A 57671-nucleotide genomic window follows, 5' to 3' on the forward strand; every position below is an offset into this window, starting at 1 on the left:
TGTGCCTGATCGCGTTCGTTCCGACACTGGTCCAGAATCGTTGGGAGCAGTGGAACCGAGGGGAGCCCTTCCCCCGCTGACTGAAGCCGTGCTCGAATCGCGATGAGAAGGGATTTCGAACTGTTCCGACTACTCCGATTCGCAACGCGGTCCTCGTACCAGATATCTTTCACCGAGGTCCAGTCGAGTTCGTCCGCGTAGAGAGAGGAGATCTCGTACGTTCTCTCGGTTTGGAGACCACACCGAGTTAAAGCCATCGTGATTTTCGATTCGGGGAGTGTCCCGACGAGAGATGGGACCCACGAATCCAAATCCCCGTTTCGACCTGTAGCCATACTATGACGAGACCGTGGTATACACTTAGAAGTTCTTGTGAGGATTTCAGGGGGGAAATCAGCGGACCTCAAGGGAACTTTGATGTGGACGCATTATGAGGTAGAAGACAAGAGCGGTACATCATGTCTGGACAATCTTCTCTTGAGACGAAAGCCCAACTGGACAAATCAGAGCGTGAGCATCTCGAAGACGTCGTCACAGACCTTCGAGAAACTGTTGAAGGAGATATCGAATATCAGCTTGAACATACCTACGAACTCAATGATAAGGACGGTGGAGGGGAGCTTTCTGGTGAAGAGGATGAAATTCGAGCCGAATTGGTAGCGGCTGTTCAGCGTGAGGACGATGAAAAGTCATGGGAGGAAAAGTTCGAACGGTATGTGATGGGTGTCGGATATACTGTCGTCAATCGGATCACTGCCCTCCGTTGTATGGAAGTCAGAGGGTTCATTGACCGCCCGATCACTCAGTTTGGAGACTCGGGAACAACCCCTGCAGCTGAGAAGCTTGAAAACGAGAAGTATCTCGGTCCCGACGAAGCTAAAATTGAAGCCTACGACGAGGCCTGCCGCAAGCTAACTGACGAAATCGAGATTCTCTTTGACCCTGAATCACCATACAGCATCGTTGACCCCGACATCGATGTCTTCGAAGAACTCTGCCGTAAGCTCGATGATGTCTCTGAGGAAGTTTGGCGTGCTGACGACGTCCTAGGTTGGGTCTACGAGTATTACAATGCCTCTAAGCTGGAAGAGCTACGCCACAAGAGAAACCAAGAAGGATTAGAACCCGAGGATGTACCTCCGGCAAATCAGTTCTACACACCTCATTGGGTCGTGCGGATGCTCACCGATAACAGCCTCACCAAGATGTATTTGGAGGCAAATGGCGAGCTTCCGACTACTATCGAAGAACAATCGACGCTCTCCGCAGATGAACGCAAGTTCCGCGATACATCTCCTGCGGAATCACCATCGCTAGCTGATTTCAGCACATATCTCGTTCCGACAGAAGAAGAAGGTGAATCCCCAACTTTTGAGGAACCAAAAGACGTCCGAGTAATCGATCCCGCTTGTGGGAGTGGCCACTTTCTATTGTATGCCTTTGACGTCCTTGAGCGAATCTGGCATCAAGAACGCCCAGACCTCGCCCGGTCTGAAATCCCAGAAAAGATTCTTCGACACAATCTCCACGGGGTAGACCTCGATATGCGGGCCTGCCAATTGGCTGCATTCAACCTGTATCTAAAGGCTCGAGGGCGCGCTGAGAAAGAGGGCGCAGAAGACTTCCAAATGCCGGAGGTGGGTATTGTTTGTGCCGACGCGAAAATAGCTAACATCGGAGCAGCTTCCGAGATTTTCGATGAGGTTGCGGAGGATCAGCACGACGTTCGGGCTGCTCTTGAGGATATTTTGGAGGCATTCGAAGATGTCCAAGGACTTGGTTCACTACTCGATGTAAGGGGGACGCTTGAAGAGCATTTCACAACAGCGGAGCAGCCGACACTTATTGAGTCTGTCGAGGGTCCTGGTAGTATCACTAAATTCCTTGAAAATCTCCATCAGGAAGTTGCTGAGCACCGGAACGGTGAATCCTTTATGGCACAGGACCTCAGAAGTTTTCTCCGTGTTCTGGTAATCCTATCACAGGACTATGATGTCACACTGATGAATCCGCCATACGGCTCGGGAAGTGGAATGCCTGATGTCGTTAAAGATTATGTTGAAGAACACTACGAATATACTCCGGAGTTCTATATCAACTTCTTCGAGGTCTGCGACCATCTAACCAAGGAAAATGGCCGTATTGGGATGCTCGTTCCGCGTTCATTCATGTTCAAGCGGAGCTTTGAGGATTTCCGTGAAGACTTCATCGGTGAAAAAGGGTCATTCGATTTCTTGGCTGAGTATGGCATCGGGGTGTTGGACAATGCGACTGTCCGAACCGTTGGGACAGTTGTCCGTAGTGGCGAGTCACAAACCCCAGATTCAGAGGGTAGTTTCCTTCGACTTCACGATCTTGAATCGGAAGAAAAAGAGGAGAAATTCCTCTCTTGTGCTTTTGGTAATCCCGTAGATGAAAACGGAATTCGACGTTTCTACGAGAGAGAAATGTCCGAATTCGATATGATATCTGGGAGCCCAGTTTCTTACTGGGTTCCGCGTAATCTCCGTTCTTTATACGACTCGGATATTGTCTATGATGCGGACAACGCTCGTGTAGACAAAGATAGTCTTGGTGTTGTGAAGCAAGGTCTAGCAACTGGTAAAGATCCCAGGTTCACCCGCCAATTTTGGGAAATCGATGATGATGGCTGGATACCCTTTGCTAAAGGTGGTGAAGATGCATGGATGCTTCCCCGGGTTGGTTTAATGGTTAATTGGAACAACAATGGAAAGCAAATAAAACGTTATGGCGGTTCCAGACCCCAAAACACGCAACATTATTTCCAAGAATCTCTAACCTATACTGTTGCAAAAGAAGGAGGGCGAAGATTCGGCTATTTACATCAGAATTCGATTTTTGGACATAAAGGATCAGTCTTCATTCCATCAGAGGATATCTGGAATGTCCTCTCTTATTCAAATAGCAATCTGTTTACCTATTTGATGCTCTGCCAAACCCCGGAGCGTATGTGGGAAATTGGAGAGATATCGAAAGTCCCATGGTATGAAGGACTTGGAAAAATTGACACTCTTAAAGAAAATTCTGAAGAGATCATCGGTTTGCTATTGCGGCTTCGTCAGCACGACTTCGAATCACCTTACTATACTGGCCCAGAGCTTTTAGAACCGATAACCGAATCTAAACCTCCTGAATGGTATGAACACCCCCACCGAACTCTCGTAGATTCAATTACTTCCCCAGCTATTGATGAACAGTACAGCGGTGAGACCTCCTTACGAGACTTAGCGATTTCTACTGCAAAACGCAAAGAATGGCTTCAGAGTGAAATGGAGGAGCGAGCAGCAGCGATTGACCAGATCATCTTTGACCATTTCGATATTCAGGAAGAACAGCAGCAAGTGGTTCTACAAGAGATCGCACTACGGACGAATGAAGATCCGCGTAAAACTCCCGAGTATGATCCCGAATCGATTACCGAACCTCCGGAGAATTTTGACGAACTCGTCAAAGATCTCCTCCTTCATTATACGCTGAAGATTGTCCACGAAGACGACGATGGCATTGTTCCGGTAGCCTTTGAAGCAGAAGACGAGAGACCGCTCCTTGAACGACTGGAAACCGAATTTACTCAGATATTTGGTGATGAGGCACAGAATCGACTTGCAGAAGCCGACCAATTGCTCGGGGACAGACAACCCGATTCAGGTGCTTACCCCAACATACAGTCGTGGATTGAGGACGACCTCTTCGATTACCAGCTCCGAAAATTCAATAACGTCCCTGTTATTTGGCGGCTTACTACAGAAAGACTCGTCTCAGACCCTAAGGGGGAGGGTTTTGCCTGTCTAGTAGATTATCATCAGCTTGATGCGAGTCTCTTTGATCGGATTGAGTCCCGCTACCTTGAGCCACTCAAGACTGAATATCGCGAACGCAGGGCTGCTGCAGACCAGCGTCGCTCTGATAGTTCACTTTCAACAACCGAACAAGCAGAAGCAGCGGAGGAGTACGAGTACTACGAGAGCGCACTTGCTCAAATTAACGAGTTCCAGACTGCGGCTCTTCAACTAAGCTCTTCTCATTCACCAGAAAGAGACGAAGACTCTCAATCAGTAGCCGCTGAACTTAAGCCGAAAGTTACAGAGTTCCGAGAGCGTACCGCTGAACGGCTTGAAACACTGGATCAACTTGTTGATGAAATGGATCCTGACGAGTTCGAGGATCGCTTCAGCCCAACATTCCTTGAACGAGTGAGTGAAAACCGAGACGAATGGCTGGATGCACTTGAGGATCTTGAAACCGCCTGTGAAGCGTACAGTCAGGAAGAATCATCGGTTGTTGAGGCCCATCTCTATGATCTCTTCTCCTATTTCGATGATCTTGTTGGTTCAACTCACTATGGTAGTAATGGTATCTTCTTTATGAACTACTACTTCAGCAAGGGGGAGAATTTCCTTGATGCTGGCGAACCTCGTGAAGGACTCGAAGGAGAAGCACTTCTCTTGGCTAAACTTGCTGCTGAAACTGACGAAGATGTGGAACTAGGTGAAGAAATCAAAGAGGGATGTGACCAATTATCGAAAGTTTTGCCCTCTGTTTGGAAAGAACGAGCTCTTCAGGAAGTTCTGGCTGCTGGATACGATCCCATAAAGAAGCATGGTGTTTCGATCAACATACAGCCCCTTGCCGAGCAAAATCTTGTCCCAGAAGTGGTCGACGATAAAGTTCTGTAATCCAACGGTAATGGCTTGACTTCGACCCCCTCGTTTCCCCTGGAACCCCGCCGGGTTCAATAGTCAAATATTGGACCCCTGATCTCTACCCATCGAACATCCTGATTTGAAAATCGTCCAGGGAACGATTTAAAAAGCCACTACGAAGATATACTGACTAGATGAGAGCAGCCATATTTACCGAGGGCTCATCAACGACGAGCCAATCTACTGAGTCTTATTCCGAATATTTTGAGGGTTCTTTCCTATCTGTAAACACTCTCGCGGACGAGCTTTCTCGCTGTTGCGATACTGAACTCCACATCCTATCGGAAACCTACGGATACGTACGGGGTGCAGACGAGGTCAAGCCTGACAACTCATTCAACGCAAAGGAGGCAACCGAACATTTTCGAGACTCCCTCCTATCTCGTCTCAATGATTTTGATGTTGTAGTACTACTCTTCACGACGGATTCCTTCGAAGAGATCGTCACTCCGCATTGGGAGCAGATTGTCGAGAACGCTAAGCCGAACTCAATTTGGTGCATCGGAACATCTCGAAAGGCACTGAACTCAGTCGATCTTGAATCGTTAGAGAGCCAGCATCCTGTTCTCATCTACCAACGACGTGGTGTCGCACGAGTTGGTAAGGAAGTACGGGAGGAACTGATAGAACACATCCGTACTCAATTAGATGAATAGGGAATTCGAATCCGGCGACCGCATCAGACTCAACGGCGACCCAGCAGAGGTCATCCGTACGTACGAAGTCGGGAATCTCCCGTACCTCCGGGTCTACATTGAGGGTGATGGTGCGAAGACGGTCTGTCTCGACCATGTCTCCGTCGAACCAAGCAGTGATGCACTCGATACCCTCGAGGATCAAGTAGCAGACCTCCACCCCCGACACGAAGCAGTCTCGTCGGAGTGGTTCGACCTCCGAACCGAGGCGCTCCAGCTCAAGATGGCCCACGAGCAGGGGCAGCTCCTGAGCATCTCGAACTCGCTCGTCCGTCTCGAACCCTACCAGCTCGCCTGTGTGAATCAGGTAATGCAGAAGCTCCGCCAGCGAGCGCTCATCGCCGACGATGTCGGTCTCGGGAAGACCATCGAGGCGGGCCTCATCCTCAAAGAACTCGAAGCCCGCAATCGGGCCAATAGCGTCCTCTTCCTCGTTCCAGCACACCTCCAGAAGAAGTGGATTCGGGATATGGAGCGCTTCTTCGACATCGACCTCACGGTTGCGGACCGCCAGTGGGTCGACGCCGAGCGTCGACGACTCGGCGAGGAAGCGAACATCTGGGACCAGGAGGGCCAGCGTCTAGTCACCAGCATGGCGTTCCTCCGTCAAGACGAGTTCCAGTCCGAGATCGAGAACGCCTTCTGGGACGTCGCCGTCATCGACGAAGCGCACAAGGCCAGCAAGCGGGGCGAGTCCCCCAGCAAAACCTCGCTTATGGCCGAACGTGTCGCCAACCACTGTGAATCCTTGCTGTTGCTGAGTGCGACACCGCATGACGGGAAGGGTGAGGCGTTCCGATCCCTCATCAGCTATATCGACCCGTTCCTCGTCGCCGAAGACCAGGACCTCACTCGGGAGACGGTGAACCGTGTCATGATCCGGCGCGGGAAGGAGACCATCTACGACGACAACGGGGAGCGCATCTTCCCCGAACGAGATGTCCAGACGGCCACCGTCTCGATGTCTCCTGCAGAGGAGCAACTGTACGAGCGCGTAACCGAGTACGTCCGCGAGGTCTACAACCGATCTGACCAACTGAACGAGCCCGCCGTCGGCTTCGCGATGGCGCTCATGCAAAAGCGGCTTGTGAGCAGCGTAGGCGCGATTCGAGAAACACTCCGGCGTCGCCTCCACGGGCTGCTCGAACCCGACGAGCGGAGTCTCTCGACCGATGCGACGGCCTACCTCGAAGGCGAGGACTTGGAGGACTCTGACCGTGAACAAGCGGAGCAGGAACTCGAACGCCTCACGGTCGCCCAGGGTGACGAAGCACTCCAGAAGGAGATCGACACGCTGCAGGAACTCGTCGCGATGGCCGAGGACCTCCCGGTCGACACCAAGGCCCGGAAGGTCAAGCGTTACATCGAGCAGCTCTTCGAGGAGCATCCGAACGAGAAGCTCATCCTGTTCACCGAGTACCGCGATACATTGGACTATCTCCTCAATCTCTTCGCCGACGAACCGTGGGCAGACGAGATTCTAACCATCCACGGGGACGTGAGCAAAGACGAGCGAACCCGGATTGAGGACGAATTCAACTACGGGAAGTCCCGATTACTGATGGCAACCGATGCAGCCAGCGAGGGGATCGACCTCCAGCACAGCTGCCACATTATGGTCAACTACGAACTCCCGTGGAATCCGAACCGCCTCGAACAACGTATCGGTCGGATCCATCGCTACGGCCAGGATAAGGAGGTCAAGGTGTGGAACTTCCAGTTCGATGGCACTCGGGAATCCGAGATCTTTGAGCTCCTCCAAGACAAGGTCGAGGAGATTCGGTCGAAGGTCGGTGCGACGGCAGACGTCCTCGGAATGCTGGACGACGTCAACATTGACTCCCTCTTGATGAAATCCGTCCAGAACCAGGAACCTGCCTCAGCAACAAAAGAGGAACTCGAGGAGCTGATGGAAGAGCGTGAGCAGACGCTCCTCGAGTGGTACGAACGGAGTCTCATCGACTGCAGTACGTTCGACTCTGAGAGTCGACAGGAGATTCAGTCGATCGTCGACGATTCAGAGGATGTCTTCGGAAGTGAACAGGAGATCCGGGAATTCTTCACCCGAGCTATCGAGGCGTTCGAGGGCTCAGGCGAGAAGCGCGGAAACCAGCTGTACGAGGCAGAAGTCCCACCCGCAGTGACTGATAGTGGTCAGCCTGAGACGATGGGCCCGTTCACCTTCAGTCGCGATTTCGCCATCGATCACGACGGAATCGAGTACCTCTCCCCGGACGCGGATATTCTACAGGCCCTCCGTGATCTGATTCTCCAGCAGGAACAGCACGCGGGGAAGACCGGAATGAAGCTGCTGCCGTTCGTCGACCAGCCCGGCATCACATTCGTCTACAAAGTCGCCTTCGAAGATGCAACTGGCAAGACAATTCGTGAGCAACTTATCCCCGTCTACGTCGACCTCGCTGGACTTGACGCCCAGCGTTCACTCGGCCAGCGCGTCCTTGATGCAGAGACGGTTCACGCCCGTCCAGATGAGAGTACGGTCTCTCGGCTACTCAAGCAACGGGGCGACCTCGAGGAGGCCGCCGAGAGGTACATCAGTAGTATGGTCGCCGACATCCGCGAAGATCTGCTCGAAACCCGTCAGCAGGACGTTCAGAAAGAACTCTCTGACTTGGAAGCCTACGAACAGGCAGAACGAGATCGGATTCAGTCGTTCATCAATTCGTATGAGGAGAAAGCGAACACAGGGTCGGATATGCGCATCGCGATTCGAAATCAAAAACAACGCCTCGAGCAGCTGGAATCCCGAATCGAATCCAGAAAGGCGGAGCTGAGAAAACGAGAACAGGTGATCTCACTTGCCCCAGATATCGAAGCATACTGTCTGACATTACCAGTCTAATCGAGGGACTATGACCTATCGTCGAGTTTTCCCGCCTACCCCACTCCCTACTCCGTCCAATAGCTCACGGAGCGCTGCATACATCGCCCCGAAACCAATCACGAGGAGTGCGGTTCCGATAATCAGATAGATGGGGGACGCAATTTCTGTCGCAGCGCTAAAGATAGGAATCGTTGGAGGAACGACAGCAAGCCCGACCCCAAGGGCCACCACAGCGAGACCAGCCAATATAGCAACAACACCAAGACCCAGAATTACAATTTCATCCGGAATCATTACGAGCCGACCAACTCACTGGAAGGCCAAATTCTTTCATCAAGAACACACCAACTAGCGCTGATTGAGTGGCTTCTCATGACATATTAAGTAGGAACCTGAACTAACGGAGGACAATATGGTCTCTTCAGTTTCAAAAGAATTCACCTACTCCGAATCCGACGATGAAGGGGTTCGATTCGAGGATACCGCTAAAGTCGTCCTCGGCCAACGGAACAATGAGTATTTACTCTCGATCCATTTTGAGCGGACTGACTATATCCACCCTGAACGGAGTTCTGAAAAGGAGATATTGGAGGTGACATCCCCTTCGCTCGGATTTCTAAAAGAGATACGTTCTCTCCTTGGAAAGCGCGCCAAATCGGATGCCTTCCCAGATGCGGATCTTGAACTCGAAGATGTGGACGGTGTATTCCTCGGGGAAGATGGATCTGTAGATATCGACTCTATTCTGGCCAAAATCGATGGTGGGAGGATCTATTTCACCGCATTTACTCATCCTGAGCGGGTCGGGAACGTGATGATTCCGGCGTATGGTTCTACTGAAGAACAGTATGAACAGAACAACCACGTCGAACAGTTCTATGAACTTGTCGACGATTATATTCAGGAACGTGAGTCTACGCCACCGGCTACCCTCGGTGCGATTGAACACGTATGTCGGCGATTTCCTCTCGCAGTCACTCGTCTCCAAGACCGATATAACAACCGACCATCTGTCGAAATACAGGACGAACATGACGTCCAGGACATTCTCCACGCTCTACTCGCAGTCCAATGTGAAGATCTCCGGAAAGAGGAGGCAGCACCAAGCCACGGTGGTTCAGCTAGTCGGATTGATTTCCTCCTAAAAGACGAAAAAATCGGTGTCGAGGTCAAGCTAGCGAGCGAGAACCACGACGAGCGGGAAATTAAAAGCGAATTAGCGGAAGATAAGGAACACTATCGAGCGCACCCCGATTGTAGTCAGCTCGTCTGCTTTGTTTATGATCCGAGACACGCCATAGAAAATCCGGACGGGTTTGAAAGTGATCTGTCTGGATCTGATTCTGAATTACTGACGTCAGTCGTTGTAGCTCCGACCCTCGATTGAACTGTGGGAGAAGTCGGCTCGTAATGTCTGTTCCAGCTCACGGGATGTTCTCGACGCACTTGATGAGGTCGTCCTCGGTGGTCCACCGGTAGAGCCGTCCGCTCTCCTCAAGCATTTCGAAAATCGCCGTCTGCATTCCGCTGTACGGGTTCTCGATGTCGACGCCGGTATCGAGATCGTCGAGATTGAGGTCGTCGTACTCGCGCTGACAGACATGCGTTTTCCCGAAGTACTCCTCAAGGGCAGTGAAGTAGCCCTGTTCGACCAGGAAGCCCCCCTGTGCGTGTTCCGCAACACCCACGATGTAATCCGTATAGTCCGCGAGCAGCCGGAATTTGAGATAGGTGTTGGTCCACTCGCTGCGAACATCGACCATCAGGAACGCGTACGTATCGACCCGCCGGTTGAGCCGATCCTTGACGAGCTGGAGCCGGCGGATCTCCGGTTGTCCGTAGCTCCCGAGAACGAAGTACGCACGGTCGGCTGAGAAGATCGGCGATAATTCAGCGACGCTCTGTTTCAACGCCTCGTACTCCTCGGGAGTGATCGAGGTCTCGTGGAGGTACGCCTCGGCGCGATCGGCAAGGTCCTCGACGGTGACTGACTCCTCGCTCATTATCTACTGTCTTTCACCCACTGTGCTTTAATGCGATGACCGAGGTAGTCAGCGTATTGTATTTGACCGATTCGTATTTTAGCGAAACGTTTTAGGACGAACTACTCTAAGAGAGTAGTGATGAGCACTCCCGACGAACCCGCAAGTACGCTCGACACCGTCCGAGAGCGACTGAACGTCGTCACCCAGGAGACGCGCTTTTCGCTCGTTCAAGACATTCTCGGGCATCCGTCGGGGCTGCCGACGCTGAAGGAACTCGACTACGTCAACCCGAGCAAGAGCCAGACGACGATCCGCCAGCATCTCCAGCAACTTGTCGAGACCGGCATCGTCGAGGAGGTCGAACTTCCCGAGGACCGTCGGCAGAACGACCTGCCGTACAAGTTCTATGGGATCAGTGAGGAGGGACGTCAATTCCTCGACGATCACAAACTGCTGCGTGCCGAAGAGACGTTACAGGATATCTATGACCAGGTCGAGAAGACGACCGAGATCGAACGCTACGAGTCTGCCCCCCGCCCCGAGCGGTGACCGTGCTCTGTCTCAGTAGGTATGCGTCCGACCTCCACCATTGAGACGTTTATCGGAGGGCCCTAGGAGGGGGATGTTTCCGGCAAATGGTGGAAGGTCACGAACGCCGAAGTCGATCCTCTAGACAAACTCTCCGGTCAAGTGGGTGAAACTGGGCAAGATCCATTCGGCGATTCGGCCCATTGAGAGGAGGAGCCCTGACTGAGAATGGTCGAACCCATGCTCTGATTTATAAACTAAGACGAAGGAAGGGGTGAGTGGAGAACGATAATGACTGTACCCTCCAACGGGAATGGGTCTCCATTCGACACCGACACACCCTCCAGCGAACCGAAGTACGCGCCGATCTCCGTCTCTGCGCTCCACGCCGCAGTCGGGCAGCGAGGTCTCCCACCCGAATACCTTCCGCTCTCAGTCCGTGCCCTCGACGAGCTCCAGCTCGCGCTCTCAGCAGCGCACAACGGGAATTTCCTCACACACCAGCTCATCGGACAGGCAGACCGCTCGAAGTACCTCGATGTGCAACGCTACAACCCGAGTGATGGCAACGATGACGAACCGGTTGTCTCCGAGCGCGGCACGATGGACGACGTCGACGGGGGCGATCCATCAGCCAGTCGCGGCTCTGTCCACTTCGACGACATTCTTTTCCTGAGCGGGCCGTACGTGCGAACGCTCCTCGACGATTCGCTGGGATACGTCCTCCCCGAATTCGTCGGCCCAGTCGACCGCTATACGCACACGCCGTGGGCCGAGCCGTCGCACCCGCCCCAGGAAGACATCCGAATCGAGTTCGTCCCAGCCGGCTCCGAACCCACGCCCGAGGAGGAGCTCATCGCTGGCATCGACACCTATGCCGTTCGCGCCGAGATCGTCAGGGTCGTCATCGACGCCTTCGCCACCTACAGCAGTGAACCCGGATTCATGGATACGATTGACTCTGTCTCCAGTCCGCCCCTCGCCGTCCGTGCAGCGCCCCACGACGACCTCGTGATGGAAGAACCGGGGCCGTACTCGGTGCCGATCCCCGGCGCGACCACACACGGCTAGTCCGATCGGGCCGGATAGGTGAACGAAGGTAGGCTCGCCGTTTTCATGTCTACCGAATCGCCCACTTGATACCGCGCACGATTGCCCGGCCGACCACACGGAGGACCCGCAGGGCATTGTGTTCGCCGGTATCGTACTGACTCCCGGTCGGGTGGCCGTGGATACCGTCGTGACAGTACTGGCAGACCGTCACGAGGTTCCCCAGGTAATGCCACCCGCCGTCACGGAGTGAGATTAGGTGGTGTGCGTGGAGAATCGCCCCGCCGTCGCCGGCGTGGGGCCCACTCCGCAACCCACAATCCTGGCAGGTGTAGTTATCCCGTTCGTAGACGGCTTTCCGGCGGGCGTCCCAGTCCGGCGGATATTTCCCGTCGTGATTGCTGGGATCGTCGTATTTCGGGGTGATTCCGGAACTACGCCCAAACATCGCTCGTTAGTCCTCGATCAATGTTTCCTGTTCCGGCTCTTCGCCGTCGACGTCGTCATCCTTGGCTTCGGCTTCCTCAAGACGCTCCTCAATCGTCTCCTCGCCGTCGGAACTCGACGATTCGTCACCGTCGAGAAGGTTCTGGAGTGCAAGCGCTGCGACATGCGCGAAGTACGACCCATCATGGCCGTACTGTTCGCGAGCGAGTGCGGCCACCTTCGGTGAGGTTTCTCGCGCCGATCCGATCCGCTCGAGTGTTCGCCGCGCCGTCTCGAATACCCAGATGTCGCGCGTCCTGACGTCGACGATACCGACGTCCTCGGGGACGAGTGAGACGTTAATCGTTCCGTCGTCGGTCTTGTACGTCCGGGGCTTGCCGATAACTGTGAGGAACTCGGGGGGCTCAATCTTCTTCAACCTCTTGAGTGCCTCATGCTGGTACTGCCCAGCGTACACCCAGAACGTCCCAGTCGGGTCGACGATACGCACTCGGAAGTACTCCTGGTCGTCGGTTCCGACATCCTCAACGTCCGTGACCGTTCCCATGACACACACTCGGTTCGCTCGCTCTCCGGTAGGGAGCGCAACGTAAACCGGGGCACGCTCGTTTTGTGCGGTCTTGAACGTGTAGGTCGCTTCGTTCAGCTCGGCGGCAAAGGCGTGCTTCGCCACCTCGCGGTCTGGGACGGTCGTCCCCTGCTGTGATTGAGAGTTGCTTGTTGCCATGTTTTCAGTCGCCTCCAACGCCGCCCGCGTGTGCATCATACGAGCGCGGGAGATCCTCGATGGACGCAGCCGTGAGCCCCGGCCCATCGTAGTTGTGTTCTGCGAGCAGTTCCACGACTGCTTCCTGGTAGCCATCCGAGAACGCTCTCTCCGGTGTCTCTTCGACTTCCTCGACGAGGAGATACCGCCCGATCAGGGGGCCTTCGACGGTGAAACGCCGCCCGATCAGAAGGTCGGTGAAGCGGTCGGAGATGACGGTGAAATCCAGCGCGTCGGCCGCCAGCTCTTTGGCCTCCTCCAAGTCGATCCCCGTGACCTCCTCGGTGACGCCACGAGTGAACAGACACTCTTGGGCCGTGTGCCCATCGTCGATGACCGCTTTGATACGTAGGTCGAACTCGCCGTCGACGGCGCCGTGTTCGCTGCACTCACCACCCGTGACGACGCGAGTGCAATCGGAAGCCGAACACCGCTTGATGAGTCCAGACTGGCCCTGGATCGCGACGAAAAATCCTTCATGCGTTGTGGTTATCGTCCCGACATCAGTCACAGCTTCCTCGCTATCATGCGCGTGCTCGATGATCTCGCTACGGGAGTTGATTTTCACCGAGTAGGAACCTTCGTACTCCTCAACGACGACGTCTTTGAACGTGTAAGTCGTGTCTTCCTCAATGTCTGGCGGGTCCGACTTTGCCCACGCGGTGAACTTGAGCCGTCCGCTCTCGTCGCCGATGAGACCGACCTGGTGGATAGACTCGTGCTGCGGTTCCCATAATTCGACGACTTTCGCCCGGATGGTGACCCACTCGTTATCAGTGGTACACTCAGCAAGGGGCAGGGGGTCGTCAGTCGTTCCCCGTTCGTCATCGCGTTGGGCCGCCCAGAACTCGTCGGTGTCAATTCCCGCCTCTTTGAGAACGTGGCCTCGAACACTCTCGAACGCCTGGCTCCTCGGTACTCGATACGTGTTAACATAGGAGTCGAAGAGCGCCTCAAGCGCGTCGACATCATACTCATCAGCGCAATCATCCGGCAGATAAGAGGCCAACTGCTCGTGGAGGGATTGCGCGTCTTCTCGGAGGGTACTCATGTGATCTACGCCCTGAACTACGCCTTCTGATAGTATAAAGAAGTCCAGCAAAATCGGGTATTAGCGGCGTTTTTACGCGGATACCCCCGAAATCCCGCCTCTCTACAACACGCCATCTCACCGGCCTATAGCCACCAACTGAAGCAGCGTCCAAACATAGATTGAGATGTGAATATAGACTCATCAGGTGAGTATAGATGTAGAATACACTTCGATAACGGGGTGTCCCCCGACTGTCATCCCGCAGCCGAGAACAGAACGACCCGCTACCGCAACCGCTCGATGCACAGCGTCGCGCGAGGGGCAGCGTGGGTGCATCATCGTTGTCCTACGTAACAATCTAAATGGAATGATCCGAAGTGTAACGTAGGACCACTCGTGATGCTCCAATCGCGCTGTGAGGTCCGGTCAGTAGAGGACGTGATGGAGAGTACCGATGGGTGAGAAGCGCTGTTACTGGTACCCGATGGCCGAGTCGTCGGATCCGTCGTCATCATCTGCCTTCGACCGGACGGCGACATCAGGATCTTGGGGAATCTCCTCGTCGTTTTCCGCGTCGTCGGTGGTGGGGAGGGCAGCCGTCTCGGGTTCCAACTCCGTCGCAATTACCAAGAGGTCCTCAGTTGCCGGGAAGTCTTCGCGAGTCAAGACGCGAGCATTTCGGTCAGCCGCGTTCCGTCGGGCCTCGTCGACGAGGTCGGCGAGATCCGCTCCCGTCATCCCGGCCGTATGCGTCGCAAGATTCGCGTACTCGGCATCCGAGAGCGACGACGGTACATCGGTCAAATGCGTCCGGAGGATGGCGGCACGAGCTTCCTTGTCCGGGAGCCCAATCTCGAAGTGTGCAGCCAACCGTCCCGGTCGAAGGATCGCTGGGTCGATATCGCCCGGTCGGTTCGTCGCTGCAACCACGATGGCCTCACGATCTTCACGGGTGAGCTGCGCGAGGAACTCGCTCGTCACTTTCCCGTCCTCAGCATGTGAACCCTTCCCCGAGTATCCACGAGCGCCGAACAGATGCTCAGCCTCGTCGAGGAAGATGATACACGGCCCGAGCTGTTTCGCCTCGTCGAACAGCGTCTTCACTCTGTCGCTGCTCTCGTTGACCCACAGCGACGTCACGTCCGCCGGGGAGAGCTCGACGAACGGGACTGTGAGTTCGCCAGCGAGCGCCCTCGAGAACAGCGTTTTCCCCGTTCCTGGCGGGCCATACAGCATGATACCGCTCTCAGGCTCGACGCCGAACCGCGAGAAACGGTCATCCCCATCGCGATGCGCCAGGAGGGGCTCGAGAACACGACGGTCAAGATCGGCTTTCACATTATCGTATCCGCCGATGTCGCTGAATCGTTGCGGGGAGTACTGCCAGTCGTACGTCAAGTTCCGCAACTGCGCTTCAGATGGGCTACTCCCGGTCGAGGAATGAGTTCCCGGCATCCCATCAGTGGACACGTCCTCGGCGAGGACAGCATCGTTCGCCTCGTGACTGCTTGGACTTAGATCCCCGTCTGTGTTCGTGATCTGAGTCGAGGAGGGGAAAGTTGGACCGGAGGGGATTCGTGATCGCTCACGCTCATTCTCCTGATCATTTCGCCGCTTATCCGTCAGCGTGGTCGCGACGTACGTTCCGGCGACGACGGCGAGTGCGTTCCCCGCAATAAGCGGAATCGTGAGCGCGTCCGAGTAGGCGTCACTTGGTGTGCTCGGGAGGAATCCGTTCAGACCCACGAGCAAGAGCGCTATGACGAAAAACAGCAGTCCCCCCACCCCGAGCGGGAGGAACAGCGGTCGCTTGAGGAGCCAGAGGGCGGCGAATCCAGGGATGAACAGCAGGCCGTACACCGCAAGTCCCGCGACTCCGGTCCAAAAGGGATCGAGGAGGAGTGGTGCGACCACCCACGCCCAGCCCATTACGACAGCCGCGATGAGCGAGGCTTCGATGAGGCGGCCACGCCGACCGTAGGTGGGGAATCCGTCACGCTTTCGAACAAGTCCGTAGACGACATCGGCAGCGATGTAGGCGGTTGTGGCGGCGGATAGTGACATGTGTTGATTTCGGCGATGTCTTGGTTTGTTTGGGTGGGCGGTCAGTTGTTGATTCGTCGTTTTTCGAGTGAAGACACCTGTGAGCCGCGTGAAATTCGCAGTCGAGCAGAGTGACTTACGTATCATATCTCGTGGTGGTATATAAGCCTGCGTGCGGTCAGCAGATCGTCAGCAGGCCGCTTACAGGGCTCCGAGGACACACAGGCGACGCGACCACCGCTTACGCCCGACCCGTCTATTCCAAGACAACCAGCGGTGCGCTAAAGTTAGAGCCCTCCACCGTCTTCGTTGTTGCCTTCATTACCCATTTCGCCGGGCTTGGACGCCTGACCGCCAGCTGCCCGGCCGAACTCCGAGGTGATCATCGGCTTGGATGATCGACGACCCATAGAGTGTGCGAGATACGAGTTCCCCCCGACACCACCGGTCATCGCGGCCACGCCGGTCCTCGTCGTGAACGTCCCGGCCTTGACGCCAGCTTTGCCCACAGCCTTACCCCTGTCGGCTCGACGCTTCCGTACCGACGTCGCGTCAACCTGCGACTGTGCTTCCTGGACACGCTGACCGGCATCGCGCTGCTCGGCCTTCGCAGACTTGTACTTTTGTGTGAGGTTGACGGCGCGAGAAGCCCCGTCCGTGCCCACGTAGCTCATCTTCACGTCGTTCGTGTCGGGGTCAGTCTTGAACTTCGGCGTCTGTCCTTCGACGGGCCCGGCGTCGAGGAACCCCTGCTCTTTCGCTTCGGCCATATCCATATCGCGCGACGCCATCGAGTTCTGAATGAACTTGGCCTGCGAACCAGCCGCCTGTTCATCCTGTTGCGCCGCGTTCAGGGAGGTCTTGGCCTCATCGAGCTTCTGGGTTGTGCCGGCATATCTGGAACGCTGGGCTGCCTTCTTGCCAGCGACGTTCTTCGCTTTTCCTACCGCACCCTTCGCCCGGGTCGTCATCCGGCTTGCCAAGCCTGACCCGCCAGCACCTACGTTCGCACTCCCGGCGCTCCCGGCGCTCGCACCAGAGGCGGACGCAGACGCGCTACCCCCCGACGCGCCGCCTGAACTTCCACCGGCCGCCGCGCCACTTCCGCCGCTACCGCCTGCTGCACTGCCGCCGGCAGATGCACCGCCGCCTGCTGCACCGACGACGGCGCCGCCGACAGCCGCCGTGACAGCCAACGTCGCGACCGAAGCGGCTTCACCAGCCCCGATGGGCTGGCCGGCCCAGGAGATGAGCTTCCAGATCGTCACGATGAGCAGGACCGGAAAGAGAAGCATTAGCGCAAGTTCAGCGAACACAAGGCCGATGTTCCCAATAATGCCACTCTTTGCGGTCTGGAGAACCGCGCCATGCTCAATGACCTGGAAAGTCAGCACAATAACGGCGATTACAGGCCCGGCTAACAGGGAAAACACACCCATCCGCATGAACGTCGCGCCGACGCTGCCGACGGACTTCAGCGGGCCGCGCCCTGCGAACCAGACAACCGCGAAGAACGGAGTTCCGATGTAGGCCATCCAGATCATGAACCAGCGCAGGAGCAAGAAGAATATCGACAGTAATAGCGCCAGGATTGCGAGAATTGCGGCGACTATCGAGACGATGAATTTCAGCACCCACACACCGAATGTGGTGGAGGCTCCAACAAGCCCGTTCTCGTACCCGTAATTAACACCACTACCCGGGTCAAGGTTCAAGATGGCGACCGTTACAGCGTTTGTCGCATCAATCGCGAACCCCCATGCCGGCTGGGAGATACCAATAAACAGCAAGATCATCACGACACGGACGACGAGATCCAACAACCCGGATTCACGGTCTTCGCTGAACGGCCACGCAATAAGCGCGAGCGCGATCATTATCGGAAGCAGGACGAGCGATATCTCGAACATTCCAGTCCACGCGTTGCCCGCCGTCGCTGATTCATACGGGTTCGGGACCTTTAGCAGACCTTTGATGAGTTCGTCCGTCAGTGCAGTCGATAGTTCGGTCGCAATCGCTTCGGCCGTGTCCGCGATCCACCCAAACAGCGCCTCCGCTATCGCCTCGGGAATGTCGCCCAGGCCGAGTTGGAGGGGGACGAACGTCATCAGCAGGAGCGGTTCGACCGGCATCGCCATCGCCATTAACGGTCACCAGAACCGGATGTCAAGGAGTTCGTCGTGTCGTCGTCAGCGATACTCTCGGACTGCTCCTGCGGCGTTCTGTCTTCTGCAAGCTCACTCGACAGTTCCATGTCCAGCTCCCGATTCGACACCGGAGGCATTTCCGACATCTCGAGATCGGGCTCCGCATTGGGATCAGCGTCATCGGGGCGCATCGATCCCTCGATTTCCTCGATGTAGTCCCACGGATCGAGATTGTCGTCGATCATGTAGTGTTCGAAGTCACCGGAGTGGATCTCGAGACGGCGTCGCCCGTGCTTTGTCGTCGACAACAGACATCCGGAGTACCCAGAATCCTGTCCACGTGGAGCCGATTGGAGATACTTCACCTCAGCCGGAGAAAGATCGAAGTACTCCTTCGTCGCGTCCGACACAGACTGTGCATAGAACAGGAGCTTGATGTCACAGTTCTCATAGATTTCGCGGCGAGCGTCCGTCCGCATGAACTCGTGAGCCGTCTGACTCATCAGGGTAAGGCCCGCGTCGTAGTGGCGTGCGTGCCTGATGAAGAGGTTGATGAGGTCCCGCGTCGATTCACGCCCCAGTAGGTAGTGGGCCTCATCGAAGGTCACGTCGAAGCGATCTGGCGACCGCTTGGCCTCGAGGTACGCCCACTGAAGCATCGCATGGAGGATCAGCGGCATCTCGCCGGTGTCGGCAAACGAACTCATGTCCATCACGACAAGACGCGAGTTCAGTTCGAGGTTCGTTTGGCCGTTCAGGTTCGCGTTGATACCGCCTGGCTTGAACGATTCGAACTTCGGTTCCAACGCCTTCGCGACCTCCTGGTGCTTCTTCGAGGGCTGGAACACTGCCATCGGCACAGAAATGTGCGTCTCTGTGACGGGGTTGCCGTCCTCGTCGAGGATGTCCAACTCCTGGAAATGATCGAACACCGCCTCGTCGACGAGGTCTGATTCGAGCGCCTCCATGAAGCCTCCTTCCGTGATGATTTTCACACCCTTGATGAGATCGTCGATGATGGGGGATTCGTTCGCGTAGGTGTCGTACTCACCAAGAATGATGCCCTTCGAGAGGTATGCGTAGTGCGTCGCCTGGATGAGCATGCCCTCTTCCGCAGCGGGGAGCCCTCCACGGTCTTCGTAGTGGGTGTTCAGCATCTCTACCACGGAACGCACCGTGAGTGGGTAGGTGTCCTCGGACGCACCGATCTCGCCCGTAGGTGCTGAGATGTCCATCGGATTTACCTTCTGCGACCCACCAAAGCGGATGACCTCGCCACCCAGTTTCTTCGCGAACTGTGGATAGTCGTCACCCGCCGGATCGAACAGGACGCACTGCACCGTGGGGTCGGTCAGCAGTCGGCGGTAGATTTCGAGTTTCCTGGCGTAGGACTTCCCAGAGCCAGTTTTCCCCGAGATGGTCATCCCGAATCCGGAGTGGGCGTAGCGGTCGAGGATAACTGGGCGCGATGTGTCGTCGAAGCCCATCATGATGCCGTCTTCGTCGTAGATCGGCGGCTCAACGAGGTTGAACAGCGTCCCGAGCGCCTCGAGCTGGATGGGGTGGACGTTCTTGATTGTGTCCGTCGCGAGAGGGACGATAGTCCCATTGCCCTCAATCTGTTGGTGGTGCAGTACCGTCGTCTCGACATCCTGTTCTGCGAGAATGGTGTCAACGCGCTCGCGCATCTCGTCGAGTTCCTCGTGCGAGTCCGCGACGAGTTCCATGTAGATAGCGATGTCAAAGACCTTCGTTGTCCCGCGAATCACGTCTTGGAGAATCCGTAGGAGATCCTCGCGCTCCAGTTCCTCCTGGTGGGTGTCCGTCCGACCCTTCCGGGACTTGAGCGTGAGTGCCGTCGTGGTCTGCGTGTAGCGGCGCTGGAGTTGTTTACGGGTCTTTGCCGGGTCTCGTGGCGTGATATGTAGTGAGAGACGAAGATTTACGTCCGCGATAGTGAGCGGGACGAGCCACCCGAGGTTGACCTTCCGGGGGAAGGCCGTGACGGTCATGATTTGCGTGACTTTCTCTTCACGGACTTGGAACTCAGGGTGGCGCTCCATTGCTCGGGGCGCGACCAGCTTCTTGTCAAGCTTCTCTCGCTCTTCGAGGGATTCGATAGGGGAGACGAGCGGTACTTCTTCGGCTTGGAGCTGGTAGGCCGCCCACTCGATGTTCTTCCGGGTGGCTTCCCGATCGAGGAGTTCCAGGTATTCGAGTGCGACCTGGGTTTCCTTACCGGAGAGATCGTCGATCGGAATACGTTCAGTCTCGTCTTCCTCGGGTTCGTTCTTTCCGAGGAGTTTCTCGAGGGGGTTCATTTTGTAACCTCAGTCGCATCTTCAGTTGTCCCGGGGTCCGTGATGTCAGCGCCAGTCTCGGCGTCAGGGTCCTCTATATCGACGTCGTCGGTATCATCGACAGAGGTAGCAGGAGTGCCTGCGCCCCCACCGTCGGTCACCACATCAGACGCATCGGGGTCAGGGGCGACTACTAGGTTCGAGAGGTCCACCTTTTGGCGCGAACGTACCGCGAGAACGACAGCGATGAGCAGCGCGAAGATACCCACCGCGTACACCTCAAGCGTGAACGTGGTCACAGCTGGGTTCGAGTCCCAGTCATGGGGATACGCTCCAAGGAACAAGGTGAGCGCATAGCCTGCCACCGCGAGGCCGGCCAACGCGAGTCCCTTCGTCCTCCGTTCCGAAGGGAACAACACGACAAGACTCAGCAGGAATCCAGGCAGACTCGCCGCACCCGTCGCGAACGACACCGTCCGAGCCAGCCAGTAGACATCCGTGCCGCGTTCGGCGACATTCATCGACCAGATGACCGCGCCGAGCGCCCCCACACTGAGCATGAGGCTTAGAAGGCCCAGAAACACACCCGCGTAGACCACTCGCGGGACAACCGGGAGCGAACCGTGTCCGATAGGCCCGATATTCCGAGCGTACCAGCTCAGGATACGCGATTCCGAAACGCGCGCGACAGAGTCCGGGTGTGCGTACCCACCGTCACCAACCGCCGCCAGTGGGTCGGAATCAGATTCGGCATCTGGTTCGTATTCGATTTCGGGATGTTCGTCGGAAGCGCGATCGAACTCGGAGTCACCATCCTCATTCGCCTCTGCCTGTGCCGCTTCTTCGGGGGTATAGACTGCATTGGCAACCTCCTGTGCCTCAGCGGTCGGGAGTGAGAAGTTACCTTGCTCGAATGAGATAGGCGGCTTCTCCCCGTGATAGACTTCGTAGAGGACCTCAAGAACAGCCGGCCGGGTGTCCAAAATCTCGGCTTTCACCTGCGTCTGGGGGAGCTTCGACGCCACGCGCTGGGCGCGGGCCTTCACTTCCTCGATACACTCGGCTTCGTTGTCGGCCTCGACGTCGTTCCCGCTAGGCATCAACGACTGAATCTGGGCCTTGAGGCCATCGTCGGCCTCCTCGTCTTTAGCGACTGCGACCGCGAAGTAGAAGTCACGGTCACGAATCTCCGCGACATCGACGACGCCCCGGAGCCACTCCGTGTGGTATTTTCGGCCGTAGTCGAGCAACGGAGACTCATCCAACGGGTCACCATCTTCCCCATCATCGCCCGAATTGATGAGCATACTTTCCGCTTCCTCGAACTGCTTGAGGTAGGGTTCGGGATCGTATGCCGTCGTCATCGAGAGGATCTGTGTCGGGAACTGAACCCCCCGCAAGAACGTCAAGAACGATAGATAGAGGCTTTCTTTGTGTTCTTCAGAGAGGATTAGCCAGTCTCGGGGCTGTATCTGCATCACCATCGCATAGGTGGTAGGCGTTTCCACGACGCCGCCATCATGGACATTCTTGAAATCCATGAGGTCCAGCGTCGAACCGGCGTCTTCGTATTCAGTCATTTGTTTGTCCTCCATACGTCGCGATCGGCCAATCCGCGTCAAGGCCGTCGTCCGAGTCCGTTGGTTCGTCTGTCTCCATCTCCGCGCCTGTCTCGTCAGCGTCATCACGAACTCCGTCAGCATCGGCGACGACTGGCTTTGGGCGTCCCGTGATCCACGCCTCGAAGGGTTCGTGATACGCGAGATCGTCCTTGTTAGGCTCCGGAGGCTTCCAGACGTAATCCGTTCGCCCGCGCAGATGCCGTGCCATCGCTGCTGCATATTGCAGAGGGCGCTGTCCCGGCGGGGTGCGGCTATAGATGAACAGTCCCACAAGGAATCCAACAAACACTAACGGGATCGTCACCAGCAGCGGGAGGCCGATAGTGTAGAGGATAAGCGGGACGATAAGGGGCGGCCCCATCGACTCGGCCAGTTTCCGAGCCGAGACACCGAACATCTTCGAGGCGAGAAGGTTAGATGCCACTGGAACGTCCTGGCTCATCTCGCCATCTCCTCGAGCCCAGAGTCTCTGTCACTCTCCGCCTCGGCTTCGGTATCGGCATCAACCTCGTGTTCCGCTTCGAGATCGGCGTCCGGTTGAGCAGGGGCCGAAACCACATGCTGGGTTCGGAGTGCCGGCGGCCACGTTCGTTCAGCGGCGAGAAGTCGCTGTTCGGCTTTCAGCATCATCCCACGCCAGGTCAGCCCGAGACCTTTCCGAACCGAGTCCAACCATTCGTACTCCTCTTGGGATGGGATATTGATTCGCGTATTGTAGTCCGAGGGACTCGACGACCGACTCATCGAAAATCACCGTCGTATTCGTCAGCGTAGCCCTCGTAATCATAGCGCGGATCGACGACATCCCACTCGTCGCGGTCGCCGGGGTGTCGAAGCACATCTTCGACGTCCTCGTGTGCGTCCGCGGGATGAAGTGTTTCACCGCCTTCAACGGCCTGTGCCGCTTGAGCATCCCAACGTTGGTATTCTCTTTCCCGGGTACGTTCGTCCGCAACCGACCGCTGCCCATGGTTGGTGGAGGGGTTGCGATTCTCCTGCACCTGAGCCACGGCAGCACTCACGTCAAAGTGCTCGCCATCCTCATCGTCACGGTCGCCCTCGCTATCGACGACACTACTGCCGTTCGCGTTAGCGTCCATATCCGTATCTGTGAAGCCAGACAGTGGGAGTTCAGTCGTTGAGCGGGCACTTTGCCGTTCGCGAATCTGCTCGTGCAACTGCTCGGTGACATTTGTTCGCTCGGCAGAAACGCCAGCGTGGTCACCCGGTCGAGAGTGTGCGAGTTCTGGGTGTAACTCAACGAGGGCTTTGAGGAGGTCTATACTTTCTGCGTGTTTGGCTCCCTCGAGGAGGACGCCGCGCCATATCATCCCGTGCCGATCACGGAGATCGCGTAGGCGGTCAGCTTCTTCCCGAGAGTACCAGTCGACTTGAATTTCAGGCATGGGAGGGTGCTCACATTTCCAGGCTAGAGGACGGGGCCCTGTTTGGAGCTCGCCGGACAGACACGGTCACTCCCGCACGTATCGTCACGTGCAGGCGACTCGCGCTCGTCCTGGAGTGGCGAGCCGTCGCTCACCGGGACATCGAGCGACTGGAGTTTAGCAGGACTTGCCATCGACCGTCATAAGCAGTAGGCAGTTAAGGACTTTTCAAATCTACAACAACTGTGGTGAATGTAGCGTATGTAGAGAGTGTGGGTGAAGAGAATATTTAGTCGCAGACAGCCTCAGATTAGCCACTCCAAGCGTCGTCGGCACCGCTGGCGACGACAGAACACCACCTCATGAACACCCTCCAACCAGAGACCCTTGAACTGTTTATCCACTGGCTCATTCCCGTCGGTGCAGCACTGTCGGCAGGTATCGATACTGCCTATGTGATCGGTCCGTACATTCGAGCAATCACCGGCCCGCTTGTGCCGCTCGGAGGCTATCGGGCCATCTCCACGCTCACGCGTGTACTTGCAGAACTCGTCGGAGATAGCCACAGTCCCCTCCTGTATCCATTCGTTGATGCTACGGCAAACGCATTCCTGCATACCAACACCCACACGCAGCAGGCGTCGGTTATCCCGCTCCAGAGCGGTGCCGACCTCAGCACCCTTATCTCCGATCTAAAGGCAGCTGTTACACTCCCTGGCTGGGTCGGGAGCGCAATCAAGTGGACGGGTCTTATCACGCTTGTCATCGGCATAATTGCGTACTTCATCAGCCCGTCCATCAACAACCGCCGTCGGGGGTTCGTGATGGCAACAACCGGGTTCGTCCTCACAATCATTGGGTTCGCCTTTCCGATCTTCATCAGCCTGATCCACTATGTCCTCTCAGGCTGATTCACGGCGGGATGGGGAGACTGAATCGGCACACAAGGACAGCTGGGCCGATAGGCTCAGAGGACGTGTCTACGCCTTCCACGCCGCGTGTGCAACGAGATATATCACCACGGCCATTGCAGAGACGAAGCCCCTCGCGAACGCTCTCCGGGGCCGGTCACAGCGATTCAGTCTCTTCGTGACCGTCCTCTTAGCGACCAGCCTCGTTATCGCACCCATCACCGTTGTCTACGCCGCGGGTCTCGACCCAATCTATGACATTCCGAGCGCCGAGCCTGGTGTTGATAAGACCTACGACGAAACCTATCGTGTCCTCGCGAACAACGACGTGGATGTCGATCCCGCGGATGTCAGTTACACCGGCTACTTCGAGAACGACTACCCGGCCTACCCAGTCGACCTCGGGCGGGCTACACTGTCACCCTCGCAATCGCTTCGGTATTCCACAACAAGCGATGTCTACATCACGGACCTCTCCGATTACAACGCTATTCCCATCCAGGATGAGTGGAAACCCTACTCCAGCATGCCGTTCTACACAGAAACGCAGTTCATCAACGTGCATGAGAAGAACACCTACGACGGGCCCAAAAGTAACGACGGTGAGTGGTTCGTACGTGTCACCAACCAGTACGGAGAGTGGCGACCCGTCTATAACGTCGACGTGAAATGGGACCCAGACGCCGAGGAACTCTACGTCTCGAACCCTAACGACGCCCTCGTTCACCTGGCCGAGCACGAGAGCATCATCTCACGGAACCTCCACGCGGCCGAGCAATACACGCAATACGCACAGAACTCAGGTCGGGTCGCCATCCCGACGATGAACGGTCGAGAGCTTTACCCTACTTCAAATGGTGCGAGTATATCCCGGAAATGGGGGCAGAGCAACTTCAACACAGTCCGCGATGCGTGGGTTGGGATCAACGACGTCACTGGCAGTGCTTGGTATCGCGATAGATACGTTTCCGGGGGGGACCCCATCCGGGGCGCGTACGTCCCCTACGATCACCGAGCCGTTGCCCCAGCGGATTTCAGTCGAAGCGCCACGTGCAAGAAAACTCACACTCACGGAAACAGTACTCACTCTCACACCTACCCGAAGACCGAGTGGGCCGAGTACGATCTCCTCAATTCGACTGCGAACGTAACGTCCGTCCGCCTCGATCGTCCCGGATTCACCGGCGAGTCCGAATGGAACCGATTCGGCAAGGTGACGTGGCTCGCGATTGAAGACAAAACGAGTCGGAGTTTCGAGTATCCGCGAGGGGACTACACCCTGACGGCGACTCTCGAAGTCACCACCGAAGTCGAAACTCGGTGGGGCGTCACCAGCTCGAAATGCAGCGAATGGTCGCGGACGAGTGTGAGCACGAACACCCACACGACGCAGTACAGCGTCCCCGTCACCATCACGGACTGGGATTCCCCGAATCTCGAGATCGACATCGCCCATATCGACGGCGCAAGTCACGACCGCCTCGCCGTGAGGTGGAAGGGCGACCAAGACTTCCCGAGCGACCCCTGGAAAAGGATTAGCGTCAACATCGACAACAAGACCATCCACCTCACCTCTCCGTGGCGGTTCTACGGAATTTCCCGCAACGACGAGGTTGAGGTCCGCACCGGAAGCGGGTCGACCACCCACAACGCGACGCACACCCACAACGACCGCTGGCCCGCCATCTACCGCTACGAGACAGGCGTCGCCAACGTCACCGCCGCTTTCCCACAGAAGGGTGAAGACAACCAGGTATGGGGATACACCAGTACTGTCGATAGCCAAGTTTCAACGACGCTCCCGGGAGCACCGCTTCCTGCCAACGTCAACGACCCCGATAACGATCAGCCGACCGACCTCTACACACATCACGTCATAGACGTCAGATCGTCAGACCTCGCCACAGGTGAAACCGTCACCGTCGACGCCTCGAATCCATTCGGTGCTCCACTCGACGGGAAGGCGGCCTCTGGCGAGGACCAGCTCGAAGTCCACAGCCAACCATACGAGTCAACCGTCCTTCAGATTACAGAGGTTAATGTCTCGTCTACCGGCACGGATCACGAAGGCGTCCTCGTCCTTACGGACACTGACGGCAACTCCATCAAAGATAAGGAAATCACCGTCACCCAAGATGACGGAACGACATCGACGGTTACGACCGACAATAATGGCCGTGCCAAGATCGCGTGGGACGGGTCGATTCTCCGCGCTCGCTACGACGGCGACGTGTTTTGGTCGCCCGGCGACCCCTACTACAAGGGTGACCAACTCCTCTATATTCTGCCACCCTCACCCCTCGATTTCGAGCCCGTTGGCGCGGTCGGTGAATACATCTCGGCATCCATCAGCAACGTTCTCATCTTCGTCGAGTGGCTTGCCCTCGGGATCTTCGCCGTGTGGTGGGTGCGGATGCGCCGTCGCACCAGCAAGAGGAAATCAGGATGAGTAAGGTTAGTGAATTTACCGAGCCCGCCATCGAACTCCTCGAAATCGCGACCATCATCGGGCGCTACGGAACCCTCATCGCGCTCGTCGTCGGTATCATCGGCTGGTGGGGCTACGCGAAAAGTCCTCGAGCGATGGCCCGCTTCCGGGGAATGGCCGTCGGCGGCGGAGCCGGCTACATGGCGATCGTCGCTATCGACGTCATCTACGAGGTCCTCGTGTTCATCCTCGGCAGCAAGTTCCTCCCAGATGGGTGGCCCTACGGCGCCGTGACCGGCGTTCACGAGAGCAACCTCTCCCAGCTCGCCACCGCCCTCAGCATCGTCCTCCACAGCTTTGGCCTCATCTTGTTCATCATCGGTGTGACCTGGTGGGCGTTCGGCAGCCGCGATTCGCTCGCCGAGTCTCGCGGCCGACGCGGGATCGTAATGGGGCTCACTCTCATCGGTGGAAGCATCGGCGGCAACGTGTTCAGCGTCTTCGTGTGGATTTTGCTATGACCGGCAACGGCCAACGCCCAGACGCCGGAAGAGATCGTGATGGAGACCGCGACCGCAAGCAAGAACATGGACTGGATCAGGAGCAAGGAGGGAGCGACCCCACGGACCAACCGTTGCTCCCCGAAGGCACAATCGCTCGGCGAATCGTTGACCGTCTCAAGAACCCCTGGGTCATCGCTGTCCTCATCGTCGTCTTCGTACCTATGGTCGCGTGGGTCGGCTACACTGTTCACGCAGACCTCACCTCTCCCGATTACGGGACTGCGACCATCTACGACGAGAACGGCGACTATCTCGAATCCGTCGAGGGGAATGTCGCCGTCACATGGCGAGAACAATACACCGGCCTCTCGAATACGGACTCCCTCGAAGATGGTCACGGGATGATTTTTCTTCACGACACAGAGCGAGAACACACCTACGTGATGCGGGACATGGCCTTCCCCATAGACATAATCTTTATCGACAAAGAAGGGCGGATCACCGTGATCCACCACGCTGAACTCGAAAACAAAGAACCGCTCACAGAGTATCGGGGGCAGTCGAAATATGTCCTCGAAGTCCCCTACCACTGGACCACAGAGAACGGCATCGACGTCGGTGATACCGTTGAGTTCCGGTGGGGACCCCCGCGCACCGGAACGGGTAGGATGTCGAAAGCCTCCAGTGGCGACCCTCACAACGATGTCCCGACCAATCCGAAACGCCGCCCTGCGGCCAGCTCTCCCTAATACCGTGTTACGTCAGCGGGGAAGGAAACCAGCGTAAGAAGTAGAACGTGTTGTGTTGTGACTGGGCCGTTCGTCTCAGTCTGAATCGCTAGGATGTGCGTCCGGCATTGACGGAAGGTACTTGTTCTCGATTTCTTCAGCCTGTGGGAAGTCGATTTTTTCGAGAATTTCGTTGATAGCTTCGTCGTACGACTTCTCTACCAGGGGGTTGTCGTTCTTGTAGGCGGTCAACCGCGTATGCGTATCCCGGTGGAGGCAGACGTTGATCGTCGTCTCGGGGTCGCGGTCGGTGTTATCACTCGAGGTGGGCTTGGAGCTGTTTGTTGACACTGCAATCACCTATGGACAAGGAGGCACTGGAGGGTGTTCCTGGTCCAACAAGTAGATGTGCTATGGGTGACCACATAACTGTATCGGTGAAACCCCCCAAAATCCCGCCCTTCAACACCCTCAAACCGGTGTTCTACATCTGCCACATTTGATGTAGCCTACTCTTCTTTATGATGAACTCCCCCCTATTACCGGTGGGTAACATGAGCACCCTCCGAACAAAGAAACTCCTGAGAAAGCACAGCACATCCCTCGTTTTGGGAATCCTCGTCCTAGTCGTTTTCGTTGATCCAGTCGCCGCGCAGGGCGGCGGTCCCCCAGCCGATTTCGAGGGCATCATGAGCAATCTATATGACACCGTCCTGCTTGTTCTGAAGTACGCTGGCCTCGTGGCTCTCGCCTTTGGCGCGATCGTGTGGTTCACTGCCCGGAAAAACTCCGACCGCGCTGAGAACGGGATGTGGCTCATGATTGGTGGAATCAGCATGACGATCTTCTACTTCGGCGTCACGATCTTCGTGGCCGTTTTGGAGTGGATCGCCACCCCGTAAACCGTCTAGACGGGCTAGACGGTACGGACCCCTTTCCCTCCCTCCGCTTGTGCCCGAATTTCCAATGGAGGGATGATTATTTCACAATCCAGTGGCGGCTGAATCAGACGACACAACACAATCCAAAGATGATAACAAACATTCCAATGGTGTTCCTACCCAACCGAATCACCCGGTGGGTTGGGACGCACTCGACCGTTGCACAGTGTTGGCGGAGGGGTGTGTCTACCCGCGAGAGGACGGGGGGCAAATGACTACCCCATCCCCGAGCTCCAACCGGGACGACCATGAACAGGACACCCTCCACGATCGCATCAGCTCTTTGTCGTCGACGCGCGGAGAAGAGTCGACCGAAGCGGGACAGGACCATCCCACTCAGAACCGGGAAGAATCAACCGACCTTGACCACGTCCCGCCGACCGAGAACGGGGCCGACAAGGAGGAGGAGGAGAAGCGTGAGGACCATCTCGCTTCCTACGAGGTCAAGGGCACGACCGGGCCGGGGAAGAAACTCAGTGATCCTATCGAAGCCCGGCCGTACATCCACATCTCACCCGCCCGTGAGCAGGTCACGCCCGGGAACGTCATCGCGGGGCTTTTCGGCTTGTACCGGGCGGGCGTGACGAGCACCTCGCGGTTCAATCTCAAAGCCCGCCTCGGACTCAAGGACTACAAGAAGATCTTCGAGTTCATCATCCACAAGCCGCGGAACACGAAGCGGTTCGACTTCTATATTTCAGTGACGCCCTACGAGGCGACTGCGTTCAAGACGCTCGCCGCGAACGTCGCCGCAATGTATCCCGAATCCTTCGAGTTCGAAATCGTCCCGTTCAACCCCGTCGCGGCGTTTGCCTCAGAAGACGGGAACGCCCGCGTTGGTGGGCGGCGTATCGCTACGCTCGACGACATCATCGACCTCGAGAACCTCGCTGGCTTCGAGGACCCCGAAGTTTTCATTGACCATAGCATTGGGAGCGGGCATGAGCTCTCTTCCGAGGAGGCTGAAGAGCAGCTCATCAGTGAAGGCGTTCCGCTCCGTCCCGAGGAAGTCCGTGAAGAGAAACGTCCCTCGCTCGTCCGTTGGAAAGGCATCGCCTCGAAAAAGGACGACTGGATGACGCTGCTCCGGCCGTTCAGCGATTTGGCTGTCGACAGCGACGACCAGTATCGCTCGCCGCTCAGTGTGCTCCTCGAGCAGGCCGTCCACACCGACGATCCGTTCATCTTCCAAGCCATCTTCAGGCCACGCTCTGATTGGACTAGTGAGGCTGAAACCCACAAGCGGAACCTCAAAATGGGCAACCATGGGACGGTCTCCGCGTTCAAAAACGAGTTCGCCCGGCAGATGTTCGGAACATCCGACCAGGAACGCCGGAACATTCACCGTGGAGACATCTCCGAGCAGGTCGGGGGATCCGTCAGCGCCGGTGAGGATGACAAGATCACGGGGTCACGGATGGAACAGATCGACCGCAAACAACCCACCACAACGTTCGACCTCACACTCCGGGCTGCCTGTAACGAACAGACTGTCCAGAGTATCTCGAACGCCTTCACATCGCTCTCAGGGCCGTACTATGGCATCGAGGGAGAACTCCTCGGGTTCAACAACAAAGAGTTCGCCCGCCTGTGCCACGCACGTCAGGCCAGCACCAGCGGTTTCACCGGGCGCTTCAGCAAAGGTGACCCACTCATCTGTGCCTCTCCCGACGAACTCGCGAACTTCGTCGTCGTCCCGCACACCGACGCCCTCCCGCGGGCCTCGCGTGGGTCCTCGGGCGGGTCACCCGATGCTCGCTCGCCACTCACGGCGACAGATGAAGACCTGCTCTCGCAATACGACTACGGAATGCACATCGGGTACGCCGAGACCGCCGTCGACAACCGGCCGGACATTCCCATCCGTCTCAGTGCAGAGCAGCTGACGCACCACATCCTCCGCGCAGCGACGACTGGTGGCGGGAAGACAACCGCGATGGTCAACGATGCGCTGTCGGCCTACGAATCGTTCGACGGCCCCATCTTCGTCTTCGACCGGAAAGGTGGGACGATGGCCGACGAGTACAAGAAAGCGCACTTCAAGAAATTCGGCAACCTCGATGACGTCCTCCACGTCCCCGTCCCGGGGCCGAACGACGAGGTGCTTGCTTTCCCGTACTTCGACATTCGACCGCAACTCGCTGCCGGCGTCTCACGCACGGTCGCCGTCCAAGAGAAAGTAGACCGCTACAACGAACTCCTCGTGTACGTGCTGGGCCGCGAAATGACCCAGCAGGCGTTCGTCGCCCAAGAGATCCTCAACAACCTCATCAAGGCGATGTTCGATCCCGTGTACGGCCGGGACGCATGGCCCATCCAAGACCTGTTCCAAGTTGCCTACGAGATGCAGCAGGGCCAGCTCCCCGAAGTGAGCGACCGAACGCTTCGCCTCGCCCTCACGCGGCATCTCCACGCCGACGAGCAGCGGTTCCAGACATCGATCGATGCCGTGATGAACCGTATCACCAAGCTCGCTGAGCGGAGTTTCGTCTGGCGTGTCCTCAACTTCGTTCCCGAGTGGAACGACGAGAAGGGCTGCTACGCCAACCAATCGCCGATGTTCGACATTCAGGACATCCTCACCTCGAAGAAGGTCGTCCTCGTCGATACGGGTGACCTCCGGCCCGCCTCAAGCAATCTGTTCACGTTCATGCTGCTCGACTACATCTGGTCGGGCGCTCGCCTCCGTCATCGACTCGGGAACACCCCGTCGGTTGAGGATGGATACGTTATCAACCTCATCATCGATGAAGCCGCGGCGATGCTCCAATCCGAACTGGTGCGCGACGACATGATTCCTGATGGGCGTGAGTTCGGTCTCTCCCTCGAAGTCATCGTCCACTTCGCAGAGCAGGTCAAGGCCGATGCCCTCGACGTCTCCTCGTACAAGGAAATTCTACGGAACATCAATACGAAACTCATCGGCAAACTCGCCGTCGACGACGAACTTGTGATGACGCTGTTCCACGAAGGCATCGAGGACGAGGAACTTGTCGACCGGATCACGTCGCTCCCGCGTGGGGAATGGGTCGCTCAACTCCCAGACACCGGGTTCATGACTGACATCCCTGAAATCGTGACGCTGCTCCCCGTCGATATCCCCTACGGTCACAGCGATTCCGACGACCCCGTGATCGACAAGACCGTGTCGACGCAGGGTCATGTCTTCAGCGACATCAACGCAGAAATCACCCGTACAACGCGTCGGGACCACTGCCTGCTCCCCGGAAGCAACACCGACGCTTCCGGCGAGCAGCTCTCAGCCGAACACGGGCGCGGCATCAACGGTAGTGAAAACAATCCCAATCGTGACTTCGAGATCGGCGTGTCCGGCGAGAACGGAGACGGAAACGGCGAAGGCAAGAAGACCGGGTCCAACCCAGAGACGCAACTCGGCACGGGGAGTCCGAACACCCCCAGTGCAGAGGGACAACCCCCCTCGAACGGGCACGGCGAACAGGCCGAATCAGGGGCTAGTCGAGTTCCCGCAGACGACCTCACAGACGACTTCGGTTCACGCCGCCCGCCGCGAGAAACGAACGATGAAAGCGAAACCGATGGCGGGGTTCCACGAGCAGCCGACGAAGTAGACAGTAATCTAGGAGATCGAGTTGACGGCTTCCTCTACGATGGAGTTGACCCCGACTCCGAAGACCCGTCCGAAACCGACGATGCACACAGCGACGAGGAGGGGGGAACAAGTCCCGACAATGCAGACGATCGGAGTGCGTCTGATACCCCCGACGATAACGCCACTGAAAGTGCCGACGGAGAGAACGGAGAGACTCGATCAGGCATAGATGAAAATCTGACAGTTGAAGAACGCCACTTCCTGACCGCGATCGTCACCACGGTCAACGGCAACCACCCTGCCTACGACGTTGTGAACTCGATGAAGAGGATAAAGAATCAGTTTGATGAGGTAGACGAAGAGAAGCTCATCGAACTCGGCTACCTCGAGAAGCAGACCGAAAATTTGCGGGTCTACTACACCGTGACTCGCGACGGCCAGCGTGCGTGTGGAGCGAAGGTCGCGACCGGCGAAGATCAGGGCGATGTGAACGAGAAGACCTACCACAAGGTGATGGTGGAGGCATTCGCTCGCTCACTCGCCCGCGACCCGAACAATCACTATTTTATCAAACGATATACACCACTTCACGGGACGGATGTGAAGCCGGACGTGGTCGGCTACGATGGCGAAGATCCCGTCGTTATTGGAGAGGCCATCTCAAACGTCCATCCCTCGCTGATGGTCAAGCACTATGACGACTTCAACAGGTTCGACATCGAGAAGAAAGTCTGGATTGTGCCCAATCTATCAGTCGCATGGGACATCACTCGAGCCCTCGCAAATGCTGGTCGGATCGACGAACTGCCCCCCAAGCGAAATAACCGAACATACGAGAAGCTCACCGAAGCCATCTGGGGTGAAGAGGGTGAGTGGTTGTTCGTCGGCGCTTCAAATCTCCTCGATGATCTCGACTAGTCACATCCAAGCGTTCGAACAAAATCCGCGCACGGCGCGCACGAGCAGTACGGACGCTGTATCCTGTAAATCCGCCCTCTCGAACACCCCCTCGGCGTCAGCACTTAGCGCACGTGTGCAAAACGTATTAGAGACACTAAAACGCTATTTCTGGACTCAAACCGAAATCGGCGGGTTCGTGGGGGTTTCGAGTACGCGCAACTTCACGCAAAATCCGCACATGACGCGCATCGGTAGTATGGGGGTTGTATCACCAGAATTTGCCTTTCCGAACACCCCCTCGGCGTCAGCACTTAGCGCACGTGTGCAAAACGCGTTAGAGAGGCTATCGGCCAACCAGGTCACTCCATTCGACCCCTCCGGCGTGATTTTACATAGTATTGGATACAGGGGGGCTGTCGTCCCTCCACAATTCGTGTGCAGGCTGTTGGTTTTCGTCTTGGCTTGGGGGAGATCGACGAAATCGGTTTGTCTCGCCCGGCGGGGCGAGGCGACGGCGCGGGCTGACACAAGGTAAGATCCATGCCAAACATAGACGTAACTAAAGACGGGATACCGGACAAAATCCGCACCATCGGGAATTGGATTTGCTGGCGCGAAGGTATGCGTGACGGGAAACCTACCAAAATCCCGACTAAACCATATCGGACGAATGGTGACATCAATGCCGACGTGACCAACCCCGAACATCGCCGAGACTTCGACACCGCCTGGGACTCACTCAACGACTCTCGCGTGAACGCCGATGGTCTGGGGTTCGTCTTCAGCGACGACGTCACCATCGTCGGCATCGACCTCGATAAATGTCGTGATTCTGATACCAGTGAAATCAAGGAATGGGCGCAAACAATCATCGACAAGGTCGACTCATATACGGAGGTTTCCGCTTCCGGAACCGGTGTGCATATCCTCGCCAGTGGGGAACTCCCGCCCGGCGGGAACCGGAAGGACTCTCTCGAGATGTATGACTCCGAACGGTACTTCGCTACGACTGGTGCTCACATCGAAGGAACCCCCACAGAAATCCAGAAGCGGCAGGATGAGATAGAGGCCGTTCACCGCGAATTCATCCGGGACGGCGTGAGTCCAGATGGACAGACGACTCTCACCGGGGGGACGGAAATCGAAAGTTCAGAAAAGAGAGGTGACGCAGGTGGTCGCCTCGACACCGAGGCCCGGGCGCAGCAGAGTGCGAGTTCGCTCATCGAGCGTTATGGAGACGCCTTCAGGAATATCCGCGACCCCGCCATCAAGGAGGCCCTCGAGCGGGTCGCGACGAAGTACCTGCCCTCCGAGTGTCCGAGTACGTTCGCCGACCTCGCTGGGCCCGGTGTGGACCTATCAGATCAGGAGATACTCAAGCGAATGTTCGACTCTCACGGGGGTGACCGCAAGCAGCGTCTCTACGAAGGTGACGCCTCGATGTGGGGGTCCCATGACGCCGACTATCCGAGCCAGTCCGAGGCGGACATGGCGCTCGCTCACAACCTCGCGTTCTGGACGGGCAAGGACCCCGAACGGATGAACGGGTTGTTCGAGGAATCCGGCCTGCACCGCGAGAAGTGGGAGCGGCGTCACTACGCGAGTGGTGCGACCTACGGTGACGTCACGCTCGCCCGTGCGCTCCTCCGGGTGGACGACTACTACGAAGTCCCGAGCGAGGATGGCGTGAAGTTCTCGAAGGCCGATTCCATCGGCTCGAGTTCAACCTCATCCACGGGGTCGGACGACCACGATCTCCCACCGATGGACTTCAAGGTTGGCTCCAATTCCGGGCCGTCCGAGACCGGCGACGCCGCTACGGATGAGACCGGTCCACTGCACAGCGAAGGGACGAATGGGGAGGCACCCACCGTCAATGCCGATGTTCTCACCGACCTCGAGGATGACGAAGAGTTCATCCCCGTCAACCCCGACGAAGACGGCGACCCGGCAGCAGTCGCTGACTCCTACGTAGCCGGGCAGGAACCGGAACAAGGGAACAGCCACGCTCAAGGTCCTGGTCATGACGGCACTGCATCGACGACCACACCCGAGGCTTCCACGACAGCTGGGACCAGTGCTGATGATAGTCCTGTCCCAGGGCCGAGAACGGGCGGGCCGGGGACCGCGACGCCGACGGTGGATGGTCGCGAACCGGTTGATCCGCGTGGGATGGACACCGATTCCGATCTCGACGAGAGCACCCAGCGGATGATGGAAGCGTCCGCTCGCGACGCCGGGCCGGGATGGGAACGCACCGATCCGACGCTCGATGATGACGAGAAGCACCCGGCGGATTGGACCATCGGCGAGATCCGGGGCTACTCCGCGACCGACCAGGCGATGCGCCTCGCTCGTGAAGACCAGCGTATCCTCGCCCGGAAACTCGACCGGCAGTCAAGGGAACTCGCCGAACTCAGCGAGCAGGGCGAGGAGAACGAACGCCTCCGGTTTGTCCTCAAGGTCTACCTCGAAACGATGGACGAGCTGATGGAGGAACGCGCTCGGTATCGTACGCAACTCAAGCACCTCGGGGAGCTCTCGAAAGACGATACCGAACTCCCCGACGACCCCGTGAAGCGAGTCAAGCAGATCATGCGTCCGAAGGTTCGGCGCGAAGACGCACGGACGGCAACAGAGACCCTCACGGGAATCGACGCCGTCCTCCAGGAGTACGAAGAAGCAAACGAACGTATCGAGGCCAAAGAACGCGAACGCCGCAAGAAACAGGGCCTCTTCTCGCGTCTCTTCGGATAACGGCGCTGTTCCGAACCGTTCGGCCGGTGGTCTACTCGCGCCGCTCTTTCCGTGTGCATCCCCGCTCCTCGCCGAGTGAGTATTGGACCCCAAATGGGGGTGAGGGAAGTGAGATGTACGACAACATCAACCCCGACGAGCGGCGTATCGACAGCAAAATCGGCGGAATAGAGACCGAAGCCGAACTTGAGCAGCGAGAACCCGTGAGCGTCCAGTTCAAGACCGGTGACGGCCCCGAGTTCAGGAAGCCCGACCACGACCCGCACGGCGAGACGTTCGCCGCGGTCAGCCATTCTTGGGCGTCGTGTGACGGCGGGTGTGGGATGTCGGGCCTGGTCCCGACCGCACTCCTCGAAGACGCCGATGGACTGACCGGGTGGCCGCCATTCGACATCCTCTGCGAGGCGTGTGCCGAGGCTCGCGATCGTGACGATTACACCTTCTAGTGGCCGGAGATGTGACGCGGTTCCGTTCGTATTGCTTTCCGACTAGACGACTCGGACGGATAGAGTTCCTCTGTTCTCTCGGTTTCTCCAGCTCCTCGCAGCGTGAGTTTTGGTCCCCAAAGGGGGGTGAGGGAGAGCGGGTGGGGCGGGGCGCGACAGTCGAGTGCCCAGTCCCGAAGCCGTTCCTCAGAATTCCCCTCAGAGAGTGACAAACATGTGTGCAAACACTACCACTGACGTAGCGCAGCGCGCGGAAGACATTAGCGGCGAGTTCGGCGAGATGGGCGTGGACGTCCCCGCGTCGAGCATCGAAGAGCGGATTGCGGCCATGCAGGAGTTCTCCGTTCCGATCGAGACGGCGGTCGAGACGACAGTTCGTAACGTCATCGACGACCATGACCTCGAATCCAACGACCTCTCGGACGGGGTCAAGGCGGTTGCCGGCTTCGGTAACGGTAACAGCGGTTCCCAGAGCTTCGACCGGGTGGCCCTCGAGGACATCCCGGACGTCGGCGACGAGGAATGGGTAGATGTCCGGGCGCAGGTCGTCGACCTCTGGGAGCCGCACTCCGATTCCATGCGACAGGTCGGCCTCATCGCCGACGAGACGGCCCAGATGAAGTTCGTTGTCTGGGCGAAGAACACCGACTCGCTCCCGACCCTCGAGGAGGGTGTCGCCTACGACATCGCCTCGGCGGTCACGAACGAGTACGAGGGCAAGTACTCCATCTCGCTCAACAAGGCGAGCAGTGTCACGGAGTCCGAGGAGGCCGTCGAACCCACGGACGGGTCGATTCGCGCCACTGGGACGCTCGTCGGCCTAGATGAGGGTTCGGGCCTCATCAAGCGCTGCCCCCGCAAGGAATGCACGCGTGTCGTTCAGAACGGCCGCTGCTCCGAGCACGGTGTCGTCGATGGCGTGTTCGATCTTCGGCTGAAGGCCGTCCTCGACGATGGCGACCGTGCTGTCCGCGCACTGTTCAACGCCGAGATGACCGAGGCTGTCTCCGGAGTGAGCCTCGATGACGCCACGGAGATGGCTTCCGACGCCCTCGATACCAGCGTCGTCGAAGCGGCACTTCGCGAGTCACTCATCGGTCGGACGTACGACATCCGCGGCCCGGTCATCGGCGAGTACTTCCTCGTTGACGAGGTCGAAGAGACCTCCTACTCGGCGGAGAATCCCGGCCTCGGTGACGCGGCTCTCGCAGACGCCGTGACGCAGCGCCAACCCGCCAAGCGCGTGTTCGCTGAAGAACTGAACATGGCGACCCACTCGTTCACCCGCCCGGAGGACGAGGGCGACGATCGTGCGCCGAAGTTCACGCTACTCCCCTCGGGTGAGGCAGCCAACCGCGTGCTCGTGGTCGGTGCTCTCATCGAAACCTCGGATGTCGGCGATGACTCCGAGTTCTGGAAGGGGCGCGTCATGGCGGGTAGTGAGGTCGTGAACATCTACGCTGGGCAGTACCAGCAGGAGTCGATGACCGTCCTCCGTTCGACCGAGACCCCGTCGTTCGTCGCAGTGGTCGGCAAGGTCCACCATTACGAGACGGACGCCGGCGTGAACGTCTCCATCCAGCCCGAGCACATCTCGACGGTGGGCGGTGAGATTCGCGACTCGTGGATGGCTGAGACCATCAACGCGACCCAGGCGCGGCTCAGCGCGCTCGAGAGCGGCGAATCGGACGCAGTGGACGCCGTTCACAGCGTCTACAACAGTGACGTCTCTGCCATCGAAACGGCGGTCCAGGCGGCAGCCAAGGACCTCACGCCTGCTGGCAGCGACGTCAAGTCGGAGCCAGCTCCCGCCCAGTAAGGGGCCGGGGCTGCACACCCCGTGGGGGCGAACGTCGCCTCTTTCTCTGCCCGCGGCACTGTGCATCGAAAACCCGCCGAGCGCCCCCGGCACGACGGCGGTTCGCTGGTCTCAAGCGGTATGCAGTTGCATCGACTCTTGACCCTCGACCAGCTTCTATTCGATTCTGGTTCCTCTGGCGCTTCCTTGCTCAAGTTTTTGTCCCCAAAGGAGGTGAGGGGGCGATTCGACCGTCCATCCGTTCTCGCCTCGTCGACGAGGTCGGCTTGTCACTGCCTTCGTCGAAGATTGTGGGCCTCGCGACGATCAATCGCTAGCCCTCACTGACCGTTCGACTCTGTTCCATCGGTTCCGTTCCCGGAGTCTTGTCACGATTCCTGCCTGTGTCCACTCACAGCAACACTGGAAAGCGAACTGACAACGACACCGAACTCTTCGCAGAGTCTCCGTCGAGAGTCACAGCCCACTCGACCATGCTCTTGAGAGCGTGATCCTTGGACGTCGGCCAGTATTGCCAATCCCACCTCCGACGACGCTCCTGGCTCTCGCGTCGTCACTTTCCGTACCCGTTCGACTATCCACCAGCAGTTTTCAAAATCCAGTTCCGGTAGCCTCACGTCCTACGTAACAACAAACGGCATCCACGTTCGGACTGTAACGTAGGATATGAGTCTTTCGCACGACTCCTTCCCGACCGGGAGATACCGTCGACGTCACCAATTGCGGTCAGAGCAACCCGCTACACACCGTGAACTGTGGCGGCTACATTGAATGTGGTTCGCGAAGAGTTATCGTTGTATTTTCACTACTAGTCCTGACTATGAACACCCACCAAGCTCCTTCCTCAATATCATGTGGTTATTGGGCCCTGAAGAGGAGTGAGGGAGATCGGAGAGACAGCGTAACCGCTGTTCTCGGTCGGTTTCATTCATTCCAATCATGAGTTCTAACAACACCTCCACCGACGCACAACACTCGAACAGTACTCTCGGTCGCCGGTCATTCCTCCAAGAGGCCAGTGCGCTCGCCAGCGCCGGAGTGATCACTGCGATCGCCGGCTGCTCCAGTGCTGGAGCTGATGGCGAAACGAATGGTGGTGGCGAGGGCGGTTCGACCCCGACGCCCGACCCGGATGAGCCAGTCTTCCCGCTCACCGCCTCGGTTTCCGATCCGTATCATTTCTACCGGCGTGTTCTTGAATACGAGGACCACACTGAACATCACGGCCCTGTCTGGTTTGTCGACCTTACCTTCGATCTTGCCGTGGATATCGACGACTGGAAAAGCACTGACGAGTACGCGGTTCCGACGATGTTTCCCATCAGAGTCTCCGAGAACGGTGGGAACCCCGAGTACGGCCGGATCTTCCACATCAACAAGGCCGAGGGCTGGTACAGAGTCGAGGACAAGTGGTTTATCGAGCGGTCTCACTTCGTCGTCGACGAGACGGAGACCGAGTATCTCGTCCTCGGCTACGGCGAGGATGACGAACCCGACGCAGGCACGGACTACAGCGTGTACCTCGAGGACCGGACGAACCAGGACTTCCACGAACTCGTCTCGTTCACGTACGACGGCGATCCCGCCGAGCGCAACCTCCTCGATGAAGAGTTCAGAAACTAACGTCAGGTAATCTTGGTGGTGATGCTACCACATCGCTCTTTTTGTGGCCCCCAACGGCTGTGAAGGGGTTCAGACTTGAAGAAATCACATCCTGATACTGGCACAGTGTACAGTTGCATCCTTGACGATGTCGTCCAAGACCCCGATGCCGAGGTCAGCACCGGACTCGACGAGGACGATGCACAGTAAACGCCGTCGTCGCGACGACACTGTTCGCGCCATCGACCTCTTCTGTGGCGCAGGCGGTATCTCATTCGGGCTCGCTCTTGCCTGCGAACAGTTGAATCGAAACGTCGAACTCATCGCGATCAACCACTGGCCCACCGCCATCGACACCCACCGGGAGAACCACCCCTGGGGTGACCACCGTAACGCGAAAGTCGAGGAACTCGAACCCCGCCAGGTCGTCCCCGGTGAACGCGTCGACATCCTCGCAGCCGCGCCCGAGTGTACCCACTTCTCGACCGCTCGGGGTGGCCGTCCCGTGGACCCACAGAAACGTGCCTCTCCATGGCACGTGCTCCGGTGGCTCGAACAACTCTACGTCGACAATTTTGTCCTCGAAAACGTTCCCGAGTTCCGGAAGTGGGCTCCCGTCGGCGCAGATGGCCGTCCGATGAAATCGAGAGAGGGTGAGACCTTCGAAGCGTACGTGAAGGCACTCAACAGCCTCGGGTACGCCGTCGATTGGAAAGTGCTGAACGCAGCCGACTATGGCGATGCGACCAGTCGCCGGCGGCTCTTCCTTATTGGTCGCCGCCAGCACCGCCCCGAGTGGCCCGATCCGACCCATAGCGAGAACGGAAACGTTCCCGGCACGGAGCCGTGGCGTCCTGCTTCAGAAATCATCGACTGGTCCGACCGAGGCGAGTCCATCTGGACGCGTTCCCGTCCACTCGTTAACAACACCATGCAACGAATCGCTGAGGGGCTTCGCGAGCACACCCACGCGCCGCTGGCTGCCTACGCCGACGTCATCGGTCACCTCTCGAAGATCGATGTCGAAGCACTTCAGCAAGACATCGTCGACGTTCACGACCTCGCCGACGCCCTCAAGGAGCGCACCGATCCGTTCCTCGTCGAAGTCCCCGCCGATCTCGACCCCATCAACGCCGACTCGTCAACGAGCGGGGCCGAGACAGAGGTCGCTGCTGACGGCGGGATCGACCAGTGCCCCACCACACTATGCATTCCATACTTGCTCGGGCAGCAGTCGAATGCAACGCTTCGTGAGACCTCGAAACCCGTCCCAACCATCGCGACCCGCGGCGCGATTTCATATATTGAGGTGGATTCATTCATTCTCCCGAGGAACGGCTATCAGCGTGGATTGCACTCCAATCCTGCGTACGACCCGGCAGACCGTCCGCTGCACACTATAACCGCGAAGAACGGTGATGGTCACATCGTCAGCCCCTTCTTGGTTCTGTACTACGGGAACTCTGGAACGACCGATCTCAAGGGTCCACTCCCGACTGTGACCACAAAGAGTCGCTTCGGCCTCTGCGCCCCCGAACTCTATCCCTGGGGGATTGACATCCGCTATCGGATGCTCGAACCACCTGAGCTGGCAGCGGCGATGGGGTTTCCCGAGGATTATGTCTTCACCGGGACGAAAACGAACGTCACCGCACAGATCGGCAACGCTGTCCCCGTCCATCTCGCGAAGGCCCTCTGTGAGCGGTTGCTCGCCGGACGCGATCCCACACTCGAGTCCTTCGGCGAGTGATTCCTCAACTATTTGCCTCCGGATCGGGGTGAGAGAGCGCTCAAGCAGCGTACCGCTGTAAAGAACTCGCCTACTCGTAAACGGTAATCCAACACCCCTCGGTGTGAATGCACCCTCAATCCGGACCCCCCAGAGTGTGAATGGGGTCCTCGATTCGACCCCCCCTCAGTGTGAATGGTTTGTTTTTATTTTCAGAAGAAATTCATATACCGGAGCCGTATCCTCAGACCCCCCAGAGTGTGAATGGGAATGAGTCTATCACAGCGAGGGTGGAGTACCTTTATGTGAATGGGGTGGAATGTCCTCTGCATGACGGATCACGATACAACGCAGACAACTGTCGACGAAATTCTTAGTGTCGACGAACAGAGTGACGAAGACAAGTCAAATGTCTTCGAAAAGCCGTGGCTGCTCGAAATAGATAACGTCCCGGATGCGAATCGGATCGTCGGACGTGATGATAAAATCAAATCCTTGGCAAAGAATCTCCGTAAAATGAGAACGGACGATGTTCCGGACAACATCGTGATGTGGGGTGAGACAGGGACCGGGAAGACACTGGTCGCTAGGCACGTCTGTGAGCGTCTCGAGGCAACGACAGAAGGGACTGACGCGCCTATTGTTACGGCGTATGTTAATCCAGACCCGATATCGACATATACCTCTACTTTTCGTAAGTTAGCAGAACAAGTGAATGCCAAAGCCAACGACCCAGTCGACGTCCCGTCTCTGGGTCTATCAGCTGAACATTATCGTGACAAGAAACTATGGCCTATTGTTGAGAGAGAGTTTCCAGGTGGGCTTGTTGTTATAATCGACGAGATCGACAAGCACGGCGAAATCAATGAGATTCTCTACACACTGTCAAGGACCAAATCAAAGGATGATGTTAACTTCCCTGTGGTGACGATCGGCATTTCAAACGATATTGACTTCAAAGGGGATATTGATTCAAGGTCGCAATCAACGCTTCAGCCCAAGCACTGGACATTTACTCCCTACGAAGAGGATCAGCTTGTCTCTATCCTAGAGAATCGCCGTGACGCATTTTATGAAGGAGTACTTGAAGATAACGTGATTCCGACAGTGGCAGAACTCGCAGCTGATGAACATGGAGACGCCCGCCGTGCAGTTCGGTTGTTACGAAACGCTGGCGAGGTTGCCGACGAAGAGGATTATGAGATCGTCACGACAGACCACGTCTCAAAGGCCGATGAACTCGTTGAAGTAGAACTATTTATGGAAATGGTCAAAGGAACCCCGTTATCGGGGAAGCTGCTCTTGTTTGCACTCACTCGGCTAGATCGGAACAACCCGGAGAAAGAGTGGTTTCGGACTTCAGAGATACATCGAGTGTACGAAACAGTCGCGAAAGATGTCCGAGTTGAGCCGAAAGGATACAATCGTGCTCTCGAGCTGTTAAATAAACATGTGACAACGGGTGTACTTGAGTCGAAAAAGAAAGAAGGAGGAGATGAGGGGAAGTTCAGATCATACTCGTTGCAGGGTGAGGTAGAAAGTACTCGGAGAGGGCTGATCAATTCGACACCAGAACTTCAAGAACTGATGGAATGATACCCCCACACCCCTCGGTGTGAATGGTCCACCATAGGATACGACGACAGTAAATCAACACTCGTTCCTCGTCCCAACCGGACACCGAAAACACGGCAGTAGTGCCGCGAACGCCATCAAAAGCGTCTGTACCTAACGATATCCGTACCACCGGGCGGTAGTTGTTGCTGTGTCGTTCGTCCGGTGTGTTGAACCGCATCGACAACCGCACCGCTACCGCATTAGTAGTTAATTTTATTATGTACTGGGCAAAACAGTCCGCCGAGTAGAATCATTTTACGAGGCATGGCGCTTGCGCCACAGCCGAAGCCCGAGCAAAGCGAGGAAAAACCACCAGTCGTGAACGTACCGACGTTAGTCAGGAGATATCGAACTCGGTATGAATGGTGGTACACCATTCACACTGAGGGGTGTGGGGGTGGTAATCTCGACTCATCATCCATTAACCCATTCACACTCCGGGGGGTGCTCTTGCAGAGGTTCTCCGCGTAGAACTCCGTTATCCGTGCCTTTGGTCCGTTTCGCTTCTGGCCTAGACCTCGCGACCGAGATCCGCGAAGTTCATTTCCGGCTTCTCGTCCGCCTCGTCAACCGGTCGCGTCTCCAACACCGTGAGTGGGATGTCTTCCATGCGGACGCCCAGCTCGCGCTTCGCGATACGCTCGCTCTCCTCGTGCGACTCTGCCAGCATCTCCACGATCACAGTCAGGACGACCAGCGCGTAATCCGTCGTACATAGAGCTGCCTCCATTTCATACCCACAGGAGGGACAGACGACATCTTGAACGAGGATCTCCGACGACCGTGCTTCTGTTGACTTCGTCCGCTTTCCGACTTCCGCAACTGCGATGCTGATTGCATCCTGGACGCTCTTCGCGCCGGCGACAACCCAGGGGATCGACAACTGGATTTCGTACCACTGTTCTTCATCACTCGTCATCGCGATCGCCGACCAGTCACGCGGTCATTACCTGTGCATTGCCGTATTCTATTCGCTGTCGATGGAGGTCTCGGTGTCATCGGTGGAGTAAGAATCCGCTCAACCCGCCCACGTTCATGACACAACGAGGGCCGAGCCGAGCCAATTCCGTGTTATTGGAGGGTGTTCCGACAGGTCACGTCAGCGGCCGGGATGACTGAGCATCCCGGTTCGCAACCGTACCGCACCCAACGCCGCCACCTTATAAGATGATTTACCGTTCACATTTACTGTAGCGTCACATCCGCCACAACCTCTACATTCCACTTCTTTCGACATCGCCTCGAGACTCCGAACATGGATAACGGCGAGATTGCGATCGCCATCAAGAGCTTTCACTCTATGGTCCGTGAAAAGGAAAGATTAGTTTTCTGAGTTCGTCGGGGAACTCGGGTGGTTGTTAGGGTTCGTTAGGTTTCGGGGTGACAGTACGGAGACAGTATTCCGTCATCGAATCCACTACGGTTCGGGGATCCCGCAGGACATGATCGGGTGGTGGACATGCCTGCAGATATCGCACGTTCCGTATTCTTCGCGTTCTTCACGTTCGATTTCATTCTGCAACTCTGCGAGTTCTTCGGGGGTCCATCTTCCTTCAGAACTCATGCAGCATCACCAGTCTGGGCAACGCGGGCGAGTTCATCGGCGATGTAGTACTCAATCAGCCATGGCTCAGGCCAGGAGACAGAGACTTCGCCGTTGAAATTTGCAGCTGCACTCCGAGGAACTGACTCTCCATCATCAGACGCACTCGACGAACGACCAACACGTTGAGGTCTAGCAATCGTCGATGTCTGGTTAGATGGCGAAACTGGAGCGCGTTCGACAATTTCGATTTCAGATGTCCATCGGGAATCGAGCTTCGGTTGACCTTGATACGTCTGCTTGGATCTCTCGCGTGGAAGCTTGAAATTCACCAGACGTACAGTGTCGCCCTCGTTCGGTTCCCTGAATATCTTCTTCGCGAGCAAGACTTCGCCATCGACATCGTCGGGGTCAGCCGTTGACGCAGTCTCTTCGTATTCGCTTGACTCCCAGACGGAAACGCGGACCTCATCCTCGCGGCGGTTACCATCTTTCAGGATCATAGCAAACTTCAGGCCAGGAACCTGTGGGTGGTAGATTTTCTTCACGACGCCCAGTGTCGTGACATAGCCTTTCGAGGATGCGAGATTCGCCTTCAGAATCGCGTTGATCCTAATGACGTTGCTCGGGTCGGTCTGCTCCTCTTCGACAAGCGAGAGGAACGCGGTCGTGATGTCAGTCCCAGCGAGCACACGGCGTGCAAGTGTGGAAGCGACAGCGACCGGCGGTTTCCGAATTTCGTGTGGTGCATCCCCGTCGAGCAGTCTGCGTGTCTCGGCGAGAACTTCTTCACGAAGCTCGGGATGTTCTTTACCCAACTCGCGCAACGGAGCAGCTCGGTTGTAGACCTGCTGTTTGGAGCGCTGTTTGAAGTTCCGAACGTTCCGATCCCGTCGCTCAGGAAGCGCGCAATCGTGTTCCGTACGGAACCGAGCAAGGAGGTCTGTGTGTCGGTCCAAGAGAGCAGCCACACCCGTCATGTGACCGTTTTCGTCGATACCACGAGAGCTCCGGTTGAGCTCTTCATCCAACGCTAGGCGGAATTCGATTCCGGCTATCGACGATCGAGAGTAGTCCTCGGGATTCGGGACGACGTGCCGAAGGAAGGCGACTTCGCCATAGGGAAGCAGCACTTCTAATTCGGATGTCGTGACACCTTCAGAGTCGCGAGGCGTCTGTTCATCCTCGGGGATGATCTTCAGCTCACGAAGCCGTTGAGTGTCTGGGTCGAGGGTCTCGACAGGTTCGAGCTTCCGTCCAAACTGCACGGGGACAGCAGTCGAACTCGTAGGGATGTACTCTTCAAGACCAGACGCAGTGCCCGTCAACTGGTCGCCAGTCGGGTCGGTCAGGCGGTCGTGGCCCATGTAGATGTACTCGCCAGTCGAGAGAGCGTCGGGTTCAGAGATCGCATCAGCCGGACGGCCGCGCACGTTCATCTTAGCCCTCCGCTCGTCACTACGGGATGGGACCATCGGTTGGTCGTTGTACCAGCCGTAGTAACCATCGGTACTCTCGCTTTCGCTCTCGCGCTCGTCAGTCTCGAACTCGTGTTCGGAGTCAGACGTGAACTCGGAGTGTGAGCGTTGCGACTCCACGTCGTCCGCATTGAGGCGACGCTCGGACTCATCGAGGCCGGCGTGCCAGCGGATAGTCGGTGACTCCACGTTACCGTCCAAGCGACGGCGTTCCTCGCGATCGAGGGAGCGGAGTTCGTCGAACCACCCATCGTAGCGACGGGCGATGTGGGTCGGGTTCTCATATTCGATTTCGGTTCTACCGTTCTTCTCGTGACCAGCCTCAGAGAGGTGGACACTGTCGGTGTTTCCACTCATAACAACTTGGGAAAGCGACCGTGCTTTCCACTCGCATAGACGCTTGAACCGTCTATAACTGTATCGCGCCTATCCCTGCGATGTAATGCGGTTCTTTGCGGAAAACCCCCGAAAAACCGTCCCTCTCGAACAGAGCTACCGACTAGATCGCCCGCGCCTCGAAGCACCAAAGCACGCGTACCGTGTGCATCGACTCACAGTCCGCACTCGCAAACTGCTATCCGGTGGCGCTATCGCTCAGGAAGTGTGGAAGTGGAAAGACGAGGATCGCCTTTCCCAAGTTGTTATGATGAGCCGTTCAAGGCTCACTCTTCTCTACTCTGGGTGTAGATATAATCGTATCGGCTACCGGCCACCCAGTCCGTAGCACGGTGGTCTGTCCTCGGACGTTACCCTCCGAAATCCCGCCCGTTCATGCTCACCGAGTGCCCTCCACGAACACGGACGAGCACCGACCGGGGCACACACCGGGAGACACGCACGTAAAGACGCGATAGGCTACCTCGTGCATAGTTTTGGACCCCAAACGGGGTTGAGGGAGTGAGAGAGAGTCGCCAGCAGCGCCGCTGCCGGGTCAGACCGACTCAGACCTCACCCCAAATGGAGTGACTACCAGATGACGTACTACCACAACGGAGACGACCAGCTCACGAACGGCGACGTCGAACAAGACGACCGGTTCGACGAACTCACCATGCGCGGCCTCTACGAGTCACCGCACCTCGAAAGCGACTGCCTCGGTATGCGCCTCGAGAACGCCGGCGAGCTCATGATAGCCGCCCGTCGTGAGTCCGAATACGACGAGTTCGGTCTCGAAATCGAAGGATCCGGGAATTACGAACTCGACGCCTACTGGGTCGGCGCAAGCCTCCGCACCACCGAAGGTCGCGACGTCGATCCCATCGACCTCGCCGACGAGGACCTCACTGGACTCCCACTCGAAGCCCAGGAACGCCTGCACGGACTCCGTGAGGAACGCAAACGCCAGCGCGAGAAGGCGTTAGCAGCCCACGTCGTCGGCATTGAGCGCGAGACGCGGTGTCGTGGGGAGCTCGTCGAAGAACGCGAGGAACGTCGATCCAAGCGCAACGAGCGCGTCCTCGGGGAGGGAATCATCCATAACAACGCCTTCGAGAACATCGACGACGAGGCCGGGGCTGTTCGCGAGGCCGCCGCCCGAATCGAAGACCACCTCATCACCGGCCCCGGTGACGAGGTCCTCCGACACTTGATCGCACGCAAAGTCCGGAGCGGTCAGGACGTCTATACCGCCCAGTCTAACACACTCGACCAGCTCTATCAGGAAGCGGGCGTCATCCAACCTATCTCGTCCGTGCCGATCATCCCCTCGAAGTACAACGTCGAGGCTGACATCCAGGGCGAAGTCACGACTCTCTGGCAACCCAAATCACGGAGCCAACAGCAGGTCGGACTCATCAAAGACGACGCCGGCGATACCATCAAATTCACCGTGTGGACACGCTCTCGACAGGGGGTCATCCTCCACGAAGGCGATCTCGTTCGGATTCGTGCCGGGAAGGTCGGGAAGTACCAGGGACAGGCGACTCTCGCCGCTGACTCCGAGACGCGAATCGAAGTCCTCGAACGTGGCGACGGTCCCGCTCCCAGAGGTGACATCCCGAACGTTGACTGGGAGAAATACGCCAAGCGTCACCGCGAACAGGGCATCGAATATCCCTTCCAGCGTCACGGCGCGTGTACGATTCCCGCCCTCGGCGCTCCCGGCGTCGAAGAAGTTTCCCGTCCCGTGCATGCTCCCATAGACAGGCTCGACCAAGAGAAGGGCGATCGGCTGGACGCCCTCGAATGGCTCAAAGCTACCGAGATATTCGACGAGGCCGACAGCAAGATACCACTCCCGATCTGGTGGCGCGAACAAGCGAACGTCGTCTCCATCATCGTCGACGTCGACGCCGATGGGGAAGACATCGGCGCGGCCATCCGGGAGGCTGTCTCGACGAGCCGTGCCGAATCTACGCCTGTTCCCGAAACGCCTGTCCCCCCGGGTAAGCGCCGTCTCTGGGCGCTCATCCGTAACCTCGACCTCTTCGGAACTGCCCTCGAGGACGACGTCAACGAGGAGTGGGAGACAGAGGTGGAGGAAGAGACGGAGACAGCGGTCGATACGGATGCGAGCGAACTCACAGGCGTCGCAACCCCCGACGCCTCGGAAACTACCGTGGCGAGCGACGACAGGCCGGGTCTTGGACTTCCAACGACGACGTGCCGGTGTCCAGAATGTGCTCATGATAGAGCGCAATATCGCCTCGTCCAACTCCGGTCCATCGACGAACCACCGACGAGACTCCTCTCGTGTGTGAGTTGCGGCCAGCGATGGCGCGAAGATAGCTAGTCGGCAGAGGCAGCGCCGCACTCCGTGCATCCAGTCTTACCATCCAGATATAACCATGTCAACCAACGATCCTGACCACGATCCGACGAACAGTAACAGTCAATCAACCACGAGTGAGGACCTCACCGGTGACGACGAGCTCGACTTCCAGCTCGACATCGTCGACGGCGAAGATCCCGGACGGCCCGTCACCGACGACGAGTTCAACGTGTACCCGCCGGGGCCCGGCCCCCTTCCTGGGACGATGCGGTTCGTCAGGAACGTCGACGATACTTGGGCGTTCATCGAGAGCGGGAACTTCGGCGGCTGGATCAGCACCAAGGAACTCATCAGCCTCGATGAAGTCCGGTGACTCGCGATCGGCAACCATCCCCCGTGTTTTGGTTCCCCCAAGGGGGTGAGGGGAATCGGAGGAGGAGGAGAAAGCCACACCGTGTGCTGCTCCAGCAGCTCAACCTCCGGTACTCCCACTCGAATTTTTTCTGTCCAGTCTCGTTCGCCCAGTCGAACCATTCCAACTAGCGATAGCAATCGCGGCACTTCCAGAAATGTCAAGCAACGCAAAACCCACAGAATCGACTGTAGACGTCTCCGACGCAAACCTCTCGGAGGCTGCAACCGACATCCTCGAACAGTTCCCAGACGATATTGATGACGACCTCCCCAGCGCAGAGGAAGTCGCGAGCCGTCTCGACCAGATGACCAACCAGTACAAGGTTCCTCTCGACGAGGCCCGCCGCGCGGCGGTCAGCCACTATCGCGACGTGTTCGGCCTCGAATACGATGACCTCGAGTTCCCCGGCCAGAGCGCCGGCGACGTCACCCTCGCCTCTGTCAACCAGGACGAGCAGTGGGTGGACGTGACCGTAAAAGTCGTCGAACTCTGGGACCCTACCCACGACAGCATCGATCAGGTCGGGCTCATCGGCGACGAGAGCGGCCGGCTCAAGTTCACCAAATGGACAAAAGCCGAACTCCCCGCCCTCGAAGAGGGTAGTGTCTACGAGTTCTCGAACGTCATCACCAGCGAGTACAAGGGGCGATACAGCATCAACCTCAACTCGCGCTCGAACATCGAACTCGTCGACGGCGACATAGACGTTGGGGCCGCCGTCGAAGATGTTCAACTCTCTGCACCGATGGTCGCAATCCAGTCCGGGTCAGGACTCATCAAGCGGTGTCTCGACGAGGACTGCACACGCGTCCTGCAGGATGGCCGGTGTGCCGAACACGGCGACGTCGAAGGAGAATTCGACCTTCGCATCAAGGCGGTTTTCGACGACGGCGAGAACGTCCAGTACGCCATCTTCGACCGCGAAGCGACCGAGTCCATCGGGGGCATCACGCTCGATGAGGCAATCGAGCAGGCGATGGACGCTCTCGATACCAGCGTCGTCGAGGACGGCCTCATCGACGCGCTTGTGGGCCGATACTACTTGGTGGAAGGCTCCATCGTCGGCCGATATCTGCTCGTGAACGAAGCCGAACAACACGGGTAACCTCGAATCCGAACCAGAACGCGACCCGAATAGCCCGATTTCCGACTCCACAACTGTCATCAACACTTCATGAACGAATCCAGCTCCGAATCGACATCCAGCAGCACCGATACCGAGAACAACGACAGCGGCCGGCAGGGTCGCCAGGTAGCGAAGCGTGCCTTCGCCGCCGAAATCAACGACGCTACCCACGTCTTCAAGCAATCCGATAAGGAACGAGCCCCGAACTTCGCACTGCTCCCGTCAGGCGAGATCGCCAACCGCTACTTCATCGTCGGCACGGTTACCGAGGTCAACGACGTTGGGGACGAGGACGAATATTTGCAGGCTCGCGTGGTCGACCCTACGGGCACGATGTTCGTCTACGCCGGGCAGTACCAGCCCCAGGCTGCCGCGTTCCTCTCCAGCCTCGAACCCCCGGCGTACGTGGCCGTGACCGCGAAGCCCTCCACGTTCGAGAGCGAAGGCGAGACCTACGTCTCACTCCGGCCCGAGACCATCACCCACGTCGACGATGTAACCCGTGACCGGTGGGTCGCCGAGACTATCGAGCGCACCGAAGCCCGACTCGACGCCTTCCCCGATAGTGACAGCGAGTTCGTCGCGAATAGCCGCGAGCAGTACGGCGAAAGCCTTGACCTCGATACCTACCGGGAGGCCGTCAACGACGCCCGCAAGGATCTCGGAATGGACGTTCCTTACAGCTCGGACGGCTCCGAGAGCGAGACCGAGAACCAGAACGAAGACGACGACGCTGGCATCAACGGAGATGGAGAATCTGAGGGAGAGGCGGTCGATGAGGCCGAACTCGCCGCTGCCGTCACGAATGCCGAGTTCGAGGAGTAAATCTCGGTAGGTACACCCCCGTTCACTCCAGACCACACTTTCCAACGTGGTCACTCAACACTCTCTCGAGGGGCTTCCACTCCGCCCCACTCTGTCGTTCGTTCCTAGCCGTTGAATACACCTTTCCGTACAGCGATGCTCCTCAATTTGAAATCGCTCAACAGGCACAGCCACCCCCACGAGGGCGAAACACTCGTTATCGAGATCAGCGACACCGTCGCCCGGCCGGGGACCTCTTCAGGCAAATGTTTGTGCCCCCCGTGAGACGGTGGTGGGTTCATCACGATATGGCTACACTCCAACTCAGCACCGCCTCGAACGCACCGACCGTTGACCCCGATCGGGTCGATGAACTCCGCGAATTTCTCGACGAGTGGCTCATCGGCACGGGCTCATTCGACGACATCACCGTGGAGGTCGAGATTCCTGAACGCGACCCCGATACCGGCGAGGTAGACCCGCCGCACCTCACGCTCTACGGATATGCCTCGTTCTCCCCGGCGCATCGGTCGGCCGTTCGCGAGACCGTCCTTGAAGACCTCGGCGACGATCTCGATGAAGACGAGCGCGAGGTCTTCATAGACGACAAAACCGAGGAACTCCTCTGGGACTACGCCGGTGAGCACACCGAAGATTTCCTTCGTGAACTCTCGCCGTTCCTCGCCGAGCCTTTTGTCGTTCAGACTGTCGGTTACGAAAAATGCCGATTCCCCCACGTCGGCTACCAGTACAAGGTCGACACCGATGGGAAGATTGACCACGTCCAGCTAGGATGAGCAGTTGACTCGAAACCTTCCTCACGACGCGTGCCCCAGCTCGCCTCCCTCTTCTGTCTCCCTGTCACCATGAGCTTCTACGCTCGCATCTCCGGCTACCTCCAGTACCGTACGCATGACCACCTCGGCGCCGCCATCGAACGCCTCACCCGGGGTGCGTGGCTCAACGACGACGAGCAGTGGCTCGTCCGAGGTCACCCCCGGGAGATCCGCACTAACGCCACCACCGACCACGATCGCAACCTCCTCGCGATCCCTGCTGGTGTGTACCAGAATCTCGGTCGAATCACCACTGAACTTTTCGCGGGGACGACCGACGGTCTCGTCGTCATATCCTCGAACGACGCGTGTTTCGACGCCTGGATCGAGACCTCACTTCCCGAAGCCGCTGATGTCCCGGCTGGCGAGGGTGGCGATGTCTCCTCAATCCGGTGCATCGACCTCGAACACTTCGCCCGTACACAGGGCCTCGGCGTCAAGCGACTCGGCGATCCTGGACACTTCCAGTGGCAGCGGGATGTCCTCGACGCCTTCCACGACCAGCACGACCCGGACGTCCTCGGGATTCTCGAATCCGCTCACGGGCCGCCCGGATGACCCCAGTGCCGAAACTGTGCAACCCCTCGAACTTATGGACTACTCCACCGACCCAAACGCAGAGACAAACACGAGCGCGAACAGAACGAACACCGACACGGACACTGCTCCCGATACGTTCGTCGATCTTCGAGAACAATTCGACGACGAGTGCGTTCTCCACACGCTCTCGAAAGCCCACGACATTGACCGTGAGAACCCGCCGACTGTGAACTTCCTCGACGAGGACACCGGCCGCGTCTACCGCGTCCTCGAAGCCACACGAGGCTCACCCGACGCTGGATGGTTCGTCCTCGCCCTCGCCGGGCCCCACGCTGACGATAGCTACGAACGCCAGCTTCGCGTCCACGATTCGGACACCCATCGCGTCCTGCTCGGGAACGAGATCGAGAACTATGCTCAAGACGAGCCGACCCCCGCCGACGACGTCATCACTACTGGCGAGGGGACGTTTATCCTTCGGATGGGCGAGCACCCAATCCCAATCGGTGAGCACCATCAGGAGCGATCCACCCGGGGTGACGCCAGTGAGTGAACACAGACACAGCGATATCGGCAACGACAGAACGGACGAGATCGAGGAGTATGACCCACGGACCGCAACGTATCACTGCGAGGTTTGCGGCGCCCAACAGACCCACGACGAGTACGTCCCCGTAGGCCCGTCGACGCCCGCCGCTCATCATCTCGGATTCGAAGACTCCGACAGCGACCGCGATCACTTCGTCGTCTGTGACCCCTGTTTCGGGGAGGCTGCCGCCGAAATCGCTGGCAAACTCGAAGAACCGTAAATCGTACTCTGCGGTTGCTCGTGACCATACGTCCCCGCCCTCGTATTCAAGATTCGCTCGGCAGAATACAACAAGATCAAGCTATTCCTCGGGAACCTGCTTGAGTTCTTCAAATCGCTTGAAGACCACGACATCCTATCCGTCCACTGGGGGGTCCAAGGTTCTCACCGTAAATCCGTTCCAACCTCTAGATCTGACTGGTTCCGTTCCGTGACTTATTGCAATTCTGGCTACCATCGTTCTGTTCAACTGGTTCAGTCCACCACTGATTGAACTGCCGATCCAAAGCTTGAGTAACCCGCATGGGGAGCTCAGAGATAATAGAAACGTTCGTATTTAGCGAATTAAAGGATGTTCCCAGAATCCAACTACGACTATTTTTGGTTACGATGAACCGGTCGTGAAGCGGAGTTAGTGTGGGACCTCCATTTTGGTCCATAATCCGGAGTATCTCGACAGTTCGGCCCTGATTATTGTACCTAGATAGCTCCCTACCCAGAAGTGACGCATTACTCAACTCAGAGGTAATGAACCAGGCATCGATATCTGGATCAAGACTATCAACAAAATCCGTCAAATCAGCCAGGTCCAGATAAGGGTCGACCACCTTCACGGTTGAGGAAATATCGCCACGAATACTATCGAGCGCCCTATCCACAATGGCCGTCTCGGCCTCGGTCGTCCATCCTCTAGACGTTGTCCCTCCTCCGAAATCGACTTTCCTCTCATCCCAAACTTGTTCCCCCGTCACTACCGTAGGATGCCCACTGAGATCTGATTCTGGATACAATTCAGGTGGGTCGGCATCCCCGGAGCTAGACCCCCGTTGGTCACCATCACCGACATTGATTTGGGTAACCACTCTACGCACCACTGGGAAATCATCTTGACTCGCAGTCTCGCCATTTACTAAGACCTTGATAACCTCCTCACTTGATCCAGCGGGCTGTGATACCTGGCAAAACCCTGTATACTCATCGCCGTCGTATGACAAAGCAATTTGCCGTAATCCTTCGCCATTCGCTGGTTCGTTCTCGAAATCGATTGAGTCCTGCCAGAGTAAATCTCCGTACTCCCGTCGTTCCAACATCACCACAACATCGTCTAAATCAACAAGGTCAGCGTTCAGATCTACGCACCATCCATCATCGAACTCAATGTTAAGCCGGAAATCCTCAAGCTGTACCACCAAATTCCCCCAGTGATCATGATACCGATTCAGGTCAACACCGAGCTGGTCTTCAACTATCTCATGGGCCTCTGTCCGTTGTTCACCCGAGAGCTCCGGAATATCATCTTCTCTTACCCAGTGCTCAAATTCTAGTGAAGGACGTGACGAACCCCATCGAAGATCATCATTTGGGAAGGCCCGTTCCATTCTCACATCGCCTTGGATCTCACCACCAACTTCCTCACCGCCGGGAGTACAATGATCTAAGATCGACTCAAAACGGTCGACTCTATCCGTCGATTCCTCAGGAACCAAGGTAACCAGATCGCCTAATGAGACAGAATCTATCGCAACGAAACAGTCGTCCCGTACTTCAAAGACAGACTCGTCCAACGACTGTGTCGTCCCCAAAGCAAAATATACCTTCCAATCTCCGTTTACTTCTGCCCACACCTGAAGCATTGATCCTGCAGCTCTATCACCTACGCACTCTTCGAGCCAGTCTTCGGCAATTACCCTCATAGAATGTATGTAAAAGGAAACGCAACTTATCGATTTCCCGGCCAGAGCGAGAAGAATGTATCTCTTGTAATAATCGCGTGAGAGATATGTGCGGTGTATATTGCACGCACTCAGAGAAATATTCGAATTATATTAGTTTGAACCGCGAGTTATGTGATCTTCAATCTACAGTTGACGAACCACTCAGTTTGTCTCCCCCAGAGGAATTAGCGGGGGTCCACGCCCCCTGTTACAAATGTCTCAACACGCTCTCGAGAACACTGACACCACCACTTCCAGTACCGATTCGGCTTCCGCCGGGACAGGACCTTCTACTCCCGTCTCGATGCGCCTCAAACAGAACCAGCAGCGGACTAAGCCACGCTCCAACGAGTCTGCGTCTGAGGACGAGCAGTCCAAAGCTACGCAATCGGAATCAACCGATGAACTACAGTGTCCCGAGTGCGCTACTGACGAGTATCTCGTCGTCGACGACGAGGAAACGTACTGTGGGGCGTGTGGCCTCGTGCTCGTCTGTGACACCCTCGATCGGCGGCTCCGCTGGGTCGATACCGGTGACGGCCAAGAACCCGAACGTGGCGGCGCTCCCACTACACATCGCCTCCACCACAAGGGGCTCCCGACGGAGATCGGCTACGACAGCGACGGGTATGATCGCCCACTGTCGAGTCAGACCAAACGGCGCTTCCGACGCCTTCGTAAGTGGGACAGCCGATCGAAAGCCGGCTCGAGTCGCGACCGCTCGCTCCGCCTCGGCCTCGGAGAAATCGCTCGCCTCATCAGTGCGCTCGAACTTCACGGCTCCATTCACGACCGCGCTGCTGACCTCTACCGCGAGGTCAGTTCGGAAGGGATGCTCGCTGGCAACTCCGTGGAAGGCATGGCGACCGCCTGTGTGTACGCTGCTTGCCGTCTCGAACGCCTGCCACGCACGCTGAAAGAGACTGGTGAAGTCGCTCGCGTCGATACCGATGAGATCAATCGGGACTACAAAAATCTGAACCGAGACCTTGAGCTCGCAACGCCTCCACCGCTCCCCCAGGACTACGTCCCACGACTCGCGAGTGCTGTCGACGCCTCACCTCGCGTTGAACGCCGAGCCTACCAGCTCGCCAGGTCGAACGCTGTGGGTGTCCTCGCGAACGGCCGGCAACCGAACGGCGTCGCCGCTGCCTGCCTCTACCATGCCTCTAAAGAGAGTGGGCGAAGCAACGTCCGACTCACCCAGCAAACTCTTTCGGAGGAAGGCTACACGACCCCGACTACGATTCGCAAGCTCTGGAAGGAACTCAAAGCCCTCGCTGACGACGAAGAACTTCCCGATCCAGACGGCAACCTCGACCATTTCTCATGAGTCCGTGGAAACACGGTGGGCGGCAAGACGGATCGGGTGGCGGTCTCACTTCCTACGTTACAGTCCTAATCGCCCTGTCCGAATTGTTACGTAGGAACGACACTCGGGACGCGGCACCTGCGACTAGCCGCTCGTTTGTCGCCCCCCGAGACGGTGGGGGGACTCGAAATGGGCTCACTCTCACGCCACCGTGCAGCGAATCGCTTCCAGACCGCACTCCAGCAGCGTCTCGACGCCGCCTCAGATCCGAATGAAGCACAGCAAGCCTACGACGACGCACTCGAGGGGCTCATCAAAATCGCCAGCGACGAAATCGAACTTGACCGCGTTGCCTGGGAGCTCGCGACCAACCCCGACACTATCGACTTCCCCGAGTGACCGCGATTGCGACCATCATGCGGGCGTCCACATCGACTGGGCTGCGGGAACGACAGCATCGACGCTCAGTTTTGGTCTCCCCAAGGGGGTGAGGGGAGACAGGAGAGTGCATGATACCCACCGTTCAGCATCTCTTCGCTCGATACCTCTGTGAGCGGCTCGATCACCGACAGTACCGCGACACCGACCACGACTCCACTCGAAAATGAGTATCAACACCGAATCTGAAACCCCGGACGCACAGCCAGCGACCACACCCACCGACGCTTCCTCAGATGTCGAATCTGAGATGGACGTCGACGACGCGACAACCACAGAAACCGCCGGAGAGACCCAACCCGAGGTCGAACCCGAACCAGAGCCGGAATCGGAGCCGAATTCTGAACCGGAGCCAGAACCCGAGACCGACGCTGAGACGGATGTCGATGTCGACGAGGATGCCGAGGAAGACGCAGAAGAAGGG

At 57.5% G+C, this 57671-nt stretch carries 47 protein-coding genes (2 of these 47 cut by a window edge); 29 read left to right on the top strand and 18 right to left on the bottom strand.

Features of this window, described 5'->3' with window-relative positions; translation table 11 throughout:
• On the bottom strand, window positions 1–335 hold the start of the coding sequence (locus tag NL112_RS22070; protein ID WP_255153075.1) for a BrxA family protein. Its footprint begins 505 nt before the window's first position; only the first 335 of its 840 coding nucleotides appear in the window; the start codon lies at window positions 333–335; its stop codon lies beyond the left edge, outside the window.
• Window positions 336–458: 123 nt separating this feature from the next.
• Between NL112_RS22070 and pglX the strand changes: the two genes are divergently transcribed.
• From pglX to NL112_RS22085, 3 genes are all read left to right on the top strand, one after another.
• On the top strand, window positions 459–4697 hold the full coding sequence (gene pglX, locus NL112_RS22075; RefSeq protein WP_255153076.1) for a BREX-5 system adenine-specific DNA-methyltransferase PglX: 4239 nt from the start codon (window positions 459–461) through the stop codon (window positions 4695–4697).
• A gap of 161 nt (window positions 4698–4858) precedes the next feature.
• Complete coding sequence (locus NL112_RS22080) at window positions 4859–5380, top strand: hypothetical protein (RefSeq protein WP_255153077.1); 522 nt, start codon at window positions 4859–4861, stop codon at window positions 5378–5380.
• Window positions 5373–8282, top strand: coding sequence for a helicase-related protein (locus tag NL112_RS22085; protein WP_255153078.1), 2910 nt, complete (start codon window positions 5373–5375; stop codon window positions 8280–8282). The genes NL112_RS22080 and NL112_RS22085 overlap by 8 nt, the downstream gene beginning before the upstream one ends.
• A gap of 15 nt (window positions 8283–8297) precedes the next feature.
• Here the strand turns inward: NL112_RS22085 and NL112_RS22090 are convergent, their stop codons facing one another.
• A complete protein-coding gene (locus tag NL112_RS22090; RefSeq protein ID WP_255153079.1) occupies window positions 8298–8558 on the bottom strand; it encodes a hypothetical protein in 261 nt (86 codons plus the stop codon).
• Window positions 8559–8676: 118 nt separating this feature from the next.
• Between NL112_RS22090 and NL112_RS22095 the strand changes: the two genes are divergently transcribed.
• Entirely contained in the window at window positions 8677–9651 is a 975-nt protein-coding gene (locus NL112_RS22095) for a PD-(D/E)XK nuclease domain-containing protein (protein ID WP_255153080.1), read from the top strand.
• 37 nt (window positions 9652–9688) lie between these two features.
• Here NL112_RS22095 and NL112_RS22100 read toward each other — a convergent pair whose 3' ends face one another.
• On the bottom strand, window positions 9689–10267 hold the full coding sequence (locus NL112_RS22100) for a DUF8170 family protein (protein ID WP_255153081.1): 579 nt from the start codon (window positions 10265–10267) through the stop codon (window positions 9689–9691).
• Window positions 10268–10387: 120 nt separating this feature from the next.
• Between NL112_RS22100 and NL112_RS22105 the strand changes: the two genes are divergently transcribed.
• The gene (locus NL112_RS22105) at window positions 10388–10798 is read left to right on the top strand and encodes a helix-turn-helix domain-containing protein (protein ID WP_255153082.1); all 411 of its coding nucleotides are present in this window, start codon (window positions 10388–10390) and stop codon (window positions 10796–10798) included.
• 270 nt (window positions 10799–11068) lie between these two features.
• Window positions 11069–11848, top strand: a complete 780-nt coding sequence (locus NL112_RS22110; protein ID WP_255153083.1) for a hypothetical protein — start codon at window positions 11069–11071, stop codon at window positions 11846–11848.
• A 49-nt stretch (window positions 11849–11897) separates the two neighbouring features.
• On the opposite strand, the gene NL112_RS22115 is transcribed toward NL112_RS22110, so the two are convergent.
• From NL112_RS22115 to NL112_RS22165, 11 genes are all read right to left on the bottom strand, one after another.
• Window positions 11898–12275 (bottom strand): HNH endonuclease, encoded by a 378-nt coding sequence (locus NL112_RS22115; RefSeq protein ID WP_255153084.1) that lies wholly within the window; start codon window positions 12273–12275, stop codon window positions 11898–11900.
• Between the two features lie 6 nt (window positions 12276–12281).
• Entirely contained in the window at window positions 12282–13001 is a 720-nt protein-coding gene (locus NL112_RS22120; RefSeq protein ID WP_434084215.1) for an RPA family protein, read from the bottom strand.
• A gap of 4 nt (window positions 13002–13005) precedes the next feature.
• Complete coding sequence (locus NL112_RS22125) at window positions 13006–14091, bottom strand: replication factor A (protein ID WP_255153086.1); 1086 nt, start codon at window positions 14089–14091, stop codon at window positions 13006–13008.
• 453 nt (window positions 14092–14544) lie between these two features.
• On the bottom strand, window positions 14545–16137 hold the full coding sequence (locus NL112_RS22130) for an AAA family ATPase (RefSeq protein WP_255153087.1): 1593 nt from the start codon (window positions 16135–16137) through the stop codon (window positions 14545–14547).
• A 266-nt stretch (window positions 16138–16403) separates the two neighbouring features.
• The gene (locus NL112_RS22135; RefSeq protein WP_255153088.1) at window positions 16404–18260 is read right to left on the bottom strand and encodes a hypothetical protein; all 1857 of its coding nucleotides are present in this window, start codon (window positions 18258–18260) and stop codon (window positions 16404–16406) included.
• On the bottom strand, window positions 18260–20584 hold the full coding sequence (locus NL112_RS22140) for a VirB4 family type IV secretion system protein (RefSeq protein WP_255153089.1): 2325 nt from the start codon (window positions 20582–20584) through the stop codon (window positions 18260–18262). Before NL112_RS22140 ends, NL112_RS22135 begins: the two co-directional genes overlap by 1 nt.
• Complete coding sequence (locus NL112_RS22145; protein WP_255153090.1) at window positions 20581–22158, bottom strand: cell division protein CdpA domain-containing protein; 1578 nt, start codon at window positions 22156–22158, stop codon at window positions 20581–20583. The genes NL112_RS22140 and NL112_RS22145 overlap by 4 nt, the downstream gene beginning before the upstream one ends.
• Window positions 22136–22627, bottom strand: coding sequence for a PrgI-related protein (locus tag NL112_RS22150; protein WP_255153091.1), 492 nt, complete (start codon window positions 22625–22627; stop codon window positions 22136–22138). The genes NL112_RS22145 and NL112_RS22150 overlap by 23 nt, the downstream gene beginning before the upstream one ends.
• A complete protein-coding gene (locus NL112_RS22155; RefSeq protein ID WP_255153092.1) occupies window positions 22624–22929 on the bottom strand; it encodes a hypothetical protein in 306 nt (101 codons plus the stop codon). The genes NL112_RS22150 and NL112_RS22155 overlap by 4 nt, the downstream gene beginning before the upstream one ends.
• Window positions 22926–23591 (bottom strand): hypothetical protein, encoded by a 666-nt coding sequence (locus NL112_RS22160; protein ID WP_255153093.1) that lies wholly within the window; start codon window positions 23589–23591, stop codon window positions 22926–22928. Before NL112_RS22160 ends, NL112_RS22155 begins: the two co-directional genes overlap by 4 nt.
• A 23-nt stretch (window positions 23592–23614) precedes the next feature.
• Window positions 23615–23764, bottom strand: coding sequence for a hypothetical protein (locus tag NL112_RS22165; protein WP_255153094.1), 150 nt, complete (start codon window positions 23762–23764; stop codon window positions 23615–23617).
• 168 nt (window positions 23765–23932) lie between these two features.
• Here NL112_RS22165 and NL112_RS22170 point away from each other — a divergent pair, with 168 nt between their 5' ends.
• From NL112_RS22170 to NL112_RS22185, 4 genes are read left to right on the top strand one after another with little or no spacing between them, the layout of a single operon-like run.
• Window positions 23933–24481 carry a hypothetical protein gene (locus tag NL112_RS22170; protein WP_255153095.1) on the top strand — a complete coding sequence of 183 codons (549 nt, stop codon included), beginning with the start codon at window positions 23933–23935 and terminating at the stop codon, window positions 24479–24481.
• Entirely contained in the window at window positions 24465–26930 is a 2466-nt protein-coding gene (locus NL112_RS22175; protein WP_255153096.1) for an Ig-like domain-containing protein, read from the top strand. The genes NL112_RS22170 and NL112_RS22175 overlap by 17 nt, the downstream gene beginning before the upstream one ends.
• Window positions 26927–27430, top strand: coding sequence for a hypothetical protein (locus NL112_RS22180; protein WP_255152967.1), 504 nt, complete (start codon window positions 26927–26929; stop codon window positions 27428–27430). Before NL112_RS22175 ends, NL112_RS22180 begins: the two co-directional genes overlap by 4 nt.
• Window positions 27427–28161 (top strand): DUF192 domain-containing protein, encoded by a 735-nt coding sequence (locus tag NL112_RS22185; RefSeq protein ID WP_255152968.1) that lies wholly within the window; start codon window positions 27427–27429, stop codon window positions 28159–28161. Before NL112_RS22180 ends, NL112_RS22185 begins: the two co-directional genes overlap by 4 nt.
• Window positions 28162–28236: 75 nt before the next feature.
• Here the strand turns inward: NL112_RS22185 and NL112_RS22190 are convergent, their stop codons facing one another.
• Window positions 28237–28491: a hypothetical protein gene (locus NL112_RS22190; RefSeq protein ID WP_255152969.1), complete on the bottom strand. Its 255-nt coding sequence runs from the start codon at window positions 28489–28491 to the stop codon at window positions 28237–28239.
• A gap of 203 nt (window positions 28492–28694) precedes the next feature.
• Here NL112_RS22190 and NL112_RS22195 point away from each other — a divergent pair, with 203 nt between their 5' ends.
• From NL112_RS22195 to NL112_RS22230, 8 genes are all read left to right on the top strand, one after another.
• Complete coding sequence (locus NL112_RS22195) at window positions 28695–29042, top strand: TrbC/VirB2 family protein (protein WP_255152970.1); 348 nt, start codon at window positions 28695–28697, stop codon at window positions 29040–29042.
• Window positions 29043–29292: 250 nt separating this feature from the next.
• On the top strand, window positions 29293–33570 hold the full coding sequence (locus tag NL112_RS22200; RefSeq protein WP_255152971.1) for a hypothetical protein: 4278 nt from the start codon (window positions 29293–29295) through the stop codon (window positions 33568–33570).
• A gap of 672 nt (window positions 33571–34242) precedes the next feature.
• Complete coding sequence (locus NL112_RS22205) at window positions 34243–36309, top strand: phage NrS-1 polymerase family protein (protein ID WP_255152972.1); 2067 nt, start codon at window positions 34243–34245, stop codon at window positions 36307–36309.
• 113 nt (window positions 36310–36422) lie between these two features.
• On the top strand, window positions 36423–36755 hold the full coding sequence (locus NL112_RS22210) for a hypothetical protein (RefSeq protein ID WP_255152973.1): 333 nt from the start codon (window positions 36423–36425) through the stop codon (window positions 36753–36755).
• A gap of 280 nt (window positions 36756–37035) precedes the next feature.
• The gene (locus NL112_RS22215) at window positions 37036–38574 is read left to right on the top strand and encodes a hypothetical protein (RefSeq protein WP_255152974.1); all 1539 of its coding nucleotides are present in this window, start codon (window positions 37036–37038) and stop codon (window positions 38572–38574) included.
• Between the two features lie 939 nt (window positions 38575–39513).
• Window positions 39514–40197 carry a hypothetical protein gene (locus NL112_RS22220; protein WP_255152975.1) on the top strand — a complete coding sequence of 228 codons (684 nt, stop codon included), beginning with the start codon at window positions 39514–39516 and terminating at the stop codon, window positions 40195–40197.
• A 178-nt stretch (window positions 40198–40375) separates the two neighbouring features.
• Window positions 40376–41926 carry a DNA cytosine methyltransferase gene (locus NL112_RS22225; RefSeq protein WP_255152976.1) on the top strand — a complete coding sequence of 517 codons (1551 nt, stop codon included), beginning with the start codon at window positions 40376–40378 and terminating at the stop codon, window positions 41924–41926.
• 309 nt (window positions 41927–42235) lie between these two features.
• Window positions 42236–43501, top strand: a complete 1266-nt coding sequence (locus tag NL112_RS22230; RefSeq protein WP_255152977.1) for an orc1/cdc6 family replication initiation protein — start codon at window positions 42236–42238, stop codon at window positions 43499–43501.
• 532 nt (window positions 43502–44033) lie between these two features.
• Here NL112_RS22230 and NL112_RS22235 read toward each other — a convergent pair.
• Window positions 44034–44441 carry a DUF555 domain-containing protein gene (locus NL112_RS22235; protein WP_255152978.1) on the bottom strand — a complete coding sequence of 136 codons (408 nt, stop codon included), beginning with the start codon at window positions 44439–44441 and terminating at the stop codon, window positions 44034–44036.
• Between the two features lie 641 nt (window positions 44442–45082).
• Entirely contained in the window at window positions 45083–46900 is a 1818-nt protein-coding gene (locus tag NL112_RS22240) for a hypothetical protein (RefSeq protein WP_255152979.1), read from the bottom strand.
• Window positions 46901–47516: 616 nt separating this feature from the next.
• On the opposite strand from NL112_RS22240, the gene NL112_RS22245 reads away from it, so the two are divergent.
• From NL112_RS22245 to NL112_RS22280, 8 genes are all read left to right on the top strand, one after another.
• Window positions 47517–49274 carry a hypothetical protein gene (locus NL112_RS22245; RefSeq protein WP_255152980.1) on the top strand — a complete coding sequence of 586 codons (1758 nt, stop codon included), beginning with the start codon at window positions 47517–47519 and terminating at the stop codon, window positions 49272–49274.
• A gap of 55 nt (window positions 49275–49329) precedes the next feature.
• Entirely contained in the window at window positions 49330–49626 is a 297-nt protein-coding gene (locus tag NL112_RS22250) for a hypothetical protein (protein ID WP_255152981.1), read from the top strand.
• A 196-nt stretch (window positions 49627–49822) separates the two neighbouring features.
• A complete protein-coding gene (locus NL112_RS22255) occupies window positions 49823–50773 on the top strand; it encodes a replication factor A (RefSeq protein WP_255152982.1) in 951 nt (316 codons plus the stop codon).
• 69 nt (window positions 50774–50842) lie between these two features.
• Window positions 50843–51619 carry a DNA-binding protein gene (locus NL112_RS22260; RefSeq protein WP_255152983.1) on the top strand — a complete coding sequence of 259 codons (777 nt, stop codon included), beginning with the start codon at window positions 50843–50845 and terminating at the stop codon, window positions 51617–51619.
• 287 nt (window positions 51620–51906) lie between these two features.
• The gene (locus NL112_RS22265; protein ID WP_255152984.1) at window positions 51907–52395 is read left to right on the top strand and encodes a hypothetical protein; all 489 of its coding nucleotides are present in this window, start codon (window positions 51907–51909) and stop codon (window positions 52393–52395) included.
• Between the two features lie 30 nt (window positions 52396–52425).
• Window positions 52426–52992, top strand: a complete 567-nt coding sequence (locus NL112_RS22270) for a hypothetical protein (protein ID WP_255152985.1) — start codon at window positions 52426–52428, stop codon at window positions 52990–52992.
• A 34-nt stretch (window positions 52993–53026) separates the two neighbouring features.
• Window positions 53027–53527 (top strand): hypothetical protein, encoded by a 501-nt coding sequence (locus NL112_RS22275; protein WP_255152986.1) that lies wholly within the window; start codon window positions 53027–53029, stop codon window positions 53525–53527.
• On the top strand, window positions 53520–53783 hold the full coding sequence (locus NL112_RS22280; protein WP_255152987.1) for a hypothetical protein: 264 nt from the start codon (window positions 53520–53522) through the stop codon (window positions 53781–53783). The genes NL112_RS22275 and NL112_RS22280 overlap by 8 nt, the downstream gene beginning before the upstream one ends.
• Window positions 53784–53970: 187 nt before the next feature.
• On the opposite strand, the gene NL112_RS22285 is transcribed toward NL112_RS22280, so the two are convergent.
• Window positions 53971–55476 (bottom strand): hypothetical protein, encoded by a 1506-nt coding sequence (locus NL112_RS22285; RefSeq protein WP_255152988.1) that lies wholly within the window; start codon window positions 55474–55476, stop codon window positions 53971–53973.
• A 325-nt stretch (window positions 55477–55801) separates the two neighbouring features.
• Here NL112_RS22285 and NL112_RS22290 point away from each other — a divergent pair, with 325 nt between their 5' ends.
• The 3 genes from NL112_RS22290 to NL112_RS22300 form a co-directional block, all read left to right on the top strand.
• Window positions 55802–56830 (top strand): transcription initiation factor IIB, encoded by a 1029-nt coding sequence (locus NL112_RS22290; protein ID WP_255152989.1) that lies wholly within the window; start codon window positions 55802–55804, stop codon window positions 56828–56830.
• Between the two features lie 168 nt (window positions 56831–56998).
• Window positions 56999–57208 (top strand): hypothetical protein, encoded by a 210-nt coding sequence (locus NL112_RS22295; RefSeq protein ID WP_255152990.1) that lies wholly within the window; start codon window positions 56999–57001, stop codon window positions 57206–57208.
• A gap of 205 nt (window positions 57209–57413) precedes the next feature.
• On the top strand, window positions 57414–57671 hold the beginning of the coding sequence (locus NL112_RS22300) for a DNA polymerase sliding clamp (RefSeq protein WP_255152991.1). The gene runs 771 nt beyond the window's last position; 258 of the gene's 1029 nt are visible here — the first part of the coding sequence; it begins with the start codon at window positions 57414–57416; its stop codon lies beyond the right edge, outside the window.

This window comes from Halorarius halobius, assembly GCF_024298865.1.
Classification (GTDB): domain Archaea; phylum Halobacteriota; class Halobacteria; order Halobacteriales; family Haloarculaceae; genus Halorarius; species Halorarius halobius.

What these genes read in the sequence shown, in the direction of transcription:
- pglX (WP_255153076.1), top strand. Translation starts at nt 459, where the DNA reads ATGTCTGGACAATCTTCTCTTGAGACGAAAGCCCAACTGGACAAATCA.
- NL112_RS22080 (WP_255153077.1), top strand. Translation starts at nt 4,859, where the DNA reads ATGAGAGCAGCCATATTTACCGAGGGCTCATCAACGACGAGCCAATCT.
- NL112_RS22085 (WP_255153078.1), top strand. Translation starts at nt 5,373, where the DNA reads ATGAATAGGGAATTCGAATCCGGCGACCGCATCAGACTCAACGGCGAC.
- NL112_RS22090 (WP_255153079.1), bottom strand. Translation starts at nt 8,558, where the DNA reads ATGATTCCGGATGAAATTGTAATTCTGGGTCTTGGTGTTGTTGCTATA.
- NL112_RS22095 (WP_255153080.1), top strand. Translation starts at nt 8,677, where the DNA reads ATGGTCTCTTCAGTTTCAAAAGAATTCACCTACTCCGAATCCGACGAT.
- NL112_RS22100 (WP_255153081.1), bottom strand. Translation starts at nt 10,267, where the DNA reads ATGAGCGAGGAGTCAGTCACCGTCGAGGACCTTGCCGATCGCGCCGAG.
- NL112_RS22105 (WP_255153082.1), top strand. Translation starts at nt 10,388, where the DNA reads ATGAGCACTCCCGACGAACCCGCAAGTACGCTCGACACCGTCCGAGAG.
- NL112_RS22110 (WP_255153083.1), top strand. Translation starts at nt 11,069, where the DNA reads ATGACTGTACCCTCCAACGGGAATGGGTCTCCATTCGACACCGACACA.
- NL112_RS22115 (WP_255153084.1), bottom strand. Translation starts at nt 12,275, where the DNA reads ATGTTTGGGCGTAGTTCCGGAATCACCCCGAAATACGACGATCCCAGC.
- NL112_RS22120 (WP_434084215.1), bottom strand. Translation starts at nt 13,001, where the DNA reads ATGGCAACAAGCAACTCTCAATCACAGCAGGGGACGACCGTCCCAGAC.
- NL112_RS22125 (WP_255153086.1), bottom strand. Translation starts at nt 14,091, where the DNA reads ATGAGTACCCTCCGAGAAGACGCGCAATCCCTCCACGAGCAGTTGGCC.
- NL112_RS22130 (WP_255153087.1), bottom strand. Translation starts at nt 16,137, where the DNA reads ATGTCACTATCCGCCGCCACAACCGCCTACATCGCTGCCGATGTCGTC.
- NL112_RS22135 (WP_255153088.1), bottom strand. Translation starts at nt 18,260, where the DNA reads ATGGCGATGGCGATGCCGGTCGAACCGCTCCTGCTGATGACGTTCGTC.
- NL112_RS22140 (WP_255153089.1), bottom strand. Translation starts at nt 20,584, where the DNA reads ATGAACCCCCTCGAGAAACTCCTCGGAAAGAACGAACCCGAGGAAGAC.
- NL112_RS22145 (WP_255153090.1), bottom strand. Translation starts at nt 22,158, where the DNA reads ATGGAGGACAAACAAATGACTGAATACGAAGACGCCGGTTCGACGCTG.
- NL112_RS22150 (WP_255153091.1), bottom strand. Translation starts at nt 22,627, where the DNA reads ATGAGCCAGGACGTTCCAGTGGCATCTAACCTTCTCGCCTCGAAGATG.
- NL112_RS22155 (WP_255153092.1), bottom strand. Translation starts at nt 22,929, where the DNA reads ATGAGTCGGTCGTCGAGTCCCTCGGACTACAATACGCGAATCAATATC.
- NL112_RS22160 (WP_255153093.1), bottom strand. Translation starts at nt 23,591, where the DNA reads ATGCCTGAAATTCAAGTCGACTGGTACTCTCGGGAAGAAGCTGACCGC.
- NL112_RS22165 (WP_255153094.1), bottom strand. Translation starts at nt 23,764, where the DNA reads ATGGCAAGTCCTGCTAAACTCCAGTCGCTCGATGTCCCGGTGAGCGAC.
- NL112_RS22170 (WP_255153095.1), top strand. Translation starts at nt 23,933, where the DNA reads ATGAACACCCTCCAACCAGAGACCCTTGAACTGTTTATCCACTGGCTC.
- NL112_RS22175 (WP_255153096.1), top strand. Translation starts at nt 24,465, where the DNA reads ATGTCCTCTCAGGCTGATTCACGGCGGGATGGGGAGACTGAATCGGCA.
- NL112_RS22180 (WP_255152967.1), top strand. Translation starts at nt 26,927, where the DNA reads ATGAGTAAGGTTAGTGAATTTACCGAGCCCGCCATCGAACTCCTCGAA.
- NL112_RS22185 (WP_255152968.1), top strand. Translation starts at nt 27,427, where the DNA reads ATGACCGGCAACGGCCAACGCCCAGACGCCGGAAGAGATCGTGATGGA.
- NL112_RS22195 (WP_255152970.1), top strand. Translation starts at nt 28,695, where the DNA reads ATGAGCACCCTCCGAACAAAGAAACTCCTGAGAAAGCACAGCACATCC.
- NL112_RS22200 (WP_255152971.1), top strand. Translation starts at nt 29,293, where the DNA reads ATGACTACCCCATCCCCGAGCTCCAACCGGGACGACCATGAACAGGAC.
- NL112_RS22210 (WP_255152973.1), top strand. Translation starts at nt 36,423, where the DNA reads ATGTACGACAACATCAACCCCGACGAGCGGCGTATCGACAGCAAAATC.
- NL112_RS22215 (WP_255152974.1), top strand. Translation starts at nt 37,036, where the DNA reads ATGGGCGTGGACGTCCCCGCGTCGAGCATCGAAGAGCGGATTGCGGCC.
- NL112_RS22220 (WP_255152975.1), top strand. Translation starts at nt 39,514, where the DNA reads ATGAGTTCTAACAACACCTCCACCGACGCACAACACTCGAACAGTACT.
- NL112_RS22225 (WP_255152976.1), top strand. Translation starts at nt 40,376, where the DNA reads ATGCACAGTAAACGCCGTCGTCGCGACGACACTGTTCGCGCCATCGAC.
- NL112_RS22230 (WP_255152977.1), top strand. Translation starts at nt 42,236, where the DNA reads ATGACGGATCACGATACAACGCAGACAACTGTCGACGAAATTCTTAGT.
- NL112_RS22235 (WP_255152978.1), bottom strand. Translation starts at nt 44,441, where the DNA reads ATGACGAGTGATGAAGAACAGTGGTACGAAATCCAGTTGTCGATCCCC.
- NL112_RS22240 (WP_255152979.1), bottom strand. Translation starts at nt 46,900, where the DNA reads ATGAGTGGAAACACCGACAGTGTCCACCTCTCTGAGGCTGGTCACGAG.
- NL112_RS22245 (WP_255152980.1), top strand. Translation starts at nt 47,517, where the DNA reads ATGACGTACTACCACAACGGAGACGACCAGCTCACGAACGGCGACGTC.
- NL112_RS22250 (WP_255152981.1), top strand. Translation starts at nt 49,330, where the DNA reads ATGTCAACCAACGATCCTGACCACGATCCGACGAACAGTAACAGTCAA.
- NL112_RS22255 (WP_255152982.1), top strand. Translation starts at nt 49,823, where the DNA reads ATGTCAAGCAACGCAAAACCCACAGAATCGACTGTAGACGTCTCCGAC.
- NL112_RS22260 (WP_255152983.1), top strand. Translation starts at nt 50,843, where the DNA reads ATGAACGAATCCAGCTCCGAATCGACATCCAGCAGCACCGATACCGAG.
- NL112_RS22265 (WP_255152984.1), top strand. Translation starts at nt 51,907, where the DNA reads ATGGCTACACTCCAACTCAGCACCGCCTCGAACGCACCGACCGTTGAC.
- NL112_RS22275 (WP_255152986.1), top strand. Translation starts at nt 53,027, where the DNA reads ATGGACTACTCCACCGACCCAAACGCAGAGACAAACACGAGCGCGAAC.
- NL112_RS22285 (WP_255152988.1), bottom strand. Translation starts at nt 55,476, where the DNA reads ATGAGGGTAATTGCCGAAGACTGGCTCGAAGAGTGCGTAGGTGATAGA.
- NL112_RS22290 (WP_255152989.1), top strand. Translation starts at nt 55,802, where the DNA reads ATGCGCCTCAAACAGAACCAGCAGCGGACTAAGCCACGCTCCAACGAG.
- NL112_RS22295 (WP_255152990.1), top strand. Translation starts at nt 56,999, where the DNA reads ATGGGCTCACTCTCACGCCACCGTGCAGCGAATCGCTTCCAGACCGCA.